Origin of the sequence: Bacillus sp. FSL E2-8900, from assembly GCF_037966225.1 — a bacterium.
Classification (GTDB): Bacteria; Bacillota; Bacilli; order Bacillales; family Bacillaceae_G; genus Bacillus_A; species Bacillus_A cereus.
The window spans coordinates 4,866,029-4,923,699 of record NZ_CP150193.1 but is presented as its reverse complement, the minus strand read 5'-3'; the positions used below and the strand labels follow the sequence as shown (position 1 = coordinate 4,923,699).

The following is a 57,671-nucleotide window of genomic DNA, read 5'->3' as shown; positions in this document are numbered from 1 at the left end:
TCGCAGGAAGAAGTGAAGCCACCGACCATTCTAGCTGCTGAAGCTGGATTAAATAAAAGGCGTAAGCAGCTCGTTCAGAATGGGAGGGGGATGGAGCTTCTGACGTAGAGGCGCTTTTTGCCTCGCAGGAAGAAGTGAAGCCATCGACCATTCTAGCTGCTGAAGCTAGATTAAATAAAAAGCGTAAGCAGCTCCTTCAGAAAGGTTAAAATGGTCGATCTTTCTAACTATCGGAGCTGGAACTAAATTAAATAAGAAGCGAAGACAAATTTTCTTGTCTTCGCTTCTTGTATTTGTGTTCCAACGTATTGATTAAAACTAGATAAAAGGGTTACAATAGTGAATATTACCCTACTTGAACTTATTGCCTTTCATTATTAATTATTTGCCTTCCGTATTTTTTCCCTTTACCCATGAAAAAAGAGAATAACGTTAAAGTGTGGTGTCTGAATGAATTTGTCAATTGCAGCATTAGAAAACATGAAATTAAAAGAGTTATACGAGCTTGCGAAAGAATTTAAGATTTCGTATTATAGCAAGTTAACGAAAAAAGAGCTGATTTTTTCTATTTTGAAAGCTCGAGCAGAAAAAGAAGGTTTCTTTTTCATGGAAGGCGTATTAGAAATTATTCAATCAGAAGGATTTGGATTCCTACGTCCTATCAACTATTCTCCAAGCTCAGAAGATATTTATATCTCAGCTTCGCAAATTCGTCGTTTCGATTTACGTAATGGAGATAAGGTTTCTGGTAAAGTACGACCTCCGAAAGAAAATGAACGCTATTTTGGGTTATTACAAGTTGAAGCTGTAAACGGAGATGATCCAGATTCAGCAAAAGAGCGTGTGCATTTCCCTGCATTAACACCATTATACCCAGATCGCCAAATGAAATTGGAAACGGAACCGAAAAAGTTACCGACACGCATCATGGATTTAATCGCACCAGTTGGATTTGGACAACGTGGTTTAATTGTTGCGCCTCCAAAGGCTGGTAAAACAAGTCTATTAAAAGAAATCGCGCACAGTGTTACAACAAATCATCCGGAAGCAGAACTAATTGTACTTTTAATTGATGAGCGTCCAGAGGAAGTAACAGACATTGAACGTTCTGTTAAAGGAGATGTTGTAAGTTCTACTTTTGATGAAGTACCAGAAAATCATATTAAAGTAGCTGAACTTGTGTTAGAACGTGCGATGCGTCTTGTAGAGCACAAGAAAGATGTTATCATTTTAATGGATAGTATTACCCGTTTAGCTCGAGCTTACAACCTCGTTATTCCACCAAGTGGTAGAACATTATCAGGTGGTATCGATCCAGCTGCCTTCCATAGACCGAAGCGTTTCTTTGGAGCTGCACGTAATATTGAAGAAGGCGGTAGCTTAACAATTTTAGCAACAGCCCTTGTTGATACAGGATCACGTATGGACGATGTTATTTACGAGGAATTTAAAGGAACTGGAAATATGGAACTTCACTTGGATCGTTCATTAGCTGAACGTCGTATCTTCCCAGCGATTGATATTCGTCGTTCTGGTACACGTAAAGAAGATCTATTAATTCCAAAAGAACATTTAGACAAGTTATGGGGCATTCGTAAGACAATGCGTGATACACCAGACTTTGTTGAAAGTTTCTTACGTAAGCTTCGTCAAACGAAGACAAATGAAGAGTTTTTACAAAACATTGTTGCAGACTCGAAAAGGTATGTAACAACTAAGTAAAGGGAAAAAAATCAGGACTCGCTTATTTTATAGTAAGCGAGTTTTTTATGCTGTTTAGGTGATATTAAAGAGAGAGATAAGTGAGAGAACCTTAGCCAGTCAGAGCTAAACGAGCCGTCTACACTTTTAATTTCAAAAGACAAAAACAGGTAGTTGCAAAATGAAGTTAGCCTTGTTATAATTTCATCATATGTGTTTCATCAATATAGTTGTGTATGCAGCTGAAGATGAAAAACTCTGTTTCGAAAATGATTCAGGGCGGAAGGAGATGAAAAGAATGAAAGCAGGAATTCACCCAGATTACAAGAAAGTTGTATTCATGGACACAAACACAGGCTTCAAATTCTTAAGCGGATCTACTAAAGGATCTAACGAAACTGTTGAGTGGGAAGATGGTAACACTTATCCATTACTAAAAGTTGAGATCAGTTCTGATTCTCACCCATTCTACACTGGACGTCAGAAGTTTGCTACTGCAGACGGACGCGTTGACCGCTTCAATAAGAAATACGGTCTTAAGTAATAAAAACATAAAACAGGCAAGTGTATGTATTCGCTTGTCTGTTTTTTTTGCGAAAATATTATACCTTTACCCTACTTTTAACTGAAAAGTAGATGAAAGGAGAGCTTCATGTACTTAATAAATCAAAATGGCTGGATTGAAGTGATTTGCGGTAGTATGTTTTCTGGCAAGTCAGAAGAGCTAATCCGCCGTGTGCGCCGTACGCAATTTGCAAAACAACATGCAATTGTATTTAAACCATGTATTGATAATCGATATAGTGAAGAAGATGTTGTATCACATAACGGATTAAAGGTAAAAGCAGTTCCTGTTTCAGCTTCAAAGGATATATTTGAACATATTACAGAAGAGCTGGATGTTATTGCAATCGATGAGGTGCAATTTTTTGATGGGGACATTGTGGAAGTGGTGCAAGTATTGGCAAATCGTGGCTATCGTGTCATTGTAGCTGGTTTAGACCAAGATTTCCGTGGTCTACCATTTGGACAAGTTCCTCAGCTGATGGCGATTGCTGAACATGTGACAAAACTACAAGCAGTATGTTCTGTATGTGGATCTCCAGCAAGTCGTACACAACGATTAATTGATGGAGAACCAGCGGCATTTGATGATCCAATTATTTTAGTTGGAGCTTCAGAATCGTATGAACCACGTTGTCGTCATTGTCATGCAGTACCTGCAAACAAAGATAAGTAAAACTCGCTGCGCAAGGCGGGTTTTTTTCAAAATAGAGAGAATGAGCGGTTTGAGCCGCTTGCGCTTTTAAATATATCTAGTTCCGGTGGCTAGCTCTTCGCATCTAAGAACCTTCCGCCCGAAAGGTAAAAAGCACCTTTAGGTCGAAAGAACCTTAGTTGGTCAGAGCTGAACAAGCCACCACCACTTTTAAATATATTATCTAGCTCCAGCGGCTAGAATCTCCGGCCATTTCGCTCTCTCGCTCGAAGCAAAAAGCGCTTCAAGGTCGAGAGCTCCAATGGCCTGCGATTCTGAGCGAGCCGCTTGCGCTTTTAAATATATCTAGTTCTGGTGGCTAGCTCTTCGCATCTAAGAACCTTCCGCCCGAAAGGTAAAAAGCACCTTTAGGTCGAAAGAACCTTAGCTGGTCAGAGCTGAACAAGCCACCACCACTTTTAAATATAATTTGCGTTTTTTTGAGTAAGTACCATATACTATTTGTATTAGATACTAGGATGTAGAGGTGAATGATGTGTTAGATCGTTTGCAAGCTGTAGAAAATCGTTATGAGAAGTTAAATGAATTGTTAAGTGATCCAGCGATTATTAGTGATTCAAATAAGCTTCGTGAATATTCAAAGGAACAGTCTGATATACAGGAAACGGTAGAGGTGTATCGTGAGTATAAGGATGTTCGTGAGCAATTAAAAGATGCGAAAGCAATGTTAGAAGATAAGTTAGACGCAGAAATGCGTGAAATGGTAAAAGAAGAAGTTTCTGAGTTAGAATCACAAGATAAAACATTATCAGAGCGTCTGAAAATTTTACTTGTTCCAAAAGACCCTAATGATGATAAGAACGTTATCGTTGAGGTTCGTGGAGCTGCTGGTGGAGACGAGGCAGCTTTATTTGCTGGTGACTTATACCGTATGTATAGCCGTTACGCTGAGGTACAGGGCTGGAAAACGGAGATTATTGAGGCTAGCTATACAGAGTTAGGTGGATATAAAGAGATTATCTTTATGATTAATGGTAAAGGTGCTTTCGCGAAGCTGAAATTCGAGAATGGTGCTCACCGTGTACAACGTGTTCCTGAAACGGAATCTGGTGGACGTATTCATACATCTACAGCAACTGTAGCTGTATTACCAGAGGCAGAAGAAGTAGAAATTGATATTCATGAGAAAGATGTTCGTGTTGATACATTCGCTTCTAGTGGACCTGGTGGACAGAGCGTTAATACAACGATGTCAGCGGTGCGTTTAACGCATTTACCGACTGGTGTAGTTGTATCTTGTCAGGATGAGAAATCACAGATCAAGAATAAAGAAAAAGCGATGAAAGTATTACGCGCACGTGTTTATGATAAGTTTAGACAAGAAGCGCAAGCTGAGTATGATCAAAACCGTAAACAAGCTGTTGGTACGGGAGATCGTTCAGAGCGTATTCGTACGTATAACTTCCCGCAAAACCGTGTTACAGACCATCGAATCGGTTTAACGATTCAAAAGCTAGATCAAATCTTACAAGGTAAGTTAGATGATTTCATCAATGCCTTAGTGATGGAAGATCAGGCTCAAAAGATGGAGGCAGCTGAGTAATGCGTGTCTATGAAGCCCTGAAATGGGCTTCTTCTTTTTTACAGGAAAATGGACGAGATGAAAATGCGGGAGAAATTGTCCTTTGTCATGTATTAAAGGTGAACAGAACAGGATTACTTATGAATATGCGTGAAGAAATAACTGAGGAACAAGAGAAAAGCTTTACGGAGTTTATCCATAAGCATGTAGAAGGTATTCCTATTCAATATATGATTGGTTATGAAATGTTTTATGGACGGTCTTTCTTTGTGAATGAAGAAGTATTAATACCAAGGCCGGAAACAGAAGAGCTTATAGTGGGAGTATTAGAAAGAATCGAGCGCCATTTTGGTGATGAGAAACTACATGTAGCAGATATAGGTACAGGTAGTGGAGCGATTTCTATTACGCTTGCTTTAGAAAATAAAAATCTTCATGTGTATACAGTAGATATTGCACAAGAGTCGATTGAAGTTGCAAAAGAAAATGCAAAAGCTTTAGGTGCAGAAGTAACGTTCTATCACGGTGATTTATTGTCACCATTTCATAAAACGGGTCAAAAGCTAGATGTTGTTGTTTCAAATCCTCCATATATACCGGAAGAGGATTGGCGTGGTCTTTCTCCTGTTGTGAAAGAGCATGAGCCGAAGAGAGCACTTGTTGGTGGTGAAGACGGATTAGATTTCTATCGCCGTTTTATGGAAGAATTGCCGAATGTGTTGCAGAAGAAAGCGATTGTGGCGTTTGAAATTGGAGTAGGACAAGGTGAGGATGTAAAAAGATTGTTACAACAAGCTTTTCCACATGCTCATGTTGAGGTTGTTTTCGATATTAACGGAAAAGATCGTATGGTATTTGCAGAGATGGAGTAAGGTTCACACCTTACTCTATTTTTTTGTGGGAAAATTCATATAGATTTTGAATTTAATAGTTTAGAAAGATGAAAGTCTGTCCACACTGTTTGTAGAAGGGACGGTGGAGGAAATGAAAAAACAAGTTATTGCTTATCTTCTTATACTATTAATTGGTGCACAGTTACTTGTGCAGTTTGGATATATGAAAGCTGATGCGAAAGGGCCTTCAGTTATTCCGAAAGAGGCCGTTCGATTAAGAATTTTAGCAAATAGTGATTCAGATAAAGACCAGGCATTGAAGCGTAAAGTGCGTGATGAAGTAAAAGCACAAATTGATGGATGGGTAGCGGATTTAACTTCATTTGAAGAGGCACGCAAAGTAATTCAAAGTCATATTCCAGAAATCGAGAAAACGGTGGAAAATACGTTAAAAAGAGAAGGAAGTGAAGATTCATTTCAAGTGAAATTTAGTAAGAATGTAAAGTTTCCTACAAAGGTATATGGGAATTTTATTTATCCGGCAGGGGAATATGAAGCAGTCTTAATTACAATTGGGGAAGGTGAAGGGGCAAACTGGTGGTGTGTATTATTTCCACCGATGTGTTTCTTAGATTTTTCGAGCGGGACAGCTGTAAGAAAAGAAGAGCACGTTGTGAAGGCGGAATCTCCTGAAGAGGAGCAGGTACAACTAGATGAGGAAGTAGTAGATACAGAAGAGAATAAAGTGGGTAAGGTAAAAGAAACGAAAGTTGTAAAGCGGGAAGCAGTAAAAAAAGTAACAGCTTCTGAAAAGAAAGTAGTGAAAAATGAAGCAAAAGTCGAAGAGCAGCCTGTAAGTAAAGAAGAAACAAAAAATGTGGAAAAAGTGGAGAAACCTGTGGAGAAAAAACAAGAAAAGCAAAATGAGTATGTAAAAGTAGAAGAGGAAGAAAAAAAGCCAGAAGTTAAATTGTTTATTGTAGAAGCTTTTACATCTTTATTCTCTAAATAGTACTATTAATAAATCCCTCCTCATATATAAAAATGAGGAGGGATTTATTATGAAGAAAGTGTATTTTGCTACGAAAGCAGATGTGGAAAGATTACATTCTTTTTTCGGACAAGCTAATAAAAAAGATGATAAAATAAATGAGTTGTACGCACAATTTATGATTTTGGAAGAGGCGGAAGAAATACGAGCTGTAATTGGTTATGAACAAAGTGGGGAAGATGTACTTATTCGTTCTTGTTTATTCACACCTCATGTGGATAAACAGACTTTCTTATATTTTTTTGAAATGTTTTTGCAGTATATGAAAGAAAAAAGTGTTCAACAATTGTACTTACTAACAAATCATCCACAATCTGTACCGATCTTTCAGTTCTTTGACTTTTTTACTATAGAAAAGGATGAGGTTCCAGAGGGAATTCAACAGCTAGAACATTTTTGTAAAAATATAAAAGAGCAGAATGCAATAATACTAAATTGTCAGCTATTCACAAAGTTATCCACGGATTAATTAGGTTTATCCACATTTTGTGGATAAACCTTGTTTGTCTTTTGGATAAATCTCATAGTAAACTAAAAATAGACAAGTATTTAAGGCTAGAAAAGGACGTGGAAAAAAATGCATACAAATATGTGGGTTGTGGATAATGTTGTGGAAAGAAAAAAATATTATCCACAGTTACAAGAAGCAGCAAAATTATTAAGAGAAAATGAGGCGGTTGCTTTCCCTACGGAAACAGTATATGGGTTAGGGGCAAACGCGATGGATGATGAAGCAATCGCGAAAATTTTCGAAGCGAAAGGAAGACCGAGTGATAATCCACTCATTGTCCACATAGGTACAAAATCTCAGTTAGATGGGATTGTGAAAGAAATTCCACCAGTTGCAGAGAAGTTAATGGCGCATTTTTGGCCAGGACCATTAACAATTATTTTGCCGAGAAAAGAAGGAATTTCAGAGAAGGTGACGGCAGGACTTAATACGGTTGGAGTAAGAATGCCTGATCATCCAATTGCACTTGCTCTTATTGAAGAGGCGAATGTACCTGTTGCGGCACCAAGTGCGAATCGTTCAGGGCGTCCAAGTCCAACATTAGCTTCTCACGTATATGAAGATTTGAATGGGAAGATTGCAGGTATTGTTGATGGTGGTGCAACTGGAGTAGGCGTTGAATCAACTGTAATTGATTGTACAAGCACGGTTCCAACAATATTACGTCCAGGTGGGATTACGAAAGAACAATTAGAAGCGGTGATAGGTACTGTTTCTTTAGATCCAGCTTTAAAGGATGAGAAGGAAAAACCGAAATCGCCTGGAATGAAATACACACATTATGCGCCGAAAGCACCACTTAGTATTGTTGAGGGCTCACGTGAGTTTATTCAGCATCTGGTGGATGAGAAGAAGAAAGAAGGATTTAAAGTAGGCGTATTAACGACAGAAGAGTACCAGTATGTATATAGTGCAGATGTTATATTATCTTGTGGTGTTAGAAGTGACTTAGCTAGCGTTGCGACTAAATTATATGATGTACTTAGAACATTTGATGCAAGTGAAGTGGATGTTATTTTTAGTGAGTCATTCCCTAATGAAGGAATAGGGAATGCAATTATGAATCGTTTAACAAAAGCGGCAGGACATCATATTATTATTGAATGATAAGGTAAGATTAGCAAACAGAATATTTCTCCTTGGATAAGCATATTGTGAAGTAGCACGTCCAAGGAGGGGCATGAATGACGTTTGAACAGCTAATACCTTTAATAATTATGGCATTCGCCTTAGGGATGGATGCGTTCTCGGTGAGTCTTGGTATGGGGATGATGCCCCTAAAGTTAAGACAAATCCTGTATATTGGTATGACGATAGGGATATTTCATATTATTATGCCGTTTATAGGAATGGTACTAGGTCGTTTTTTATCAGAGAAATATGGAGATATCGCACATTTTGCGGGTGCTATTTTATTAATCGGACTAGGGTTTTATATTGTATATTCGACCATTTTACAAAATGAAGAGACTAGAACTGCCCCTATTGGAATTAGTTTATTCGTATTTGCATTTGGCGTCAGTATAGATAGTTTCTCAGTAGGGCTTAGTCTTGGTATTTATGGGGCACAGACAATTATTACGATTTTACTGTTTGGATTTGTTAGCATGTTATTAGCGTGGATTGGTTTATTAATTGGGAGACATGCGAAAGATATGCTCGGTACATACGGTGAGATAGTAGGTGGTATCATTTTGGTTGGGTTTGGATTATATATCCTTTTTCCTATATAATTTTATGTAGGAGGGAATTATGAACAAGCTATTGGAATGGTATGTTAAATTTTTAACCTTCTTTCCTCGATGGCTAAGAAGACTTATAATTTGGGGTATTATTTTGCAAATTTCGATGTTAGGTTGGATTAAGTTAATTCGTGAATGGTGAGATAGTTCCTTTCTGTGAATATTTTGTTTGTACTATATTTATTACGCTAAAAATTACAGATATAGAAAGGATGAGATGAATGACGAGATTGAAGCAAGTTTTTGGTATTATTATTAGTTTTTTTGTTTTTTGGTTTAGTATGCTCGGTGTACAAATGTTTGCTGAGTTTTTAGATATTGAGTCATTGAAATTTGTTGCGGGAAAGACTGAGGCGGCGCGTGCCTTTTACTCTCCGTACCCGTTTTTAATTGTTTTTCTTATTACATTGCTTTCCCTATACTTCTTCGTAATTAAGCTAGGGAAGCCGAAAAAAGAGAAAATGCCTACTTTAGAGGAAAAGAAGGAAGAATTACAATGATAAAATCCCCTGCTAAAAAGCAGGGGATTTTATATTTGAGTGATGGGAGGAATCTAGCCCCATTGCTTTTAAATATATCCAGTTCCAGCGGCTAGCTCTTCGCATGAAGCAAAAAGCGCTTCAAGGTCGAGAGCTTGAAGTGCCCTGCGATTCTGAGCGAGCCGCTTCCGCTTTTAGATATATCTAGCTCCAGCGGCTAGAATGGTCGGTGGCTTCGCTTCTTCCTGCGAGGCAAAAAGCGCCTCGCAGGAAGAAGCTCCATCCCCCTCCCATTCTGAGCGAGCCGCTTTCGCTTTTAGATATTATCCAGTTCCAGTGGCCAGCTCTTCGCATCTAAGAACCTCCCGCACGAAAGGTAAAAAGCACCTTTTGTGCGAGAGAACCTTAGCTGGTCAGAGCTAAACGGGCCACTTCCACTTTTAGATATTATCCAGCTTCAGCGGCTAGAATCTCCGGTCATTTCGCTCTCTCGCATGAAGCAAAAAGCGCTTCAAGGTCGAGAGCTCCAATGCCCTGCGATTCTGAGCGAGCCACTTCCGCTTTTAGATTGGCCTAACTAATTCAAATTGTTCTCCTAATTTTGCATAGTTGTGTCCTGCTAGGCGGCTTATTGGTTTGAGTCCTTCGGCGTGAATGCGCCCTTTTTCATATAGATGTTCGGCAACGTGGAAACGAACGACGCGTCCAATTAGTAGATCACAAGCTGGTGAGTCTTCCGTTCCGCCAAGTGGAATTGCACGTTCTAATACGCATTCCATTCGAATATTTGCTTCTTTTACACCTGGAACAGAGATGACTTCACTTTCGATTGGTGTTAGTTTTGCTAGTTCAATTTCACTTTCATTTGGCGGGAGATTAGCTGCTGTTTCATTAATTGCTGCTACATATGATTCGTCAGAAATATGTACGACAAATTCTCCTTTTTCAATTGCGTTTCGGGAAGTGTCCTTTCTTTCTCCTGCTTTTCGTTGTACAGATACTGAGATAAGTGGTGGATTAGCAGCGACAATATTGAAATAACTATATGGTGCTCCGTTTAGTACACCTTCTTTTGTTACAGAAGTAACGAATGCGACAGGGCGAGGGATGATACTTCCAGTAAGTAATTTGTAATTATCTTTTTCAGTTTGTTCATTTGGATTAATGGATAACATGCTTGTAATCCCCTTTCTAAATATGAATACTTATTGTTTGTTTACAAGATAACGATGAGAAAATCCTGCTGGAAATAATATTTTGTTTCATAAAAAGAACTTACTTCAATTGTAATGAAGTAAGTTCTTTTTCAAGAATCTCAAATTTGAGATAAAAATTAAAGTAAAACGTATGCGCCAGGTCCGATTAAAGCTACACCAACAGCAACAGCGATTAACATTAAGTTATATTCATATCCGTTTTGTGTTACCCAGTAACCATTTTTTCCGTGAACAGTGAAGATAGCCATTAACATTGTTCCAACGATAAATAATGAACCAACTACAATGAAAATACCTGATGCGAATAAGAAACCACCTAGTAATTCAGTTGCGCCAGCCATAAATGCCATAAATACACCAGGACGTAAACCGATTGACTCCATCCAGCCACCTGTTCCTTTTAAACCGTAACCGCCGAACCAACCAAATAATTTTTGAGCGCCATGACCCATGAATGTAATTCCTATAATAAGACGAATAATAAGTAGACCGAAATCCATCATTTTTAAAAACCTCCTAAAAGTTATTAACTTACCTTACGTAAGTAATAATAAAATAGTTACTTACTATAGTCAAGTAGATTTTGAAAAAAGTTTGAATTAAATTTTACAAATTAACAACAAAAAATAAAATGTAGTAAAGACCTCTAGACAAGTCGGGCAAAAAAAGAGAAAATATAAATAGAAGTTAACTTCTAATTGTTATTCAGACAATCAGAATTGACTGGAATTTTGTGAAGCGCTACAATAAGAGTCTATTAGTAATGACATAATTTATTTCGAAAGCGTTTTTACAGTATAATATTCGAAGTATGAAGTCTTACATGTATCCCGAGTTTTACTAGGGATTGCCCTATAAACTTTTAGGTAAATTATAAGGAGGACTATCCTATGTTTAAAAAATTATTCGGTCTTGGTTCAAAAACAAATGAAGAAACAATCGTAGCTCCATTAACTGGAGCAGTGAAAAATATTGAAGAAGTACCAGATCCAGTATTTGCTGGTCGTATGATGGGTGACGGTGTTGCAATCGATCCTACTGAAGGTGTAGTTGTATCTCCAGTTGATGGTGAAATCGTACAATTATTCCACACAAAACATGCTATCGGAATTAAAGCGAAAAACGGTACAGAAATTTTAATCCACGTTGGATTAGAAACTGTAAAAATGGAAGGCGAAGGTTTCGAAGCTCACGTTTCTGAAGGCCAAGCTGTAAAAGCTGGAGATAAATTAATCTCATTCGACTTAGAATTAATCCGTGAAAAAGCGAAAAGCACAATTACTCCAATTGTTATTACAAACACAGATGCAGCTGAGTCTATTAAGACAACTGTAGGCGTAGCAGCTACAAAAGGTTCAACAGAAGTAATGAAAGTTACAATGAAATAATTGCAATATAAGAGGAATCCGTTTCGTATGAAATGGATTCCTTATTTTTGTTGCGTGTTCAGTATGTATGTTAAAATACTCTAGGCACTTGGAAATAGGGTTTCACATATATGTGGATAAGGCGCATTTTTCTTAGAAAAAATATAAGAGAAATGCGCCTTTTGTATATTCACATTTCTTTTGTTCTATTCTAATGTAAGTTATGATGAATGATAAGAAATCGAATATAGGGGTGGGTTTGAATGAAACGAGTGTTATTTGTTTGTACTGGCAATACATGTCGTAGTCCAATGGCTGAGGCGTTGCTTCGTCATCACGGAGGAGATAAGTTTGAAGTGCAATCTGCTGGTGTTTTCGCCTATCCTGGGAGCGATGCATCGGTACATGCGAAGGAAGCTTTAGCTGAAAAAGGAATTTCAATTGATCATGCGGCGCAGCAAGTAAATGAAACTTTGCTTGATTGGGCTGATATTGTCGTAACGATGACAGAAAACCATAAGCAAATTGTACTTGGGCATTATCCGAGCGTTGAAAAGAAATTAAATACGTTATATGGATTAACTGAAGGTATAGGCAAGGACATTTCAGATCCATTTGGAGGCTCGCTTTCTATTTATAAAGAAACGTTAGATGAGATGGAAAAACTTGTACAAACTTTACTGAAAAAACATTCAGTAGGTTGATGTTTCGTGTATAATACGATATTGGAGATCACTTCTTCCTATATGAGGTAGCGAGTGTGAAATGAAGATAATTGATTGAAACTTTGGAGGGGTAAAAATGAAAGTAGTAATAGCATCTGATCACGGCGGTATGAATATCCGCAAAGAACTTGTAAGTTTATTAGAAGAGTTAAATATTGAATATATTGATTTAGGTTGTGAATGTGAAGCTGGTTCTGTTGATTACCCTGACTTTGCGTTTCCAGCAGCTGAAATGGTAGCGAATGGTGAAGTAGATCGTGGTATTTTAGTTTGTGGGACAGGCATTGGTATGTCAATCGCAGCAAACAAAGTAAATGGTATCCGTTGTGCGTTAGTTCATGATACTTTCAGCGCGAAAGCGACGAGAGAGCATAATGACACTAACATGCTAGCAATGGGCGAGCGTGTAATTGGTGCTGGTTTAGCGCGTGATATCGCGAAAATCTGGTTAACAACTGATTATGAAGGTGGTCGTCACGAAAACCGCGTAGGAAAAATTAAAACATACGAAACAAAGTAATAGATTCTAACTATCAGTAGTGTGAAATATAATTTGGTGAACCAACCTGTGAAAGGAAGAGGCGTAATGACAGAAATCGTAAAGGTAAGAGAACAGCTACAAATGTCGCTTTCTGATTTCCAAGAACAAGCTTCATTACAAAGCGGTCAAGTTTTTGTAGTGGGTTGTAGCACGAGCGAAGTGCTAGGCGAAAGAATTGGAACATCAGGAACGATGGAAGTAGCAGAGGCGATTTTCTCTGAGTTAAAACAATTTCAAGAGCAAACAGGTATTGAATTAGCGTTTCAATGTTGTGAGCATTTAAACCGTGCTTTAGTAGTTGAGAGAGAAGTAGCGATAAAATATCAATTTGAAATTGTAACAGTTACGCCTGTTAGATCAGCAGGTGGTGCATTGGGGACATACGCGTATCACAATTTGAAAGATCCGGTAGTAGTTGAGTTTATTAAAGCTGATGCAGGAATGGATATTGGTGATACATTTATCGGTATGCATTTAAAGCATGTAGCTGTTCCGGTTCGTACAAGTGTGAAGGAAATTGGAAGTGCGCATGTAACGATGGCCAAAACACGTGGAAAACTAATTGGTGGAGCACGTGCTGTCTATGCGGCAGTGGAAGAGACTACCACTTGCCGTTAAATATGAGAAATTAGGAAGTCATATAGTACCTGTTTATCATAAGGTAAAAGGTATGTTGTCTGACTTTATAATAGAAGAAAGAAAAGACCGATTTTCGGTCTTTTTTTTCTTTTATGATATAGAAAGTCATGTTAGAATGTAGTTGAAAACATGAAGGTTCGAAAGAATTACAACCTGAATTTTCGTTTTTTCTGAATAAATAAGAAAAAACTGTTGGGAATCGATGTAATTCGTTCAGAAAAGGGGGATTTTGGTGGATCATTTAAAACGTCAAGATGAAAAGGTATTTGCTGCAATTGAGGCAGAACTAGGAAGACAGCGTTCAAAGATTGAGTTAATTGCTTCGGAAAACTTCGTAAGTGAAGCAGTAATGGAGGCACAAGGTTCTGTTTTAACGAATAAGTATGCTGAAGGATATCCTGGAAAACGTTACTATGGTGGCTGTGAACACGTAGACGTAGTAGAAGATATCGCACGTGATCGCGTGAAAGAAATTTTCGGCGCAGAGCACGTAAATGTTCAACCACACTCTGGTGCACAAGCGAACATGGCAGTATACTTCACGATTTTAGAGCAAGGCGATACAGTACTTGGTATGAACTTATCTCATGGTGGTCACTTAACACACGGAAGCCCTGTTAACTTCAGTGGAGTACAATATAATTTCGTAGAATATGGCGTGGATGCTGACTCTCACCGTATTAATTACGATGATGTATTAGCAAAAGCGAAAGAACATAAACCAAAATTAATCGTTGCAGGTGCAAGTGCATACCCTCGTGTTATCGATTTCAAGCGATTCCGTGAGATTGCAGATGAAGTGGGCGCTTATTTAATGGTTGATATGGCACATATCGCAGGTTTAGTAGCTGCTGGTTTACATCCAAATCCAGTACCACATGCACATTTCGTTACAACGACAACACATAAAACGTTACGTGGTCCGCGTGGTGGTATGATTTTATGTGAAGAGCAATTTGCAAAACAAATTGATAAATCAATCTTCCCTGGTATTCAAGGTGGTCCACTTATGCACGTAATCGCTGCAAAAGCTGTTGCATTTGGTGAAGCACTTCAAGATGATTTCAAAACATATGCACAAAATATCATTAACAATGCGAACCGCTTAGCTGAAGGTCTTCAAAAAGAAGGACTTACACTTGTTTCTGGCGGAACAGACAATCACTTAATCTTGATTGATGTTCGTAACTTAGAAATCACAGGTAAAGTAGCAGAGCACGTATTAGATGAAGTTGGTATTACAGTGAACAAAAATACAATTCCATTTGAAACAGCAAGCCCATTTGTAACAAGTGGTGTACGTATCGGTACAGCAGCTGTAACATCTCGTGGTTTTGGTTTAGAAGAAATGGATGAAATTGCGTCACTTATTGCTTATACATTAAAAAATCATGAAAATGAAGCTGCGTTAGAAGAAGTACGTAAGCGTGTAGAAGCGTTAACTAGCAAATTCCCAATGTATCCAAATCTATAATAGATTGAAGAAGACTGCCGAGACTTAATTGTTTTGGCGGTCTTTTTTTTGGACATATATTATTTTTAAAGTATGTATACAAATGATGAATAAATTTTGGCGATATAATGAAGGATACAGCTCCCATAATTGGTAAAGATACTAGATAGATTCATTGTAAAATCATGATTTTGCCAAATTTGCCCTTGAATATTAGTAGCGTTTTCTTTACAATCGTAAATAGTGTAAAAAAGCGTGCAAACGCATGAATATCATCTAAAGGAGAGATTCACATGGGAAAACTGTATGTATTTGATCACCCGTTAATTCAACATAAGATTACATATATTCGCGATAAGAATACAGGTACGAAAGATTTTCGTGAATTAGTGGACGAAGTAGCAAGCTTAATGGCTTTCGAAATTACTCGCGACCTTCCACTTAAGGACATTGAAATTGAAACACCTGTAAGCAAAGCGACAACAAAAGTGATCGCTGGTAAAAAACTTGGTTTAATTCCGATTTTACGTGCAGGTTTAGGAATGGTTGATGGAATTCTGAAATTAATTCCAGCAGCAAAAGTAGGACACGTTGGTTTATACCGTGACCCTAAAACATTGCAACCGGTAGAATACTATGTGAAACTTCCAACGGATGTAGAAGAGCGTGACTTTATCGTACTAGATCCGATGCTAGCAACAGGTGGTTCTGCGGCTGAAGCAATTAACTCTCTGAAAAAGCGCGGTGCGAAACAAATTAAATTAATGTGTATCGTTGCAGCTCCAGAAGGGGTAAAAGTAGTACAAGAAGAACATCCTGATGTTGATATTTATGTAGCAGCATTAGATGAGAAATTAAATGACCACGGATATGTAGTACCAGGTCTTGGTGATGCTGGTGACCGTTTATTCGGAACGAAGTAAGACAACTGACGAGCAGGGGAGATTCCCCAGCTCGTCTTTTTTGCTGTAAGCAAGTAGAGGAGGGGAGAGGATAAATATACATCGTATATACAACATAAGTTGCATACACCTCACATATAATATAGAAGTCTTACGTCTGAGGAACACTATATTATGGAAGAAAAGCGTTATATCTCGAAAATATAATAGTGACAAACTTGTGAACATTTCCTTCTATTATAAAGAGAAAACTGTTAGAAATTGCATATATGTAACCAGTATTTAGAAGGGGAACGTTTTCATTTTTGGGAGGAAATGCCTAATACTCAAATTTTTAGATTTTTTACGATTTCTCGTTGACACTGTTAATACCCTATTGTATGCTAACAACGGGGATAGATGGTAGGGCTTTCAGTGACAAAATTACATCTATTCCGTGACGAAAATGTAAAATTTTTGTTTTGTATAGGATTTATGCAAAAAAATGAGTTATTATTAACACATCGTGAATGAGGGTTACATATTGGAGGGATGAATCCTTGCAAAAAAACGATCGCAGCCATATAAAAGCTTATGCTTTAATGTCAGGTATTCTTGCTCAATTAGTCGGTTCTATTCTTGTTGGAATCTTTGGTGGGCAGTGGATTGATAATAAGGTTGGAACGTTTCCGTTGTTTCTTATTATAGGGTTATTACTCGGACTAGGAACAGGGGTATACGCAATGATTCGACTCATTCGACATTACTATTCGGGAGAGCAATGATGATAGACGTACATGGACTTGTCCAAAGACAAAAGAAATATATGTACTACTTGCTTGCGCTTCTAGTGCTAGGATGGGGATTTACCTCTTACAAGGATGTATTTCTTGGACTGATTATCGGGACGATTTTCAGTTTTCTTAGTTTGCGCATCATTGCACGTAGAACAGACAAGCTGCTAGATCGCGTAACAAATGGAGAAAACGTGAAGTTCAAGGCAACAGCGGTAAGTACATATTCAAGATTCGCCACGATTGGGTTATTAATTTTATTTGCAGCCAAATATCAAGAGTTAATCGCGATGTGGGGCCTAGGTGTAGGATTGCTGACAGGATACCTTGTCATGATCATAGATTTTCTTTATTTAGAGTATAAGAGCAGGGAAGAGAGGTGAATTACTAGTGGAACACGGTAAATTAGTTGAATTTCTAGGTTTAACGTTCGATTTGTCATCAGTTATGATGGTTACTGTAGCAGCAGTTATTGTTTTCTTAATCGCTGTTATCGGAACTCGCAGCTTAGCTCTTCGCCCAACCGGGATGCAAAACTTCATGGAATGGGTGTTTGACTTCGTGAAAGGGATTATCAATAGTACGATGGACTGGAAAACAGGTGGACGTTTCTTAACGCTTGGCGTTACGCTTATCATGTTTATCATCGTATCGAACTTCCTTGGTTTACCATTCATGTATTCAGCAACTGAAGCTGGCGAACATATTGCATGGTGGAGATCACCAACGTCTGATCCAGCAGTTACATTAACATTAGCCGTGATGGTAGTTACCCTCACCCATTATTATGGAATTAAGATGAAGGGTACGAAAGAGTACGTAAAAGGTTATTTCCAACCTATGAAATTCTTATTCCCATTAAAGGTTATTGAGGAGTTTGCTAACACATTAACGTTAGGTCTTCGTTTATTTGGTAACATTTATGCAGGTGAGATCTTATTAGGATTACTTGCTAAGTTGGGCGGAGCATCAGTCCTTGGGGCATTAGGTGCGCTTGTACCAATGTTAGCATGGATGGGATTCAGTGTATTCGTTGGATCAATCCAAGCATTTATTTTCGTTATGTTAACGATGGTTTATATGGCTCATAAAGTAAGCCATGACCATTAATATAATTTAAGTAAGAAAAAATTTATTTTTTTATAATACAAAGGAGGACAAATTAAATGAGTTTAGGTGTAATCGCAGCTGCAATTGCAATTGGTTTATCAGCATTAGGTGCAGGTATTGGTAACGGTCTTATCGTATCACGTACAATCGAAGGTGTTGCTCGTCAACCAGAATTAAAAGGCGCACTTCAAACAATTATGTTCATCGGGGTTGCTTTAGTTGAGGCACTTCCAATCATCGGTGTAGTTATTGCATTCATCGTAATGAACAAATAAGGGAGACTCCCCTTACATAGATGGCGAAGAGTGTTTTTCCGAACTTTCTTCGCCATTGCTTTATGAATGAAACGTATGTCTTTTTTTTTCATATGATCAATTTAGATATTTTGAAGGGAGTGAATCCTTGTGCCAACTTTATTATTAGGTGCTGCCATTCCATTTGGAACGATTGCTTATACATTGTTCATTTTCTTACTTCTATTAGTAATGCTACGCAAATTTGCGTGGGGTCCTTTAATGGGAATTATGAAAGAACGTGAAGAGCATGTTACTAATGAAATCGACGCTGCAGAAAGAAGTAATGCTGAGGCGAAGAAATTAGTAGAAGAACAACGTGAAATGTTAAAACAATCACGTGTTGAAGCACAAGAGTTAATCGAAAGAGCGAAAAAGCAAGCTGTAGATCAAAAAGATGTTATTGTTGCTGCTGCGAAAGAAGAAGCAGAATCAATTAAAGCATCTGCTGTACAAGAAATTCAACGCGAAAAAGAGCAAGCAATTGCTGCTTTACAAGAACAAGTTGCTTCTTTATCTGTTCAAATTGCTTCTAAAGTAATTGAAAAAGAGTTAAAAGAAGAAGATCAAGTGAAGTTAATTCGCGATTATATTAAAGAAGTAGGAGAAGCGCGATGAGCAATGGGATTGTAGCAAAACGTTATGCTGTCGCTCTTTTTAAAATTGCAAAAGAAAAACACGTATTAGAAATGTTTGAAGAGGAATTACGCCTTGTACAAAACGTTTATGTAAAGAACGGAGAACTACATAGCTTTTTAACGCAACCGAACATTTCAAAGGAACAAAAGAAAACGTTTCTTGCAAACGTATTCGGATCTGTTTCTGAATCTATTTTAAATACGTTATATATTTTAATTGATAACAAACGCATTGATATCTTACCTGAAATTGCAGATGAATATGTTGTTCTTGCTAATGAAGAACGTAACGTAGCGGATGCAACTGTATATTCTACTCGTCTTCTATCAGAAGAAGAGAAGCTTAACATTGCTGAAGCATTTGCAAAGAGAACGGGAAAAGATGCAATTCGCGTGAAAAATGTTGTAGATGAAGATTTACTAGGCGGAATTAAAGTACGTATTGGAAATCGCATTTATGACGGAAGTTTACAAGGAAAATTAGCACGTATTCAGCGTGAATTAATGAAGAATAGATAGGGGTGAAGCACATGAGCATCAGAGCTGAAGAAATTAGCGCACTGATAAAGCAACAAATCGAGAACTATCAGTCTGAAATCGAAGTTAGTGATGTTGGTACAGTTATCCAAGTTGGTGACGGTATCGCGCGTGCTCATGGTCTTGATAACGTTATGGCTGGTGAACTTGTAGAGTTCTCTAACGGCGTTATGGGACTAGCACAAAACTTAGAGGAAAACAACGTAGGTATTATCATTTTAGGACCTTACACAGAAATCCGTGAAGGTGACGAAGTTCGTCGTACTGGTCGCATCATGCAAGTACCAGTAGGAAAAGAACTAATTGGTCGTGTTGTAAACCCATTAGGTCAACCAGTTGATGGTTTAGGCCCAATCAATACAACAAACACTCGTCCAATCGAAAGTCCAGCACCAGGTGTAATGGATCGTAAATCTGTTCATGAGCCACTTCAAACAGGTATTAAAGCGATCGATGCTCTTGTACCAATTGGCCGTGGTCAACGTGAGTTAATCATTGGTGACCGTCAAACTGGTAAAACAGCAGTTGCACTTGATACAATCATTAACCAAAAAGATGAAGACATGATTTGTATCTACGTAGCAATTGGACAAAAAGAATCAACTGTACGTAACGTAGTAGAAACACTACGTAAGCACGGTGCATTAGAATACACAATCGTTGTAACTGCATCTGCTTCTCAACCAGCTCCATTATTATACCTAGCTCCTTATGCTGGTGTAACAATGGGTGAAGAGTTCATGTACAATGGTAAACACGTATTAGTAGTATATGATGACTTATCAAAACAAGCAGCGGCTTACCGTGAGCTGTCATTACTATTACGTCGTCCTCCAGGTCGTGAAGCTTACCCAGGGGATGTATTCTACTTACATTCTCGCTTATTAGAGCGTGCAGCAAAATTAAGTGATGCAAAAGGCGGCGGTTCTTTAACTGCACTACCTTTCATCGAAACACAAGCAGGGGACGTATCAGCATACATCCCAACAAACGTAATTTCTATTACGGATGGACAAATCTTCTTACAATCTGACCTATTCTTCTCTGGCGTACGTCCAGCGATCGATGCGGGTACTTCTGTATCTCGTGTAGGTGGATCTGCTCAGATTAAAGCAATGAGTAAAGTATCAGGTACACTTCGTCTTGACCTTGCATCTTACCGTGAGTTAGAAGCGTTCGCTCAGTTCGGTTCTGACCTTGATAAAGCAACTCAAGCGAAATTAAACCGTGGTGCTCGTACTGTTGAGGTATTAAAACAAGGATTACACAAACCGTTACGTGTAGAGAAACAAGTTATCATTCTTTACGCTTTAACACGTGGATTCCTAGATGATATCCCAGTAGTAGATATCACTCGTTTTGAAGAAGAATTCCATGCTTGGTTAGATTCTAATGCGACTGACTTATTAGAAGAAATCCGCACAACTAAGAAACTTGCGGATGACGACAAATTTGCAGCAGCAATCAATGGATTTAAAAAAGTATTCGTAGCTTCTGAATAATAATAAAAAGTGAAGCCGACTGTTCAGCCCCATCGGCTAAGGTTCTTTCTCACAGAAGGTGCTTTTTACCTTCTTGTGGGGAAGGTTCTTAGACGAAAGGGGCTAGGAGGCGGAACTAGATTAATAAAAGTGGAAGCGGCTCGTTCTGAATGTGAGGGGGATGGAGCTTCTGACGAAGAGGCGGTGTTTGCCTCGTAGGAAGAAGTGAAGCCACCGAACATTCAAGCCGCTGGAGCTAGATAGTATATATAAAAGGCATCTCGGGCTCTGAGATTGCTAAAGGTCATGTAAAGGAAAAGAGTAGGTGCACCTATTCTTTTCCTTCAATCATGAGCAAGAATATCTTGCAACGTAGATTAGGAAGAGGATTCTTACTAATCGTGCCAACTTCCGGAAAAAAGGTGGTGAAAACCTGTGGCATCTTTACGCGATATAAAAGCGAAGATTAACTCGACAAAGAAAACGAGTCAAATTACGAAAGCGATGGAGATGGTATCTGCATCTAAGTTAAACCGTGCAGAGCAAAATGCTAAATCTTTCGTTCCGTATATGGAAAAGATTCAAGAAGTAGTAGCGAGCATTGCGCAAGGAAGCAAAGGGATTAATCATCCAATGCTAAATGCGCGTCCTGTAAAGCGTACAGGATACATCGTTATTACGTCTGATCGCGGACTAGCAGGTGGTTATAACAGTAACGTATTACGTACAGTAAGTAACGTAATTCGTGAACGTCATAATATGGATTCAAACCAATATTCTATTATTGTGCTTGGACGACTAGGACGTGATTATTTAAAACGTCGCGGCTTTAACATTATTGATGAAGTAGTTGGATTATCTGACCACCCATCATTTACTGATATTAAAGACCTTGCTTCTCGAGCAATTGCGATGTTCGCAGATGGTGCTTATGATGAGCTGTACATTTACTACAACCATTACGTAAGTAAAATTTCACAAGAGGTAACGGAAAATAAAATTTTACCGCTTACTGATGTGGCGTCTGACAAACCGACGACAGCTTATGAATTCGAACCTTCTGAAGAAGAAATTTTAAAAGTACTATTGCCACAATACGCAGAAAGCTTAGTGTACGGTGCATTACTAGACGGTAAAGCAAGTGAGCACGCAGCGCGTATGACAGCAATGAAGAGTGCTACAGACAACGCAATGGAAGTTATCGATTCACTTACACTTTCATTCAACCGTGCGCGTCAGGCAGCGATTACGCAAGAAATTACGGAAATCGTTGGTGGAGCAGCAGCGTTAGAATAGTATTAAAAAGCGGAAGCGGTTCGTTCAGAATGAGAGGGGGATGGAGCTTTTGACGTAGAGGCGATTTGTGCCTCGTAGGAAAAAGCGAAGCCACCGAACATTCTAACCGCTGGAGATAGATTCAATAAAAGGCGGAAGCGGCTCTTTCAGGAGAGTCGCGTAAGCTAAACTAATAAAAAATTAAAAGCTAACTTCTCTGATAGAGGTAGCTAATTAAAAGAAAGCTAGGAGGGAACCCGATGAATAAAGGGCGCGTTACGCAAATCATGGGTCCGGTTGTAGACGTTAAGTTTGATGGCGGAAAGCTACCAGAAATCTACAATGCCCTTACGGTAAAACAAAGCAACGAAAACGGAAGCATGAACTTAACATTTGAAGTTGCACTTCATTTAGGTGATGATACAGTTCGTACAGTTGCGATGTCTTCCACAGATGGACTTGTTCGTGGCACAGAAGTAGAAGATACTGGTAAAGCAATCTCTGTACCAGTTGGTGATGCAACACTTGGACGTGTATTCAACGTATTAGGTGATGCAATTGACTTAGATGGTGAACTTCCTGCGGATGTACACCGTGATCCAATTCACCGTCAAGCACCTGCATTCGAAGAATTATCTACTAAAGTAGAAATTCTTGAAACTGGTATTAAAGTAGTAGACTTACTTGCTCCTTACATTAAGGGTGGTAAGATCGGCCTATTCGGTGGTGCCGGCGTAGGTAAAACAGTATTAATTCAGGAGTTAATCAATAACATCGCACAAGAGCACGGTGGTATCTCTGTATTCGCTGGTGTAGGTGAGCGTACTCGTGAGGGTAATGACTTATACCACGAAATGAGCGATTCTGGCGTAATCAAGAAAACTGCGATGGTATTCGGACAAATGAACGAGCCACCTGGAGCACGTCAACGTGTTGCATTAACAGGTTTAACAATGGCTGAGCATTTCCGTGATGAGCAAGGACAAGACGTACTTCTGTTCATCGATAACATCTTCCGTTTCACGCAAGCGGGTTCTGAAGTATCTGCCCTTCTTGGTCGTATGCCATCTGCGGTAGGTTACCAACCAACACTTGCAACAGAAATGGGTCAATTACAAGAGCGTATTACATCTACAAATAAAGGGTCTATCACGTCTATCCAAGCGGTATATGTACCAGCCGATGACTATACTGACCCAGCACCAGCTACAACGTTTGCTCACTTAGATGCAACAACAAACTTAGAGCGTCGTTTAACGCAAATGGGTATTTACCCAGCCGTAGATCCATTAGCATCTACATCTCGTGCACTTTCTCCAGAAATCGTAGGAGAAGAGCATTATGAAGTAGCTCGTCAAGTACAGCAAACTTTACAACGTTATAAAGAACTTCAAGATATCATCGCTATCTTAGGTATGGATGAGTTATCTGAAGAAGATAAGTTAGTTGTACATCGTGCTCGTCGTATTCAATTCTTCTTATCTCAAAACTTCCACGTAGCTGAGCAGTTTACAGGTCAAAAAGGTTCTTACGTACCTGTAAAAAATACAGTTAGTGGTTTCAAAGAAATTCTAGAAGGAAAATATGATGACCTTCCAGAAGATGCATTCCGCTTAGTAGGTGGCATTGAAGAAGTTATTGAAAACGCGAAGAAAATGATGGCGTAAGGCCTTAGGAGGGACGAAGTATGAAGACATTTCCAGTCAGTATTGTAACTCCTGATGGACCGGTTTACGAAAAAGAAGTAGAAATGGTAAGTGTAAAAGCAGAGAGTGGGGAAATGGGGATCTTACCAGGTCACATTCCAACTGTTGCACCATTAAAAATTAGTGCAGTTCGTCTGAAAAATGGTGGACACACTGATTATGTAGCAGTAAGCGGTGGCTTTATCGAAGTTCGTCCAGATAAAGTGACTGTATTATCATCATCTGCTGAAGAAGCAAACCATATCGATATCCATCGTGCAAATGAAGCGAAGCGTCGCGCTGAGCAACGTCTGCAAGATAAACAAGCACATGTTGACTTTAAACGTGCAGAAATGGCATTACAACGTGCTGTGAACCGTTTGAACGTTTCCGATATGAAGTAAAAAAATCCGTAAGGGCTTTGCCTTTACGGATTTTTTTTTTTTGTGTATTTTATGGATAATTTTACAAAACTGGTATAATTATATTGATGCTTGTATAAGTAGAAGTGTACAACAATTTATATTTCATAAAGGGGATGGATCAATGATTGGTGAAATGAAGCGAGAAGCATTGTACTCTTTAAAGGGAAAATGGGGACTAGGTGTTGGATCAACAATTTTATATTTTATTTTAAGTTATGTTGTTTCGCTGGCTGCAATGCTTATACTATTAATTCCAGGAATTATTATATTTCTCTCAGTTGTAAGCTTAACTGGATCATTTGAAGAGGAAACGATGTCAATTGGAGCAGGTATTACCTTTGGAATTTTTTATTGCATTATGATAATTTTGAGTAACGCATCGTATGGGATTACGTCATATGGTTATACAAATGTATTTTTACAGATTAGTAAACGAGAAGATGCTAAAGTAGATTACTTATTCGAAGGATTTCGTGGCTTTAAAAGAATGATGAAAACAATGTGGGCAATGCTTGCGATTTTGTTATATACAGGTACATGGATTCCGATGCTGTTAATAGGCTTATTTGCATTGTTAGGTGAAGAAGGGAATACGTCATTTGCAATAGCTTTCTTCGTACTATTAGCAATTTCAATTGTTGGTATGATTGTGATGTATTTTTCTTATGCACTGACGTACTATGTGATGATTGAAAATCTAGAATATAGTGTTTCGCAGGCGATGAAGGAAAGTAAGAATCTTATGAAGGGTCATAAGTTAGATTTGTTTCTTTTATGGCTGAGCTTCATAGGATGGGCTATTTTAGCGCTGCTTACTTTTGGAATAGGATTTCTTTGGCTTAGTCCGTATATGAGTACGACGACAGCACACTTTTATCGCTACATTTCAAAAGGTGAATTTCAATAGGAACATGCTATACTAATAGAATTATTGTGTATAGGAGGCGAGGCTACGCATGATTAGTGATTTAAAAGGAGAAGCACTAGATTCATTAGAAGGGAAATGGGGATTAGCTGTTGGAGCTACACTACTCATTTCAATTCTTATCACGGCTTTTAGTTTTAGTGTTGATTGGGGATTTTCTTTAATTTTCGGTTGGCAAAAAACAAATGGTTCACTTTCAACGAATATTCTTTCATTTTTTGTTACTGGACCGTTAACTTTAGGTGGATATTACCTTGGTTTAAATATCCTTCGTGAAAAGCAAGCTAGTATTGGTAATGTATTCATTTGGTTTTCAGAGGGAAAGAGATTTCTAAAATCATTTTTATTATATTTATTAGTAAATCTTTATCTTTTCTTATGGACGTTATTGTTCATTATTCCAGGTATTATTAAATCATTTTCTTATGCGATGACATACTTTATTATAAACGATCATCCTGAGTATTCGCTGAACCAAGCTATTACAGAAAGTCGTCGTATGATGGATGGACATAAGATGGAGTATTTCATTTTATGTTTAAGTTTTATTGGCTGGTTTATATTAAGTTGTATTACGTTAGGGATTGGATTCTTATGGTTAATTCCATATTTCTATACGACATCTGCAGCTTTTTACGAAGAGATTGCAGAAGAATATTATGAGAAAAAAATTTAGCACTATAAAACCCCCAGTATGAATTATTTGTTCATACTGGGGGTTTTTTGTAGAAATTTTATAAATTGATTACTAGTAAGTGGTTTACTGAAATAGTAACCTTGCATATATTTACAGTTATGTTTTTGCAGAAACTTAAGCTGTTTTTCGGTTTCAATTCCTTCGGCAACGACTGAAAGATTTAAAGTATTTGCGAGGGAAAGTATTGTAGAAACGATGGCTCGTTCTTCAGGACGATGATCAGCTAATTGTGTAAATTCTCTCGGTACTTTTAATGTGTCGATTGGAAAAATTGATAAATAAGCAAGAGAAGAATACCCAGTACCGAAGTCATCAATGGAAGTTTGGATACCGTACTCTTTTAATTGCTTCAGTCTCAATAACGTTTCTTTCTCGTCAATCATTGCAATTCTTTCTGTTAACTCAAGGGTTACATATTTTGGGTCGACTTGCACGTCGTTTAATATTTGTGAAATGTTTTCGATTAATTGATCTTGCCGGAATTCTTTTGCGGATAAATTAACACTTATTTTTAAATTTTGGTAGCCAAAGGTATGCCATATTTTTAATTGGAGACAAGCTTCTTGTAATACCCAATGTCCAAGTGGGACTACTTGTGGCGTCTCTTCTACAATTGGAATAAACTCACATGGTGAAATGTCACCTAATAGCGGGTGTTTCCATCGTATTAAAGCTTCAGCACCGATAATTTTATTTGTTGTCGTATCAATTTGTGGTTGATAAACGAGATAAAATTCTTTGTTTACTAAAGCGATTGGCAAATCTTTTTCAATTCGAGCTTTTCGTTCCATTTTTTTATATAGTTCTTTCGTGTAAAGAGAGCTACCGTTTTTTCCTTTATTCTTTGCTTCGTACATGGCCATATCAGCATGCTGCAAAATGGATAGCGCATCTTCACCTGCTTCAGGATATATTGCAATTCCGATGCTCGGTGAGATTTGTAAATGTTGATTTTCGATTTCAAATGGCTCATTCATGGCCGCTACAATCCTATCAGCTATTTTTTGGACATCTGGCTTTTTTTTGTAATTCTCGATAAGGATTGTGAACTCATCCCCAGCTAGCCGCGCGAGTTTCATATTTGATGTTGCTATTCTTTCGAGCCTTTTTGCTACTGCGATGAGCAATAGGTCTCCTACTCGATGACCGAGGGTATCATTAATAACTTTAAAACGGTCTAGGTCGAGAAACATAACAGCAAAAGGCTTTTTCGATATTTTTGCTCGCGCAATTGCCTGTTCTAAATGTTGATGAAATGCACGACGATTTGCAAGCTCTGTTAAAGTATCATGGTATGCTAGGAAGTTGATTTGTTCTTGTTGTTGTTTGCTTTCCGTAATATCTTTAATCATTAAATAAACCCCAGAAATTTTCTCCTTTAAAAAGATCGGTACGGCGGTAACGTGCAAGTAGTAAATATCTCTGTTTTTATGGTAAGCCCGTATTTCTAAAGAAATAGAATATCCCTTTTTCACGCGATGAAAGGCGTTAATCATTTCTTCTAAATCTTCTTCGTATATGAGTGAATAGTAAGGCTGGTTTAATAATTCATTCGTTTGATAACCGAGTAAAGTAGTACCAGCGTTATTTACTTTGAGAAAATTACCGTACAAATCTAATGTGAAAATTGGATCTGGATGATGCTCGTATAAAGATTTAAACATTTGTTGATTATGATAGAGTTCATTTTTCTGTTCTACTAAATCTTCTGTACGTAGTTTAATTTGTTTCTCGAGTTCTGAGTTGAATTGCATTTGAGCGATCAATAATATTTTATTTTGTTTTCGAACTAAACTATGACGTATGAGAACGAAAGAAAAAGTTATTATAAGTCCGATTACTATAATAGGCGCAAAAACGTATTCAACTAATATAAAAACAATAAGCATTACTACCGAAATATACGGTAATGATAATCGGATTGATTCGCCAATTTTAGGTGTTAGTAGTACTTGTTCTTGTTTTTCAGGCTTTTTTGTATGGAGAATACAGGCGATTGCTACTAGTACTAAGGTTACTTGATAGAAAGGCGTAACTGTAAACATAGAATACTCTGGTATGAAGTATTTTATATAAGCATAAATCGCATCTGTAGTAGCGTATAAAATTAAAGCACTGCCAAGAAGTGCACCGACCTTTTTAGGTAATAAGGATAGTGGTTTGAATAAAAGGTTGATTCCTATTAAGAGAAAGAGTAAATCAGCCATTGGATAGGTAAGTTGAACAAATATGTCGATATAGGATGTTGTAAAGATATGAATAGTTCGTTCAATAAGTAAGTAGTAACTTAAAGTAAATTGGGCTGTAACGATAATACAAATATCACATAGCATAAAAAGTTTTTCTAATAAATCTCGGTTATAAATGATTTCGTATAGAAAGGCAAACGTAAAGCTAACTAAAAAAAGTAAGTAAAAAAAGTCAGATGGATCAACGAACGTATAGAAGTCCTTTACAATTAAACGCTGATAGGCAACGACTATATCACCGATAAAATAAGAGAGAGCTCCAACAGATAATATGATCCAAAATAAACGAGATAGCCCTTCTTTCATGTTTGAAAAATAAAGTATATAACTACAAGCGATAATATCAATTAATAGGGTGCTCGTTCCGATTAATAGCTGAAAAGGAAATGAGTATTCATATACAAAAGGCATTGCTACATAGTGAAGCGTTATAGACAGCAATACAATGCTTATAAGAATACTTACATGTGTTTGTTTTTTCATTTATATCACCTACGGTTTCTTGAAAAGCATATATAAGTTTTATATTTATTTTGCACAATTATAGCAAGTTGTAAAGATAGATTTTAATAATTCTTGTTTCTGTCTCCCAACATATCGACATAGGAATTTGAAGTTTGCTATAATGATTAGAATAGTTGCATTATTTAGAAAAATTTAAAAATAATAATTACTGCAACTAGGACATATTGTTTACTATGTGAACTTGTTCTTAATTTAGGGGGGAGGGTTTCACAATGGCAAGTGTATATGAAAATAGTTATATGATCGTTTTGATTTTCTTGCTATTAGGTATATTGCTGCCGGTAGTGGCTCTTACATTAGGAAGGATGCTGCGCCCAAATAAACCAAGTGCAGCAAAGGCGACGACGTATGAGAGTGGAATTGAGCCTTTTCATGATGCAAATATTCGGTTTCATGCTCGTTATTATATTTTCGCTTTATTGTTTGTGATCTTTGATGTAGAAACTTTATTTTTATATCCTTGGGCTGTTGCGTATGACAAGCTAGGTTTATTTGCATTAATTGAAATGCTCATCTTTGTTGTAATGTTGCTAGTTGGATTAGCGTATGCTTGGAAAAAGAAGGTGTTACAATGGTTATAAATTTTGAGGAATTACATCCAAATGAGCGAGCAGAATTAGAACGAAATATCTTTTTTTCTACATTGGAACAGTTGAAAGGGTGGGCGAGGAGCAACTCTTTATGGCCGATGACATTCGGACTGGCATGCTGTGCAATTGAAATGATGGGGGTAGGCTCATCACATTACGATTTAGATCGATTTGGGTCATTTTTTCGAACTTCACCAAGGCAATCGGACGTCATGATTGTATCGGGAACAGTAACGAAGAAGATGGCTCCTATTGTTCGGCGTTTATATGATCAAATGCCCGAACCGAAATGGGTTATTGCGATGGGATCTTGTGCGACAGCAGGTGGTCCGTATGTAAATTCATATGCTGTTGTGAAAGGTGTAGACCAAATCGTACCAGTTGACGTGTATATTCCTGGTTGTCCCCCAAATCCAGCTGCTTTAATCTATGGAATTAATAAATTAAAAGAGAAAATTCGTTACGAGGCAAAGACCGGAAAGCAGGTGACGAATAAATGAGTAATCCAAATAAAGATTTAGAGGATCTGAAAAAAGAAGCAGCTAGGCGTGCAAAAGAAGAAGCGAGAAAACGCCTTGTAGCGAAACACGAGGCGGAAATAAGTGAACTTGAGGAGGAAGATCAAGAAAAAGAGAAAGCGCTACCAAAAAATGATGATATTACTATAGAAGAAGCAAAACGACGTGCAGCAGCAGCCGCAGCCGCAAAAGCAAAAGCGGCTGCATTAGCAAAACAGAAAAGAGAAGGAACCGAAGAAGTAACGGAAGAAGAAAAAGCGAAAGCCAAGGCCAAGGCGAAGGCAGCAGCAGCTGCAAAGGCAAAAGCGGCAGCATTAGTGAAACAGAAAAGAGAAGGAAACGAAGAAGTAACGGAAGAAGAAAAAGCGAAAGCCAAGGCGAAGGCAGCAGCAGCTGCAAAAGCAAAAGCGGCAGCATTAGCGAAGCAGAAAAGAGAAGGAACTGAAGAAGTAACGGAAGAAGAAAAAGCGAAAGCCAAGGCGAAGGCAGCAGCAGCTGCAAAGGCAAAAGTGGCAGCATTAGCGAAGCAGAAAAGAGAAGGGACAGAAGAAGTAACGGAAGAAGAAAAAGCGAAAGCCAAGGCGAAGGCGGTGGCGGCCGCCAAGGCAAAAGCGGCAGCATTGGCGAAGCAGAAAGCCTCGCAAGGTGATGGGGATTCGGGAGATGAAAAGGCAAAGGCAATTGCAGCGGCAAAAGCGAAAGCAGCAGCGGCTGCAAGAGCGAAGACAAAGGGAGCTGAAGGTAAGAAAGAGGATGAGCCGAAGCAGGAAGAACCGTCCGTAAATCAGCCGTATTTAAATCAGTATGTTGAGGCTATTAGGGAGAAGTTAGGAGAGGGTGCATTAGTAGATTCCTACATTAATAAACTGTCAAAGGATGTGCCAACTCTTGTGGTGGATCCCGAAAAGTATTATGAAGTGATGGAGTCACTGCGATGCCATGAGGGACTTGCTTTTGATTATATGTCAGAGCTACATGCGACGGATTTTGTGACACATATGGAAGTGTATGTTCATTTGTTTTCATATGGCAAGAAACAATCGGTAGCGGTGAAGGTAAAGCTAGACCGGGAAGCGCCGCAAGTCGAATCTGTGACAGCGCTTTGGAAAGGAGCTGACTGGCCGGAGCGAGAAGCATACGATTTGCTCGGCATTGTATTTAAAGGGCATCCGAATTTAACGCGTATTTTAATGCCAGATGATTGGGTAGGATATCCGCTTAGAAAAGACTATGAACCGTATGATGTGGAGGTGTAGCTATGATCCGCACGGAAGAGATGCTTTTGAATGTAGGACCTCAGCATCCGAGTACACATGGTGTGTTCAGGCTCGTAATTAAGATTGACGGGGAAATTATTAAAGAAGCTACACCTGTTATTGGATATTTGCATCGCGGGACGGAAAAGATCGCTGAGAGCTTACAGTATACGCAAATTATCCCTTATACAGATCGAATGGACTATTTATCAGCCATGACGAATAATTACGTCATTTGCCATGCTGTAGAGACGATGATGGGGCTTGAAATTCCAGAGCGTGCCGAATACTTGCGAGTACTTGCGATGGAGCTAGGAAGAATTGCGAGCCATCTCGTTTGGTGGGGGACGAATCTTCTTGATATAGGAGCGGTCAGCCCGTTTTTGTACGCGTTTCGTGAAAGAGAGATGATTATAAATTTATTAAATGAATTATGCGGGGCACGGCTTACTTTTAACTATATGAGAGTTGGCGGTGTGAAGTGGGATGCGCCAGATGGTTGGATTGAAAAGGTGGAAGAGTTTGTTCCGTATATGAGGGAGCAATTAGCAGGGTATCACGATCTTGTTAGCGGTAATGAGATTTTCTTAAATCGTGTGAAAGGCGTTGGTATATATAGCGCGGAAGAAGCAATCTCGTATTCTTTAAGCGGAGCAAATTTGCGGTGCACTGGAGTAAACTGGGATCTTCGCAAAGATGAGCCGTATTCGATTTATGATCGTTTTGATTTTGATATTCCTGTTGGAAGCGTGGGAGATGCTTGGGATCGCTACGTTTGCCGAATGCAAGAAATCGAGGAGTCTTTAAAGATTGTTGAGCAAGCGGTTCAGCAGTTCCCGAAAGATGGAGCTGTGCTGGCAAAAGTACCGAAAATTATTAAGGCACCTAAGGGAGAAGCATTTGTACGTATCGAATCGCCGCGCGGAGAGATTGGTTGTTATATCGCTAGTGACGGAAAGAAAGAGCCGTACCGTTTGAAGTTTCGTAGGCCATCTTTTTATAACTTGCAAATTTTACCGAAGTTATTGAAAGGTGAAAACATCGCTAATTTAATTACGATTTTAGGTGGAGTTGATATTGTACTTGGGGAGGTTGATGGCTAATGATTGAGACGCTCTTACAATCACCTTCAAGCTGGACGAATTTCTTCATTTTTTTCGGATTAGCGGTACTTCTACTATTTGCAGTCCTTGGCTTCGTTACATATGGAATTTTGGCAGAACGGAAAGTGATGGGATTTATGCAAGGGCGGATTGGACCAAACCAGGTTGGAGGCCGATTCGGTTTACTGCAAACGGTAGCTGATGTTTTAAAACTATTATTGAAAGAAGATAGTATTCCGAAAGCAGCAGATAAACCGCTGTTTATATTAGCGCCTGTCATTGCATTTGCACCAGCATTTATGGTGCTTGCGGTTATCCCGTTCACTGATAAATTTCAATTTGCAGATATTGGAGTCGGGCTACTTTATTATATTGCTGTTTCCGGTATTACGACGATAGGTGTTGTAACTGGGGGATGGGCATCGAATAATAAATATTCCCTTTTAGGAGGGATGCGTGCGGCGGCGCAAATGATTTCTTATGAGATTCCGCTCGTAATGAGTGTAATTGGTATCGTTTTGCTAGCTGGTAGCCTGAATTTAAATGAGATTGTAGCGGCGCAGGAGAAGGTCTGGTACATTTTCGTACAGCCAATTGGATTCGTCGTTTTCTTAATCGCAGCAGTTGCAGAGTTAAATAGGACGCCATTCGATTTGCCGGAAGCGGAGTCAGAACTTGTTTCTGGATATCATACGGAATACTCAGGTTTTCGCTGGGCGTTTTTCATGCTTTCAGAGTACGTATATTTCTTCGGGATGGCATCGTTAATTACAGTGCTCTTTTTAGGCGGATGGAATCCAGTCATGTTTCTTGGATTTATCCCAGGTGCCGTATGGTTTGCTTTGAAATTTAGCAGTGTAGTCTTTCTATTAATTTGGTTCCGCGTTACGTTCCCGCGTATAAGAGGTGACCAGTTAATGGAGTTTGGATGGAAAGTATTATTGCCGATTGCACTTGCAAATATTTTCTTAACGGCATTGATTAAGGAGTTATTCTTCTAATCTATGAGGGGGGTGCCAGTAAGAGATGAAAGGACTATTTAAAGGGTTAAAATATACATTAAGTAATTTGAGCAAGAAGAAGGTAACGTATGATTATCCAAATCAACCGTTGCCGTTGCCAGACCGTTTTCGGGGGATTCAAAAATTTTATCCGGAGAAATGTATTGTTTGTAATCAGTGCTCTAACATTTGTCCGACAGACTGTATTCAGTTAACAGGAAAGAAACATCCGGATCCTACGAAAAAAGGAAAAATTATCGACACGTATGATATTAATTTTGAAATTTGTATTCTTTGTGATTTATGTACAGAAGTTTGTCCGACAGAGGCAATTGTCATGACAAATAACTTTGAACTCGCGGAATATTCACGTGATGACTTATTTAAAAATTTGCAGTGGCTTGACGAAAACGACGAAAACATCAGGAAGGAGAATAAGGCATGAATGGCGAGTTTGTAGCATTCTTTATACTATCCTTGTCTGCAATTATCGGCGGTGTTCTTATGTTGAACTTAACGAAAGTTATGCACATGATGCTAGCTCTCGTTCTGACATTTCTCAGCATTGCAGGTTTGTATTTTCTTTTGTCAGCCGAATTTATAGGCGTTGCACAAATTTTACTTTACTCTGGTGCAATCACAATTATTATGATTTTCGGCATTATGTTAACGAAACATAACGCGGAAAATGAATCGCGTCTTACTCTTCGAAAATGGATTATCTTCTTTGCAGTTGTAGCATTTGGAGCGGTTATGTATTTCGCTGTTAATAATGTTGATTTTGCAAATGAAAGCACACAAGGAAGTTTACCTCTCCATGAAAACAACACACTTCAAATCGGTACGCTTCTCTATTCAAAATATATTATTCCATTTGAACTAACTTCAGTTATTTTACTTGTAGCGCTCGTTGGCGCAATTATACTTGCGAAAAAGGACGAGAAAGAGGAGGATTCCAATGAGTAGCGTTCCAGCTTCTGCATATTTAACACTTGCGATTATTTTGTTTTGCATCGGTCTATTTGGAGCTTTAACAAAGCGGAATACAGTAATCGTATTAGTTTGTATCGAATTAATGCTGAATGCTGCCAATTTAAACTTAGTGGCGTTTAGTAAATTAGGCTTATTTCCGAATTTAACAGGTCAAATTTTCTCACTGTTTACGATGGCTGTAGCGGCAGCGGAAGCGGCGGTAGGACTCGCTATTTTAATTGCTTTATATCGTAATCGTACGACAGTTCAGGTGGATGAAATGGATACGCTTAAAGGATAGCATTGTGACCGAAAAAGGGGGAAGGAAACAATGATCGATTATGCATGGCTCATACCGCTTTTCCCACTCGTTTCGTTTTTGTTACTTATTATATTCGGGAAGAAAATTAGAGAAGGAAGCAGCGTACTTAGTATTTTTTTCGTCTTTCTCTCCTTTATACTTGCGGTACTTGTGTTAATAGAAAGGTTTTCAGAAGCAAGCGTGAAGCATAAGTGGGTGTGGCTTAGAGCTGGAGATGTGGATATATCATTCGGCTTTGAAGTGACTGCATTAGGAGCTTTAATGTTATTTATCGTGACGCTTGTGAGTCTACTTGTACATGTGTATTCGAAAGGTTATATGAAAGGTGATGAACGATTACCAACCTTTTACGCATATTTAGGACTCTTTACATTTGCGATGTTAGGGCTTGTTATATCAACGAATTTATTACAGCTTTATATATTTTGGGAATTAGTTGGCCTTGGCTCATTTTTACTTATCGGTTTTTATTTCTTTAAAGAAGAAGCGAAGGCTGCTGCAAAAAAGGCTTTTATTATGACCCGTATTGGGGATGTTGGTTTATTTATCGGGATGATTTTAATTTTTTGGTACGCAGGTAGTTTTGAATATGACGCAATATTTAGGGCGATTTATACAGGGGATCTACCTCCTTATATGATTACAATAACAGCGATATTAATTTTTATCGGGGCGATGGGGAAATCAGGTCAGTTCCCGCTTCATACGTGGTTGCCAGATGCAATGGAGGGGCCAACGCCCGTTTCGGCACTTATTCACGCGGCGACGATGGTCGCAGCTGGCGTATATTTAGTAGCGACGATGTTCCCTCTATTTTCAGCAAGTACAGTGGCGATGCAGACAGTGGCAATCGTTGGAGCTTTCACTGCAATCTTTGCGGCCTCTATCGGTCTTGTGCAAACAGATATAAAGAGGGTGCTTGCTTATTCTACAGTTAGCCAGCTCGGGTACATGATGCTCGCGTTAGGTTCTGCCGGTTATGTAGCTGGTATATTTCATTTAACGACACATGCTTTTTTTAAAGCACTACTATTTTTGGCGGCAGGAAGTGTAATTCATGCTGTGCATACGCAAAACATTAATAACATGGGCGGTTTACAGAAGAAGATGAAAGTAACTGGTACGCTATTTTTAATAGGTACCCTTGCCATTAGCGGTGTTCCGCTGCTTTCCGGTTTTTTCAGCAAAGATGAAATTTTAGCGGCGACGTGGATGAATGGCAATTACGTTTTATTTACTTTAGCGGTAATTGCGGCGTTTTTAACAGCGTTTTATATGTTCCGCCTTTATTTTCTTGTCTTTACTGGAGAAACGAAGACGAAGGAAGAAGTGCATGAATCGCCTCGCGTTATGACGTATCCAATGATTGTTCTCGGCGTTCTCGCAGTAGTGGCAGGATATATAAATACACCATGGTTTGGGACGTTTCTCGGAGATTGGTTGACGAAAGATGTAGGGTTTAAGGTTGAAGAAACGCATGGACCAGTTTGGATTATGATTGTTGCGACACTCGTTTCATTTGCGGGAATCGCTCTTGCGTATTTCATATATAGCAAGAAATCAATTTCTAGGAATTGGGCTGGGGGTACGGAAACATCGCTTTATAATCTTTTGAAAGAAAAATATTATGTGGATGAACTATACAACATGACGGTGATCCCTATTACGAAAGGAATCGCTCATGTGCTTCGCTTATTTGAATTGTATGTAGTCGAAGGAATTTCAGTTTTAATTGCAAGTGTAGTGAAAGGCACAAGTAACCTTGGATCGAAACTTCAAAACGGGAATGTACAAGTGTACGGTACTGTAACGGCGGTTTCGCTCGCTGTACTCGTCATTATTTTGCTCTATACGGGAGGGGATTTACGATGAATGATTTGTTGTTAACGTTCTTCATTTTTTCCCCGCTTTTAGGAATTTTATTGCTTGTATTAACACCGAAAAAGGAATTGCGTACAGTGCGAGCGCTTGGCTTATTTGGGACGGCACTTCCATTTGGAATCGCTATCGTCCTCGCTTTTACATATGCTTCTGGAAAGAATTTGTCACTATTCGATGAAAAGATGAAATGGATTAAGTTCGGCGATTTTACAGCGGTAGATAAAAGGTGGTTTTCTATTTATTACGAGCTCGGTATTGATGGTTTGTCGCTTGTCATGATGGTACTGACGGCTCTTCTAGCAACGCTTGCAGCAATTGCAGCCTTTTCTATTAAAAGAAATTTAAAAGCATTTTATATGCTGTTACTCATGCTAGAAATAGGAATGCTCGGCGTCTTTGCTGCTCAAAACTTAATGTTATTTTTTATCTTCTTTGAAATTACGTTGCCACCAATGTTCTTATTAATTGGAAAGTGGGGAAAATTGTCGAGTGAAAAGGCTGCGTATAGTTATTTAATATATAACGGTATTGGCTCAGCTATTTTGCTCATTGTTTTCTCAATTTTGTTCGCGAAAACAGGTACAACAAATATTGTGGAGCTGAAAGAGATATTAAGAAGCGTAAACGCAGAGGGAGCACTCGTCATCCCAAGTAGTTTGCAGCTTAGTGTATTTATTGCCATAATGATTGCTTTTGCAATTAAACTACCTGTTTTTCCGTTGCACCGCTGGATGGTCAATGTACACATAGAAGCGCATCCAGCTGTAGTTATGCTTCATGCGGGTGTTTTGCTGAAGATTGGAGCGTACGGTATTATTCGCTTCGGGAAAGGGCTATTCCCGGAATATTTTCACGATGTTGCAACACTAATTGCGATATTAGGCGTAATTAATTTATTATACGGTGCCTTTTTAGCGCTCATCCAAACAGACTTTAGGAAAGTACTGGCTTACTCTAGTATTTCGCATATGGGAATTGTGTTAATGGGACTTGCGTCACTTAATGCACCTGGTACACAAGGAGCGTTATTCCAGGTTGTATCGCACGGTTTAATTGCAGCCTTGCTGTTTTTCTTACTCGGTGTTATAGAACAACGTTTCGGAACATCAGACATTACAGCGCTTGGTGGACTCGCAAAAAGTGTCCCAGTACTTAGCGGCTTCTTCTTAGCAGGAGGAATGGCATCGCTCGGATTACCAGGGATGTCTGGGTTTGTTAGTGAATTTCTTGCCTTTCTCGGTTTATTTCAAGGAGAGCCCGTCATTGCTGCAGTCGGTGTGATTGGCATCATTTTAACCGCTGTATATGTATTAAGGGCGACACTTCAAGTGACATTTGGAAAGAAAGAGTGGGAAGCAAAATCTGATATACACGGATGGGAGTATGTCCCTGTTTTACTACTTATCTTTTGTATTATTGCAATTGGAGTTATGCCAGAAATACTAGGGGATCCGCTTCAAAATACATTGAAAACATTGGGGGTGAAGTAGGATGGATATGAATACGTTACTTAGCTTATCGTGGCATCTAATGGTGCCAGAATTTATTATTCTCGGCGCCGCCATCCTCCTTTCCATATGTGATTTGTTTTTTAAGCTGAACCATAGATATGTAGCTCTTGGTGCGATTGCTGCCATCGTATTAGCAATCGTGTCATTAATTACTCTATATAGCGAACCAGCAGGAGATATTTTAAATGGATCGTTTGTGTTAGATGGATTTTCAAAAGGGTTTAAAACGTTGCTATTAGGTGCCTCAGCCCTCATTTTATGCACCGCAATGAGCGATGATAAGAAGAATCCAATCGAAGATAAAGGTGAATATTATTATTTATTTTTAATGGCACTTCTTGGTGCGATGTTCATGGCTTCTAGTGTTGATTTTATTACCCTTTTCGTTGGTTTGGAGTTACTTTCACTTTCTTCTTATATTTTAGTAGGAATACGAAAAAAGAGCCGTGCATCAAATGAAGCGGCAATGAAATACGTCATTAGCGGAGGAATTGGAACGGCGATTACGCTCTTCGGAATGAGTTATTTATACGGTATTACAGGTTCAACTAACATTGTAGATATGCAAAAGGTACTCACTGGGGAACTCGCTAGTGGTATTCAGTTATTGTTAGCTCTCGCATTTCTTTTATTGCTAGTTGGTCTCTCATTTAAAATTGCCACAGTGCCGTTTCATATGTGGGCACCTGATGTGTATGAAGGAGCGGCTACACCAGTTACTGCTTTTCTTGGAACGATTTCTAAAATTGCCGGGTTCCTACTCATTATTCGTTTGTTCCTTATGACCTTTGCAAGTGTATTAATACAAGGAGATATGCAATCTTTATATGGGCATATGAGTATATATATTGCGGTGCTAGCAAGTATTACGATGATTGTTGGGAATGTAGTCGCGTTAAAACAATACAATATAAAGCGTTTATTTGCTTATTCAGGCATTGCACATGCAGGATATTTACTCGTTCCACTTGTGGCATTATCACCATTTACGCTAGATAGCATGTGGTTTTATATGCTGGCATACATGCTTATGAATATAGGCGCATTTGCCATTATCCACGGCTTAATCTTACAAAATGATGAGGAAAATATAACAATTTTCACAGGTTTATATAAAAGGTCGCCATTTACAGCGATAATGATGACAATTTTTATTTTATCGCTGGCTGGGATACCAGGAACGGCTGGATTCATTGGAAAGATTAACATCTTTTTAGGCGCACTTCATGTAGAGCCAGCACATTACGTACTAGCTTCGATTATGATGGGTACCACAGTTGTTTCATTCGTATATTATTTCCGTATTTTACAACAAATGTTTTTCCGCACAGGAGAGACAGAAGAGAGAATACGGTTACCGTTAAATATAAAGGTTGTTATGAGTCTTTGTGCAATTTCGATTGTAATACTAGGGATTATGCCGATGATTGGGTACAATTTCTTTTATGAATATTTTCCATTAATGAAAGATTTCTTCTTCTTAGGGAACGTGGTACAATAGTGAAAATAAAAGGTGTGGAGTCAGTACTCTGCGCTTTTTATTTTGTGTTAACTTGTAATGTAGATATACGTTTTTGGAAAGAAAATCACGATGTAAAATGTAAGATGTCTATGTGCATTTGAAAAAGTGTAGCTCCTACTTATTATGGTATCGTTTTTATATTCTTTCATAAGTAGTAGCTGAGTAAAAAGGGGTCGATTTTTTGGCACAACTTTTAGGGCAACAAGCACTGATTGCCATTGTTTCGCATTTATTGTTTATTACCATTACGTGGTGGGCCTTACAAGGCATTCACATTGAGCGTTTAATGAAGTCCGGAAAAGTGCTGCAGACGCGAGTATTACTCATCTTAATTACAATTGCAATTGGGACATCTGTAAGTAACTTTTTCCTTGATTATTTAGGCTATTCGAAGAGTTTAACGTATTTAGTAAAGTAAGTGTATAGAACCTCAAATCTCCGTTAACAATGGGGATAGGAGGGGATGAAATTGAAGTTTAAAGCCATTCTTATTGTTGCACTTAGTGTTGTTTTATTTTTGGTTGGATATAGAGAGATGAAACCGATAAGCGATGAACAGAAAATGGAGAGCATGATCAAGGCTTTAGAGAAAAATGATGCTAAAGTAGAAAAATGGTCATGGTTAGCGAGAGAAACAAAAACAATTTCTAACATACATACGTTTCAAAAGTTGTTAAACGATGTGAAGGAAAAGGCAAATATTCAAAAGTGGGAAGTAGAGCAATCTCCAGATGGATATAAAGCTACATCCTATAAAAAGCTTTCTTCTTATGAAGAACGAGTAGTAGTAACTTGGAGTAAAGAAAATACTAAAGAAAACACTTTCATTATCTTTGAAGTAAGTGGGGCGAAATGGGACCCGAAGTATGTTCAAAACATGAATAAAATTTTTAGTGAAAAACCTATAATTTACACTTGTGTTCAAGGTGTACTGAATGATAAGATTGAAGGTGTTTTGCAAAATAAAACCAATCAGGTTTTGAAAGATCTTTCAGCAAGAGCGATCGAACAAGTAGAAGAAAGAGCATTTGTGTCAGTCTCCGCATACAATAAAAAGTGGGATGACGCTCTTTCAACAAATAGAGAGAAAATAAATGTGCAAATAGCAATACGTTCTACAGACAACAAAGATACAATTGTGGTTGGCACACCGATCATAACTTCTGAGTATTGAGTGAATAGATACTGAAAAAAGGACACGGAGGGGAATAATTTGGAAAAGATCATCGTCCGTGGCGGAAAGCGGTTAAACGGCACAGTGCGTGTTGAGGGCGCAAAAAATGCTGTATTACCTATAATCGCTGCAGCCCTATTAGCGAGTGATGGAAAGAATGTACTATCTGAAGTACCAGTTTTGTCTGATGTATACACAATTAATGAGGTATTACGTCATTTAAATGCTGAAGTCGTATTTGAAAATAATCAAGTAACAATCGATTCTTCTAAAGAACTAAACATTGAAGCACCATTTGAATATGTACGTAAAATGCGTGCATCTGTTCAAGTAATGGGACCATTATTAGCACGTAACGGTCGTGCTCGTATTGCACTTCCTGGTGGATGTGCAATTGGTTCACGTCCAATTGACCAACATTTAAAAGGCTTCGAAGCAATGGGAGCAAAAGTACAGGTTGGTAACGGTTTTGTTGAGGCATATGTTGAGGGAGAACTAAAAGGAGCTAAAATCTACTTAGACTTCCCAAGCGTAGGCGCGACAGAAAACATTATGTCTGCAGCTACATTAGCAAAAGGGACAACAATTCTTGAAAACGCAGCGAAAGAACCAGAAATCGTTGACTTAGCTAACTTCTTAAATGCGATGGGAGCGAAAGTACGCGGAGCTGGAACTGGAACGATTCGTATCGAAGGCGTTGATAAATTATATGGTGCAAACCACTCTATTATTCCTGACCGTATTGAAGCGGGAACATTCATGGTTGCAGCAGCAATTACTGGTGGAGACATCTTAATTGAAAATGCTGTACCTGAACATTTACGCTCAATTACAGCGAAAATGGAAGAAATGGGTGTTAAAATTATTGAGGAAAACGAAGGTGTACGTGTTATCGGCCCAGATAAGTTAAAAGCGGTTGATATTAAAACTATGCCTCACCCAGGTTTCCCAACAGACATGCAATCACAAATGATGGCATTATTACTACAAGCTGATGGAACAAGCATGATTACAGAAACGGTATTCGAAAACCGCTTTATGCACGTTGAAGAATTCCGTCGTATGAATGCTGATATTAAAATTGAAGGTCGTTCTGTTATTATGAACGGTCCAAACAGCTTACAAGGTGCTGAAGTAGCAGCAACTGACTTACGTGCTGCAGCTGCATTAATCTTAGCTGGTTTAGTATCAGAAGGTTATACTCGTGTAACTGAGTTAAAACATCTTGACCGTGGCTATGTAAACTTCCATAAGAAATTAGCTGCATTAGGTGCAACTATTGAACGTGTAAACGAAAAAGTAGAAGAAGTGAAAGAACAAGAAGTTTCTGATCTTCACGCTTAATTAAAATAGTCTCTATGTCTTTTGACATAGGGGCTATTTTTTTGGGTTATTACTGTTATAGTCAATAAATTCTATACTTATGCACGTACCAGTAAAAATATTTAGAAAATTTCTGTTTTATACTCTTCCCCTTAAGTATGTTCTAAAAGAAAGAGTTGTTCCATAAGAATGAATGGAGTAAAGCTTTTATATTGGGGGAAATAGGATGAAATTTTCAAAGCCACTTTTTATTACAGTAGCGCTCTTAATAGCGCTCGTTATCATTGTACCTGCAGCCCTTGTTATTCCATTTGCGAAAGCAAAAGTAGGGGAAGAAACGGCCTCTAAAACTCCTCCAGCGATAGAAAGCATACCAGCTCCAGGAAAAGTAGATACAGCTGTTCAAGTTGCTGTATATCGCGAAAAACAGAAGAAGGTAGAAACATTACCAGTGGAGGAGTATGTGACAGGTGTAGTAGCTTCTGAGATGAATGCCAGTTTTGAAATAGAGGCACTAAAGGCGCAGGCATTAGCAGCGAGAACATTTGTAGTACAACGTATGCTAAGCGGAGGAAAGAAAAATAATGCGGACGTGACAGATACGGTGAAAGATCAAGTGTACAAAAGCAAAGAAGAATTGAAGAAACAATGGGGCAATAACTACGAAAATAATTTGAAGAAAATCGAAGAAGCCGTTTCGAAAACAGCAGGACAAGTTTTAACGTATGATGGAAAACCAATTTCAGCATCCTTCTTTTCAACGAGTAATGGCCGAACAGAAAATGCAGCTGACTATTGGGGAAATGATTATCCGTACTTGAAAAGTGTAGATAGTCCGTGGGATCAAGCCTCTCCAAAGTTTACGAGCGAGCAAACATTTACAGTAGCTGATTTTCAAAAACGTCTCGGTGTGAAAGTGCTAGCAGACGGAAAGGTTGGCAATATTAAAGACCTTACGGAAGGAAAGCGCGTAAAGGATGTAGCTTTTCAAGGAAAAACATTAACAGGAAAAGAAGTTCGTGAAAAGTTAGATTTACGTTCTTCTGATTTCACATGGAAACAACAAGGGGATAAAATCATCGTTACGACGAAAGGCTTCGGTCACGGCGTTGGTATGAGTCAATACGGGGCGAACGGCATGGCAGCAGAAGGAAAGAAATATACAGATATCGTCGCTCATTACTATAAAGGCGTTGAAATAAAGACGATGAATGATTATGAAGGAAAATTGATGGTGAAGAAATAGGTGTCAGAACTCTGGCGCCTATTTTTTTGTTTGGAATAGAATAATTTTCCATTAATTGTTTGATATAATAGGATAAAAAATATTTGGAGGAGACGAAATGGCGCTACTGGAGTTGAAACAGTTAGAGAAGACGAACCAGTTACCAGAAATTGAGCTAAAGGTTGAAAAAGGACAATGTATTGTTTTGCAATGCAATAATCATACAGCTAAAGTGTTACACCGCATCATTATTGGTGAAGAAGAAGCTTCGACTGGCAATGTACTGTTTGAAGGAGAAGCAATTGGAAAGAAAAATTATTCCCGCATCGGTTTTTGTTTTTTGAAAGATGAGGCATATGATCGTTTGAAGGTGAAAGAATACTTTAAGTTTTTAATAGGGCTTTATGAATCAAAGATAAGTATAGAAGAAGTTGTGCAGTCTGTTGGTCTCCTAGATAAACTAAACGTTAAAATAGAAAAATTGTCATTTTCAGAGAAACGCCGTCTTCATATTGGACGAATGATGATTCATAATCCGGATTTAGTCATTTTGGAAGAGCCAGAGCAAAATGTAGATATAGAGAGTACGATTATTATTCGAAAAGCAATTATGAAAATGAAAGAGCAAGGAAAGGCGATTTTTATTACGTCATCTTTTCTATCGGATGCCCTTTCGTTAACGGAGGATGTATACATATTAAACAACGATGGTGTGAAAAAGATAGAAATTGAGCAAGAGGAAGTGGAAGAAGTCGGTGAAGAAAAAGTCATTCAAATGATTCCGCAAATGAAGTTAGAAAGAATACCTGCGAAAGTGAACGATAAAATCATTTTACTTGATCCGATGGAAATCCATTTCATTGAAACGCAAAACGGAGTAACGCATATTCACGTTCGTGAAGGCGATTTCGTATGTGCATTAACATTAAGTGAACTAGAAGCGAGATTAACAGGTTTTGGTTTCTTTAGATGTCATCGCTCGTACCTTGTAAATTTACAAAGAGTACGAGAAGTGATTACATGGACTCGTAACAGTTTCAGTTTAATTTTGGATGACGAAAGAAAAAGTTCAATTCCACTTTCAAAAGGACGCATGGATGAATTAAAAGGTGTGATTGGGCTATAAAAAGTGCTCCAATAAGCTCAACATGCGATTCATTCACCGGTAAAAATACTCCTTTTACCGGTATTTTACTGCGTAATCCCTTTGTTTTTCATATGATTGAGTCAAGAAAAGCGAAACAAACGAACGAAAAGCGCTAAAGCGACTTTCATCTATAAAGAAGAAAAACAAAGGAGATGAAGAAATGACATTGGCAATTGAAATGAAAGATGTAATGAAAAGCTTCGACGGAAAAACGGCACTTGGAAATGTAAATATTGAGGTGAAGCAAGGAGAGATTTTTGGATTCCTCGGACCGAGTGGATCTGGTAAGACGACAACAGTAAAAATTTTAACTTCTCAATTGCTTCATAGTGTTGGAACGGTAAGAGTATTAGGGAAAGATATTACAGGACCAAGTAGCATCGATTACAAACGAATTGGTATTTTAACAGATAACAGCGGCTTATATGAAAGACTTAGCATTTATGATAACTTATTATTATTTTGTGACTTATACGATTGCAAAAAAGAACGAATCGATGAAGTACTAGCGCAAGTGAATTTATTAGATGATAAAAAAACACCAGTAAAGAAACTATCAAAGGGAATGAAGCAACGCGTCACACTAGCAAGAGCAATCCTTCATAAACCAGATATCCTCTTCTTAGATGAACCAACATCTGCACTTGATCCAGTAAACGTACAAAACATTCATAAAATCTTAAAAGACTTAAATGAAGAAGGAACGACGATTTTCTTAACGACTCACAACATGGATGAAGCAGAAACGCTTTGTAACCGTATTGCCTTCCTTTGTGGCGGAGAAATTGTAGCACTTGATACGCCAGAGAACCTGCGCTTACAATACGCTAAGGATCAAATAGAGGTCGTATTAAAAGGTAAACGAAAAGAAGTAGTGCAAAAAGATGAATTAGGCGCAAATCGTATTTCAGAATGGATGAAAAAGGGCGAACTGTTATCTATTCATTCACACGAACCAACGCTAGGCGATATCTTTATTGAAGTTACTGGGAGGGGATTATAATGACATTTTCAATGAAACGGTTTTCGGCTATTGTAAGAAAAGAAATAAGTGATGCAGGTAAAAACTCACAAGTTATATTAATGGCGCTATTACCTATTCTACTTGCTGTATTTTATAGTAATATGGATTCTATAAAAGAGTTCTTTGCAGGTTTTATTATTGTAATGACGATTACCATGGTGGGAAGTTATGTGCAAGCAATTATTATTGCAGAGGAGAAGGAAAAACACACGTTACGAGTATTGATGTTGTCTCCAGCAAGTCCAATAGAAGTTATTTTAGGTAAAAGTGTATTAACTGTATTTTTTGTACTAGCATCTAGTTTTATTAGTTTAGTGATTTTAGATACTTTTAAAGGAAATATTAGTATGCTAGTTATTATTATTTTAATAGGAACATTGTTATGTGTCGTTTTAGGTACTATAGTTGGCTTACTATCCCAAAATATAGCACAAACATCTATATTGGGGCTTCCGATTTTTATAATATTCATAATGGGGCCGATGCTACAAGAAATGGTTAAGAATGAGTTTATTATAAAAGTAGTTAAGCTTCTTCCGACAAATCATGTTATGGAAGCATTGCAAAAAGTTATAAAGGGAGAAGGATTTATTGCGATTCAAGAACATATTTTAAACAATACAATTTGGACTATATGCCTTATCATTCTTTGTATTATTGTGTACAAAAAGAAACAATTAGACTAAAAACTGAGCTAAAAGTGCTCAGTTTTTTCTTTTTTCTATCATTTCCTCGGAAATTTTACAGTTCTTATACATATTTTTACAGATTTTGTCGAAAAGTAATTAGTTATACGTTGTATAGGATAGGTGAATATTGTTCAAAATGATTGCTGAGGTGATGATGGAATGCGAGGAAGAAATAATAAAAAGTCGCAAAAGGTAGTACATTTATTTCAAAAAAGATGGGTGTTTCCGGCACTATACATTGCTTGTGCAGCGGTAATCTTAATGGTTGCGCTATGGTTCCAAGGAGCTAATCCGAAGAAGACTCCAAACCACGATCAAGCAACACCGTATACACAATCGGAAGATCCAGCAGTACCAGTAACGAAATCTTCAGAAGTAGTGAAAATGCCAGCTGCCGCGAATGCGGAAGTAGTCGTACAAAAGAAATTCTATGAAGATGCAGCAACTGAGGCGGAACAAGAAAAAGCACTTGTCTTTTATAACAACACATATTCCCCGAACAAAGGAATTGACATTGCTGCGAAAAATGGAAAAGAATTCAATGTTGCTGCTGCTTTAAGTGGTACAGTAACGAAAGCTGAAAAAGATTCACTTCTTGGTTATGTTGTAACAGTTGATAGTGGAAATGGTGTAGCGGTATCTTATCAAAGCTTAGGCAGTGTGAAAGTAGAAAAAGGTGTAAGAGTTGCACAAGGTGAAGTATTAGGAACATCCGGTCTAAGTGCAATGAATAAAGAGGCAGGCTCTCACGTTCACTTTGAAGTACGTAAAGACAATGTGGCTGTGAACCCTGAACGTTACTTAAATAAATCAGTAACAGAAATTAAAGCTGATGCAGGTGCTGCAAAGGCTACGAATGCTTCTGGTAAAAAAGCTGATGACAAATCTCAAAAAGAAGAGAAGTCAACGAGCACGAAACCAGAAAGTAAAACAGAAGACAAGTCTCAAAAAGAAGAGAAATCAACAAGCGGTTCAACTAGTGACAAAAAAGAAGAACCGAAGAAAGAAGAAAAATCAACAAATGGTTCTACAGAATCATCTAACGATTCTTCTTCACAAGAATAAGAAAGTGAAAAAATCAGTTCCCACTAAGGGAGCTGATTTTTTTATTTTTATATAAAAATACTCAATTTCGAGAAAAAAGTTGCAAAAACAAGGAAAAATGACGAGATTCTCGAATATATATTACAAAAGGGAGGGGATACTGTGTCATTTTTATTTGTTCTGTCGACTGCTATTATTTTATTGTTTGTTTTATTCACTTTATATTATTACATTGCCGGTAAGAAAGAGGTTCCCCACCATCAATTGTTAGAAGAAGAATTGGAACGAGAAGAATGACACCTTATATATAAGGTGTCATTTTTTTTCGCTATAATAGTCAGTTTTAACGTATTTCTCACAAAAAACGTAATTTTTCTTAACTTAGTCCGCAAAAATAGTGAACATGTAGCATATATCAGTAGTGCGGGCAATACAATGGTATAAACCAAAGCAAAGAGAGTGTTTGAGGTGAGAAATCGTGAATCATTTCATTATAAATCCAAGAATGTTTAACGCTTACAAACAGCACTCACACTTACTTCTTAGTCGTATGCAGCGAGGCTCATTTCACCCTTCTCACATCCAAATTAGGGAGGCGAGTGGTGTGCACGATTACATCAAAGAGAGAACTATCAAGATTGGTAAGTATATCGTGGAGACAAGAAAGACAGTGCGTGTCATTGCAAAGGAATTTGGGGTATCAAAGAGTACAGTCCATAAAGATTTAACAGAACGTCTACCAGAAATTAATCCAGAGCTCGCAAATGAAGTAAAAGAAATTCTTGATTATCATAAGTCTATTCGTCATTTAAGAGGTGGAGAAGCAACAAAACAAAAGTATAGAAAAGAAGATGTAGAGAAGCCTGTACGTCAATAATGTTACAGTAGCAAACATTCCGTTCACATTCGGTAATATTTTTCAGAAGAATTCTTTTTGCGAATATTACGTTTCTGTTAAATTTATGATAAAATCAGAAATTAGGTGAAAAGAATTCGGGTGTAACCTGATTTTGAATATCGAGGAGGAAAAAACGGGAATGTTTGCGCGAGATATCGGAATTGACCTAGGTACGGCTAACGTATTAATTCATGTTAAAGGTAAGGGTATTGTATTAAATGAGCCATCTGTTGTGGCAATTGATCGTAATAGTGGTAAAGTATTAGCAGTAGGTGAAGAAGCGAGAAGTATGGTGGGACGTACGCCTGGTAATATTGTAGCAATTCGTCCACTTAAAGATGGTGTAATCGCAGACTTCGAAATTACAGAAGCAATGTTAAAGTATTTCATTAACAAATTGGACGTAAAGAGCTTCTTTTCAAAACCTCGTATTTTAATTTGTTGTCCAACAAATATTACATCAGTAGAACAAAAAGCAATTCGTGAAGCTGCTGAGCGTTCAGGTGGTAAAACAGTATTTTTAGAAGAAGAACCAAAAGTAGCCGCAGTTGGTGCTGGTATGGAAATCTTCCAACCAAGCGGTAACATGGTTGTTGATATTGGTGGAGGTACAACAGATATCGCTGTACTATCTATGGGTGATATTGTTACCTCTTCCTCTATCAAAATGGCTGGCGATAAGTTTGATATGGAGATCTTAAACTATATTAAACGTAAGTATAAGCTATTAATCGGAGAACGTACTTCAGAAGATATTAAAATTAAAGTTGGTACAGTATTCCCAGGTGCACGTAGCGAAGAGCTTGAAATTCGCGGACGTGACATGGTAACAGGCTTACCACGTACAATTACAGTATGCTCTGAAGAAATTACAGAAGCATTAAAAGAAAATGCAGCTGTTATTGTACAAGCTGCAAAAGGCGTATTAGAGCGCACACCACCAGAACTATCTGCAGATATCATCGACCGCGGTGTTATTCTAACAGGCGGTGGAGCTTTATTACACGGTATCGACATGCTTCTAGCAGAAGAACTAAAAGTACCAGTATTAATTGCTGAAAACCCAATGCACTGCGTTGCGGTTGGTACAGGTATTATGTTAGAGAATATCGACAGATTACCAAAGCGTGCTTTGAGATGATTTGAAAGAACTAAGGCTAATGCCTTAGTTCTTTTTTTGTTTTTATATTTTTTTATTTTGTTTTTTTGCGAAAATGGAAGGAAAATAGAGAAATATGAAGGAAACAGGTAAAATATTCATATATATGGTTAAATTTAATATTTCCTTAATTGAAAACGTTTATAATATAATGAGTCGAATACGACATTAAGGCAAATAATGTTTCAATACATATTGCCTTTCCCTAATTTGGGCATACACTCTTTTCCACCTCCGTGTCAGTTGCAAAAATGTGCAACTATTTTAATGGAATAGAGTGTGTGCATTTTTTTTTAGGAAGTTGTGCTAAATATAAAATGTTACTTTGTAATGACAAACAATAAACAAAATGGGATAATAGCAATATGTCCAAGTGGTAAGACCAATATTACAAAAGGGGCGATTGTTACATGCTAAATATAGAACAAATTAAAGAAATCATTCCTCACCGCTATCCATTTTTACTTGTTGATAAAATATTAGAAGTAGATGAAGGAAAAAGAGCGGTTGGGATTAAAAATGTATCCGCAAACGAAGAATTCTTTAACGGACACTTCCCTGACTATGCAGTTATGCCTGGTGTACTTATTGTAGAAGCATTAGCACAAGTCGGAGCAGTTGCAGTATTAAAGAAAGAAGAAAACCGCGGAAGACTTGCTTTCTTTGCAGGTATCGACAATTGCCGTTTCAAAAAACAAGTACGCCCAGGTGATCAGCTTCGTCTAGAAGTAGAAATGACACGCGTACGCGGCCCAATTGGAAAAGGAAAAGCAATCGCAACAGTAGATGGTGAAGTTGCATGTGAGGCAGAAATTACATTTGCAATTGGTGATAAAAAAGAATAGATAGTACTAAAAAAATCTCCTTGTAAAAAGACAAGGAGATTTTTTTAATTTCTGCTATATAACGATGAAACAATAATATACAAACTAATCAGAAAATATCTTGTGAATAGATGGTAATTACCATATACTTACTTTATTGTTTATCTAGAAAACAGGATAAGTGATAAAGGTAATAAAGAAATAAGGGCATTGTCATATTGTTAAGGTACTTAAATAAGACAAAGTAGAATGTTATTGATTATGATGAAATGTGGGGAACTCAGCAAGAATATTAATTAGACGTATGAAATCGAGCATAAGAGAGAGAAAAGGGAAATGTCGCATTTCACAAAAGGAGATTATGAATATGTTCGGGAGAAAGAAAAGAAAACCATTACGACAATTAATTACACATAAAGAGCCTAAATCGCGTATTACAGAACAATACCGTAACATTCGTACAAACATTGAGTTTACATCTGTAGATAATCATGTTCGTTCTATTATTGTTACTTCGGCGGATCCAGGTGATGGGAAAACAACAACAATCGCAAACTTAGCAGTTGTTTTCGGACAGCAAGGAAAGAAAGTTTTATTAATTGGAGCTGACTTGCGTAAGCCGACGATACAAAACTTATTTGCCGTTCATAGTTCAAATGGGTTAACGAACTTATTATCAGGACAAGCAAAACTTATGCAATGCATTCAAAAAACAGATATAGAGAACGTATACTTAATGGCAGCAGGTCCAATCCCGCCAAACCCAGCAGAACTATTAGGGAGCCGGGCAATGGACGAGGCGTTGCTAGAAGCATATAGCATGTTTGATATTATATTAATAGACACACCACCTGTCCTTGCGGTTACAGATGCACAAATACTTGCGAATAAATGTGATGGAATCGTACTCGTTGTACGAAGTGAAAAGACAGAAAAAGATAAAATCGTAAAAGCGAAACAAATATTAGATAAAGCATCAGGAAAACTACTAGGTGTTATTTTGAACGATAAAAGAGAAGAAAAAGAGCAGTATGGTTATTACTAAAATATGAAAAAGCCAACAATAATTTGTTGGCTTTTTTGTTTTCTGAAAATTATTTATCAAGTTATACAGTGTAAAAAGCATGATATGATAAAATTTTTGGGAAATCATTGGAATGTGTTGTCATATTTAAGATTATTTTGTAAGATTAAACTTGTTTCTTGTGAACAAATATAGAACTGAATTATTAAAAATAAAAAATGTAAGATTTATATGTTATAATTTTTCCTATGTGTAAATTTTAGAAAGTTGGAGGAACCTATGGAAGAAACAATTAGTCTAAAAGAGTTATTTCATATCTTAAAAAAACGTTTAGCAATAATCCTCGTAATCGCATTTGGTACAGCTATTGCAAGTGCTATCATTAGCTTTTTCTTTATGACACCAATCTATCAATCTTCGACGCAAATTCTTGTTAACCAGAAGAAGCAAGAGGGTGCAGCAATTCAGTTGGGGGAAATTCAATCAAATATTCAATTAACGAATACATATAAGGTTATTATTAAAAGTCCAGTAATCTTAGAACAAGTGAATGAAAAATTAAATTTAAATATGACAGCGCAAGAGTTAACGAAAAAAGTTAATGTTGCGAATGAAAAGGATTCGCAAGTAATCTCTGTAACAGCTGAGGATAAAGACCCTAAAATAGCTCGTGATATTGCGAATGCGACTGCAGATGTGTTCAAAGGTGAAGTTGCGAAAATTATGAGCGTTGATAACGTAACAGTATTATCTAAAGCAGAAGTTGCAGAAAATCAATCTCCGATTAAACCAGCTCCTATGCTTAATGTAGCAATTGCTTTCGTTGTTGGTTTAATGGCTTCAGTTGGTCTTGCATTCTTACTAGAATACTTAGATAACACGGTGAAAAAAGAAGAAGATGTAGAAAACTTACTTGGCTTACCGGTATTAGGAATTGTAGCTCGTATGGATGAAGAAACAATGAACGTGAAATCACACGCTCCATCATCAAGAAAAGTGAGGGGACAAACAATTGGCTCTTAATTTATTTAAAAAGAAAAAGAATCATCGTCAACGCCGTCAATTAATTGCTCATCAACAACCGAAATCACCAATTTCAGAACAATATCGTAATATTCGAACGAATATTGAATTTGCAGCTATTGATACGAATTTACATTCATTAATGGTCACGTCTGCAAACCCAAGTGAAGGAAAAACGACAACGACAGCGAATATGGTAGTTGTGTTTGCTCAACAAGGAAAAAAAGTATTATTAATTGATGCGGATATGCGTAAACCAGCAATGCATCAAATGTTCCAAGTAGATAATATTTTCGGATTAACGAACGTATTAACACATAGTGAACGTTTAGAGAAGTGTGTACAAACGACATCTGTAGACAATCTGCACTTTTTAGCTTGTGGCCCAATCCCACCAAATCCGGCCGAATTGTTAGGTTCGAAATCAATGAAAGAGCTTCTTGGACAAGCATACAGCATGTATGATCTAGTTATTTTTGATATGCCACCAATTTTAGCTGTTACCGACGCACAAATTATGGCAAATGTATGTGATGCTTCTATTCTTGTTGTTCGTAGTGAATCAACAGAGAAAGAAACAGCGGTAAAAGCAAAAGGATTATTGGAGTCTGCAAAAGGTAAATTGTTAGGCGTCGTTCTAAACGACCGTGAACGTGAACAAGGCCTATACTACTACTACGGTGCAAACTAATTTTAAAGTGAGATATGGTAAAAACATATCTCCTTTTTTCCTTTGAATATGAGATATATCTCATATTCAAAGGAAAAAAGATCTTTATAGGAGAGAGGGAGGATGAAACAAATGATAGATTTACATTGTCACATTTTACCTGGTATTGATGACGGTGCACAGACAGTAACAGATAGTTTAGCGATGGCACAAAAAGCTGTTTCAGAAGGAATACATACAATTGTCGCAACGCCGCACCATCAAAATGGAAAATATGTAAATGAACGTACCTCAATTATTCATCACGTAAAACAATTAAATGATGAACTACAACAACATAATATTCCACTTACTATTTTACCTGGGCAAGAGGTCAGGTTATATGGCGATTTATTAGAAGACTATGAAGCTGGTAAAATCGTTACTTTAAATGAAACAAATAAATATATATTCATTGAATTTCCATCGAATCATGTACCTCGTTATGCCGAACAATTATTATACGAATTACGTGTAAAGGGAATGATTCCAATTATTGTTCATCCAGAACGTAATGCCGAGTTAATCGAGCGGCCAGATAAGCTATATAACCTTGTAAATAAAGGTGTATTAACACAAGTGACAGCAGGTAGTTTGCTTGGGAAATTTGGCAAGAAAATTAAAAAATTCTCACTACAGCTTGTAGAACATAATTTAACACATATGGTCGCTTCAGATGCACATAACACAACGTCAAGAGGATTTCATTTAGCGGAAAGCTATGAACTAATTGAGAAAGAATTCGGAATGAATGTTATGAGTGATTTGAAAGAAAATCCGTACTTATTAATTAGCGGGAAGGCAATTTACAAAGAAGATCCAGAACACATTCGTCGTAAAAAATTGTTCGGTATTTTTTAAATAAAAATTGGTGATGTCTCCTAACCGTTATCAATGGGGGCACTCGGTCGTGCTGTGGGTAGAAATTTTTATTTCGAACCTACCTTAGACGCTTGTCGTCGGGAGTATGACGTGAGGGTGGGTTAGATGCCCATAATTTATTTGTAATAGAAACTCTACCTATGGAGTTATAACTATGACTTTATAGGTAGGGTTTTTGTTATTGTTACATATAGATATAATAATTTATTTTTGGGGGTACTAGATTTGAAAAAAGTAAGGAAAGCAATTATTCCAGCTGCTGGACTGGGGACAAGGTTTTTACCAGCAACGAAAGCAATGCCGAAAGAAATGTTACCTATCGTTGATAAACCGACAATTCAATACATAGTAGAAGAAGCGATAGAATCAGGAATTGAAGATATTATTATTGTTACTGGAAAAGGTAAACGTGCTATTGAAGATCATTTTGATCATTCCTTTGAATTAGAGCAAAGCTTACTAGAAAAAGGGAAGTATGAGATGCTAGAAAAAGTACAAGCTTCTTCAAAAATTAATATTCATTACATAAGACAAAAGGAACCAAAAGGACTGGGACACGCAGTATGGTGTGCACGTAAGTTTATTGGAAATGAACCATTTGCAGTATTACTTGGTGATGATATTGTTCAAGCAGAAACGCCATGTTTGCGTCAATTAATGGATCAATATGAAGGTATACAGTCGTCGGTTATTGGTGTACAAACAGTGCCAGAAAAAGAAACACATCGTTATGGTATTATCGATCCGATTGAACAAAGCGATCGCCGTTATCAAGTACGTCAATTTGTAGAGAAGCCAACTCAAGGAACTGCACCGTCAAATTTAGCGATTATGGGACGTTACGTATTAACGCCAGAAATCTTTATGTTTCTTGAAAATCAACAGACAGGTGCTGGTGGGGAAATTCAGTTAACAGATGCAATTCAACGATTAAATGAAGTTCAACGTGTATTTGCTTATGACTTTGAGGGTACGCGTTACGATGTTGGGGAGAAGTTTGGATTTATTAAGACGACGATTGAAATGGCACTACAAAATGAAGAATTAAAAATAGAATTAATTAAATATATGCATGAAATTATAAAGAAAGAGAATGTACATATATAAGGGCGAGGTGAAGAGACTTGGATTCGGCAAAAATATATAATGGAAATCTGGTGGAAGAAAAATTTCAAGAAATCAATCCAGATCAAGTAAATTCTAAAAGAGGATATTTAATAATTAAAAGATTTATGGATATTATTGGTTCACTTATAGGATTGATAATATTAGCTCCAATTTTTTGTATTGTAGCAATAATCATGAAGATTGAGGATCCTAAAGGCCCTATAATATTTAAACAGGTTAGAGTAGGTAAAGACGGGCAAGAATTCCAGATGTATAAATTTAGATCTATGGTAGTTAATGCAGAAGAAAAATTAAAAGACTTATTAAGTCAAAATGAAGTCTCTGGTGCAATGTTTAAAATGAAAGAAGATCCAAGAATTACAAAAATAGGTGGATTTATAAGAAAAACCAGTATAGATGAGCTTCCGCAACTTATTAATGTATTAAAGGGAGAGATGAGCCTTGTTGGCCCAAGACCACCTTTATTACGAGAGGTTAAAGAATACACTGTTTATGATAAACAACGACTTATGGTAACACCTGGATGTACAGGTTTATGGCAGGTAAGTGGAAGAAGTAATTTAAGTTTTAAACAAATGGTTGAACTAGACTTATATTATAAACAGAAATTTTATTTTTGATGTTAAGATTTTGTTAAGAACTGTAAAGGTTTTATTAGGTTCAAAAGATGCATTTTAAAAGATTGCTATTTTAGTAAGAACAAGTTTTTAAAATTATGGAATAAAGGAGTTTTGTTTAAAAGATGAAAAGAAAAGTGATTACCTATGGTACCTTTGATTTATTGCACTATGGGCATATAAATATACTTAGAAGAGCAAAAGCGCTAGGGGATTACCTAATTGTAGCGATATCTACAGATCAGTTTAATGAGTTAAAAGGTAAGAAATCTTATTTCTCATATGATAAAAGAAGATTAATGCTGGAATCAATTAAATATGTAGATGAAGTAATACCAGAAGAGAATTGGGAGCAGAAAAAAATAGATGTAATGAATCATAATATAGATACATTTGTTATGGGTGATGATTGGAAGGGCGAATTTGATTTTTTAAAAGAATACTGTGAAGTTGTGTATTTACCAAGGACTGAAGGGGTATCGACTACAAAAATCAAAGTAGAATTACAATCTATAAATTAATAATGCGAGAGTATGGTAAAATATGAAAAATAAATTAACTAAGAATTTTATTTTCTTATTCTTAATGCAAATGGCTAATTTACTTTTGCCATTAATTAGTCTTCCTTACTTAAGTAGAGTACTACAACCAGAGGGTTTTGGCCTAATTGTATTTGCTCAGTCTCTTATACAATATTTTGTTATTCTTACGGATTTTGGTTTTAATTTATCCGCAACAAGACAGGTATCTATAAACAGAGAAAATCCAGAGAAGTTAAAGCAAATATTTAATTCGGTTTTAATTATAAAGCTAATATTGGTTATAATTTCTTTTGTTATATTGGTCAGCATAGTAATGTTAAACCATAGTTTTAGTGAATACTGGTATGTTTATCTATATAACTTTGGTATTGTAATTGGTAATGCACTATTTCCGCTATGGTTATTCCAAGGTTTAGAGGTAATGCAGTACTCTACTTTATTAAATGTTATTTCAAAATTAATTTTTACTTTGTGTACTTTTATCCTTGTTAAGGATTCAGAGGATTTATATATTGTTCCAATTCTAAATTCAATAGGCTTTATAATTTCGGGGGTATTAGGTATATCTGTGGCACTAAGGAAGTTTAATATGCGTCTTCAATTACCCCAAAAAGATGAATTGATATTGGCATTGAAAGATAGTGCTCAATTCTTTGTATCAAGGGCATCAGTAAGTCTTTATACGACAACAAATACATTTTTGATAGGGATCTTTTTAGGGAAAACAGCTGCTGGTTATTATGCAATTGCAGAAAAATTAATTAATGTTATTTCTATTATCATATCGACAGTAGTGGATGCTATTTATCCTTTTATGGCAAAAACTAGGGATTTAAAATTATTTAATAAAATATTTAAAATTGTAATGATTCTAGGTATTGTAGGATGCTTAGTGGCCTTCATAATTAGTGAGCAAGCTATTGGTGTTATTTTCGGAGCAAATTATCAGGTTAGTGTAACATTATTTAATATTATGTTAGTAAGTTGTTTTATTTCTATTCCTAGCATGCTGATTGGTTATCCATTATTGGCGGCATTTGGGAATTCTACATACCCCAATTATAGTGTATTAGCCGGATCAATAGTTCATATTGTATTACTATTATTATTAATACAGTTAGGAAATATTTATGTAGTTGCAAGCATTTTAATAGTAACACAGCTAGTTATATTATCAATTAGGTATTATGGAGTTAGAAAAATAATACTTAAAAATCACAAAAGTAAAAGAATTGGGGTATAACATGCAAACTAAACTACTGACGTTAGTATATATATTACTATCTCCTATATATTTATTATCAATGATTTTTCCAAAAAAGAAGGATTTAGTTGTAATAGGCGGATCCCTAGGGAAGCATTTTGCAGATAATCCTAAATATCTATTCTTGTACCTTGACCAAAATAAACCTAAATTTCAATATTATTGGTTGACTAAAAACAAGGAATTATGCAAGGAAAAGAATGCTAATAATTTTTTGTATCTGTATACGTTTAAGGGGCTATATATTTTATTACGAGCTAAATATTTAATTTTATCACATCAAATTAATGATATGTTCCCACCATTACATGGTGGAAAAGAAATAATTCAGTTATGGCATGGAACACCATTGAAAAAATTAGGGTTTGATAGAGATGCAGAATTGAATTCGCCTCTGAAAAATGGATTAAAATCAATATTTTATTTCATTTTTCCATATTTATTTTATATGCGAACGGATTATATAGTCGTATCTGCGGAATGTTTAATTAATAATTTTAGTACGGCATTTAAGTTAGAAAAGAGTAAGGTTATACCTTTAGGACAACCTAGAAATGATATATTATTACATCCAGAGTTACTTAACGAGAAGTATACAAATAATAAAGTTTTTTTACATGAATTATCCAATTATGAAAAAGTGATTAGTTGGTTGCCTACACATAGACATGGAACTAACAAAAATATAGTCAATTTATTGGATGATTATGGGTTTGATGCATTT

General features: G+C 37.3%; 64 protein-coding genes and 1 pseudogene (1 of these 65 cut by a window edge). 62 read left to right on the top strand and 3 right to left on the bottom strand.

The window, feature by feature from the left end:
* Window positions 1-450: 450 nt before the first annotated feature.
* The 11 genes from rho to NST90_RS25260 all read left to right on the top strand — a co-directional run bounded on the left by rho (window position 451) and on the right by NST90_RS25260 (window position 9,139).
* Complete coding sequence (rho, locus tag NST90_RS25310) at window positions 451-1,722, top strand: transcription termination factor Rho (protein WP_001053903.1); 1,272 nt, start codon at window positions 451-453, stop codon at window positions 1,720-1,722.
* Between the two features lie 277 nt (window positions 1,723-1,999).
* Complete coding sequence (locus NST90_RS25305) at window positions 2,000-2,245, top strand: type B 50S ribosomal protein L31 (RefSeq protein WP_000643433.1); 246 nt, start codon at window positions 2,000-2,002, stop codon at window positions 2,243-2,245.
* Between the two features lie 108 nt (window positions 2,246-2,353).
* The gene (locus tag NST90_RS25300) at window positions 2,354-2,941 is read left to right on the top strand and encodes a thymidine kinase (protein ID WP_000280859.1); all 588 of its coding nucleotides are present in this window, start codon (window positions 2,354-2,356) and stop codon (window positions 2,939-2,941) included.
* Between the two features lie 514 nt (window positions 2,942-3,455).
* Window positions 3,456-4,523, top strand: coding sequence for a peptide chain release factor 1 (gene prfA / locus NST90_RS25295; protein ID WP_000887064.1), 1,068 nt, complete (start codon window positions 3,456-3,458; stop codon window positions 4,521-4,523).
* Complete coding sequence (prmC, locus tag NST90_RS25290; protein WP_001267065.1) at window positions 4,523-5,374, top strand: peptide chain release factor N(5)-glutamine methyltransferase; 852 nt, start codon at window positions 4,523-4,525, stop codon at window positions 5,372-5,374. The genes prfA and prmC overlap by 1 nt, the downstream gene beginning before the upstream one ends.
* A gap of 112 nt (window positions 5,375-5,486) precedes the next feature.
* Complete coding sequence (gene spoIIR, locus NST90_RS25285; protein ID WP_025709670.1) at window positions 5,487-6,347, top strand: stage II sporulation protein R; 861 nt, start codon at window positions 5,487-5,489, stop codon at window positions 6,345-6,347.
* A gap of 49 nt (window positions 6,348-6,396) precedes the next feature.
* Window positions 6,397-6,855 (top strand): mechanosensitive ion channel protein, encoded by a 459-nt coding sequence (locus NST90_RS25280; protein WP_000758437.1) that lies wholly within the window; start codon window positions 6,397-6,399, stop codon window positions 6,853-6,855.
* 108 nt (window positions 6,856-6,963) lie between these two features.
* A complete protein-coding gene (locus tag NST90_RS25275) occupies window positions 6,964-8,004 on the top strand; it encodes an L-threonylcarbamoyladenylate synthase (protein ID WP_000557354.1) in 1,041 nt (346 codons plus the stop codon).
* Between the two features lie 77 nt (window positions 8,005-8,081).
* On the top strand, window positions 8,082-8,630 hold the full coding sequence (locus NST90_RS25270) for a manganese efflux pump MntP family protein (protein WP_000142475.1): 549 nt from the start codon (window positions 8,082-8,084) through the stop codon (window positions 8,628-8,630).
* Window positions 8,631-8,649: 19 nt separating this feature from the next.
* Window positions 8,650-8,781 carry a hypothetical protein gene (locus tag NST90_RS25265; protein ID WP_001037634.1) on the top strand — a complete coding sequence of 44 codons (132 nt, stop codon included), beginning with the start codon at window positions 8,650-8,652 and terminating at the stop codon, window positions 8,779-8,781.
* A 79-nt stretch (window positions 8,782-8,860) separates the two neighbouring features.
* Window positions 8,861-9,139: a DUF3935 domain-containing protein gene (locus NST90_RS25260; protein ID WP_000197472.1), complete on the top strand. Its 279-nt coding sequence runs from the start codon at window positions 8,861-8,863 to the stop codon at window positions 9,137-9,139.
* Between the two features lie 542 nt (window positions 9,140-9,681).
* On the opposite strand, the gene NST90_RS25255 is transcribed toward NST90_RS25260, so the two are convergent.
* Together NST90_RS25255 and NST90_RS25250 are read right to left on the bottom strand one after the other, a co-directional pair.
* On the bottom strand, window positions 9,682-10,293 hold the full coding sequence (locus NST90_RS25255) for a flavin reductase family protein (protein ID WP_000949054.1): 612 nt from the start codon (window positions 10,291-10,293) through the stop codon (window positions 9,682-9,684).
* A 158-nt stretch (window positions 10,294-10,451) separates the two neighbouring features.
* The gene (locus NST90_RS25250) at window positions 10,452-10,838 is read right to left on the bottom strand and encodes a DoxX family protein (protein WP_000968616.1); all 387 of its coding nucleotides are present in this window, start codon (window positions 10,836-10,838) and stop codon (window positions 10,452-10,454) included.
* 387 nt (window positions 10,839-11,225) lie between these two features.
* Between NST90_RS25250 and NST90_RS25245 the strand changes: the two genes are divergently transcribed.
* The 19 genes from NST90_RS25245 (at window position 11,226) to NST90_RS25155 (ending at window position 25,780) form a co-directional block, all read left to right on the top strand.
* The gene (locus NST90_RS25245; RefSeq protein WP_000473665.1) at window positions 11,226-11,723 is read left to right on the top strand and encodes a PTS glucose transporter subunit IIA; all 498 of its coding nucleotides are present in this window, start codon (window positions 11,226-11,228) and stop codon (window positions 11,721-11,723) included.
* Window positions 11,724-11,965: 242 nt separating this feature from the next.
* Window positions 11,966-12,406: a low molecular weight protein arginine phosphatase gene (locus tag NST90_RS25240; protein ID WP_000832373.1), complete on the top strand. Its 441-nt coding sequence runs from the start codon at window positions 11,966-11,968 to the stop codon at window positions 12,404-12,406.
* A gap of 97 nt (window positions 12,407-12,503) precedes the next feature.
* Complete coding sequence (rpiB, locus tag NST90_RS25235; RefSeq protein WP_000869542.1) at window positions 12,504-12,947, top strand: ribose 5-phosphate isomerase B; 444 nt, start codon at window positions 12,504-12,506, stop codon at window positions 12,945-12,947.
* A 66-nt stretch (window positions 12,948-13,013) separates the two neighbouring features.
* Window positions 13,014-13,586 (top strand): TIGR01440 family protein, encoded by a 573-nt coding sequence (locus NST90_RS25230; RefSeq protein WP_000136386.1) that lies wholly within the window; start codon window positions 13,014-13,016, stop codon window positions 13,584-13,586.
* Between the two features lie 253 nt (window positions 13,587-13,839).
* Window positions 13,840-15,081, top strand: a complete 1,242-nt coding sequence (glyA, locus tag NST90_RS25225; RefSeq protein ID WP_000349806.1) for a serine hydroxymethyltransferase — start codon at window positions 13,840-13,842, stop codon at window positions 15,079-15,081.
* Window positions 15,082-15,353: 272 nt separating this feature from the next.
* Window positions 15,354-15,983, top strand: a complete 630-nt coding sequence (gene upp, locus NST90_RS25220; RefSeq protein ID WP_000517539.1) for a uracil phosphoribosyltransferase — start codon at window positions 15,354-15,356, stop codon at window positions 15,981-15,983.
* 378 nt (window positions 15,984-16,361) lie between these two features.
* Window positions 16,362-16,475 carry a DUF4024 domain-containing protein gene (locus NST90_RS25215; RefSeq protein ID WP_283748284.1) on the top strand — a complete coding sequence of 38 codons (114 nt, stop codon included), beginning with the start codon at window positions 16,362-16,364 and terminating at the stop codon, window positions 16,473-16,475.
* 26 nt (window positions 16,476-16,501) lie between these two features.
* Complete coding sequence (locus NST90_RS25210; RefSeq protein ID WP_001171223.1) at window positions 16,502-16,726, top strand: AtpZ/AtpI family protein; 225 nt, start codon at window positions 16,502-16,504, stop codon at window positions 16,724-16,726.
* Window positions 16,726-17,118: an ATP synthase subunit I gene (locus NST90_RS25205; RefSeq protein WP_000567600.1), complete on the top strand. Its 393-nt coding sequence runs from the start codon at window positions 16,726-16,728 to the stop codon at window positions 17,116-17,118. The genes NST90_RS25210 and NST90_RS25205 overlap by 1 nt, the downstream gene beginning before the upstream one ends.
* 7 nt (window positions 17,119-17,125) lie before the next feature.
* On the top strand, window positions 17,126-17,845 hold the full coding sequence (atpB, locus tag NST90_RS25200; protein WP_000399871.1) for a F0F1 ATP synthase subunit A: 720 nt from the start codon (window positions 17,126-17,128) through the stop codon (window positions 17,843-17,845).
* 56 nt (window positions 17,846-17,901) lie between these two features.
* Entirely contained in the window at window positions 17,902-18,120 is a 219-nt protein-coding gene (gene atpE, locus NST90_RS25195) for a F0F1 ATP synthase subunit C (protein WP_000052064.1), read from the top strand.
* 129 nt (window positions 18,121-18,249) lie between these two features.
* Window positions 18,250-18,756: a F0F1 ATP synthase subunit B gene (atpF, locus tag NST90_RS25190; RefSeq protein WP_001142618.1), complete on the top strand. Its 507-nt coding sequence runs from the start codon at window positions 18,250-18,252 to the stop codon at window positions 18,754-18,756.
* The gene (gene atpH, locus NST90_RS25185) at window positions 18,753-19,295 is read left to right on the top strand and encodes a F0F1 ATP synthase subunit delta (RefSeq protein WP_000064683.1); all 543 of its coding nucleotides are present in this window, start codon (window positions 18,753-18,755) and stop codon (window positions 19,293-19,295) included. Before atpF ends, atpH begins: the two co-directional genes overlap by 4 nt.
* Window positions 19,296-19,306: 11 nt before the next feature.
* Complete coding sequence (atpA, locus tag NST90_RS25180; RefSeq protein ID WP_000027518.1) at window positions 19,307-20,815, top strand: F0F1 ATP synthase subunit alpha; 1,509 nt, start codon at window positions 19,307-19,309, stop codon at window positions 20,813-20,815.
* A gap of 414 nt (window positions 20,816-21,229) precedes the next feature.
* Window positions 21,230-22,090 (top strand): F0F1 ATP synthase subunit gamma, encoded by an 861-nt coding sequence (atpG, locus tag NST90_RS25175; protein ID WP_000157696.1) that lies wholly within the window; start codon window positions 21,230-21,232, stop codon window positions 22,088-22,090.
* A gap of 239 nt (window positions 22,091-22,329) precedes the next feature.
* A complete protein-coding gene (atpD, locus tag NST90_RS25170; RefSeq protein WP_001032595.1) occupies window positions 22,330-23,736 on the top strand; it encodes a F0F1 ATP synthase subunit beta in 1,407 nt (468 codons plus the stop codon).
* Between the two features lie 20 nt (window positions 23,737-23,756).
* Window positions 23,757-24,158 carry a F0F1 ATP synthase subunit epsilon gene (gene atpC / locus NST90_RS25165; protein WP_000847211.1) on the top strand — a complete coding sequence of 134 codons (402 nt, stop codon included), beginning with the start codon at window positions 23,757-23,759 and terminating at the stop codon, window positions 24,156-24,158.
* Window positions 24,159-24,300: 142 nt separating this feature from the next.
* Window positions 24,301-25,086, top strand: coding sequence for a DUF975 family protein (locus NST90_RS25160; RefSeq protein WP_098905885.1), 786 nt, complete (start codon window positions 24,301-24,303; stop codon window positions 25,084-25,086).
* Between the two features lie 49 nt (window positions 25,087-25,135).
* Window positions 25,136-25,780 carry a DUF975 family protein gene (locus NST90_RS25155; RefSeq protein ID WP_000622462.1) on the top strand — a complete coding sequence of 215 codons (645 nt, stop codon included), beginning with the start codon at window positions 25,136-25,138 and terminating at the stop codon, window positions 25,778-25,780.
* Window positions 25,781-25,803: 23 nt separating this feature from the next.
* Here NST90_RS25155 and NST90_RS25150 read toward each other — a convergent pair whose 3' ends face one another.
* Window positions 25,804-28,533 (bottom strand): EAL domain-containing protein, encoded by a 2,730-nt coding sequence (locus NST90_RS25150; RefSeq protein ID WP_000745011.1) that lies wholly within the window; start codon window positions 28,531-28,533, stop codon window positions 25,804-25,806.
* 254 nt (window positions 28,534-28,787) lie between these two features.
* Here NST90_RS25150 and nuoA point away from each other — a divergent pair, with 254 nt between their 5' ends.
* The 32 genes and pseudogenes from nuoA to NST90_RS24990 form a co-directional block, all read left to right on the top strand.
* On the top strand, window positions 28,788-29,156 hold the full coding sequence (nuoA, locus tag NST90_RS25145; RefSeq protein ID WP_000179273.1) for an NADH-quinone oxidoreductase subunit NuoA: 369 nt from the start codon (window positions 28,788-28,790) through the stop codon (window positions 29,154-29,156).
* The gene (gene nuoB / locus NST90_RS25140; protein ID WP_000236331.1) at window positions 29,147-29,665 is read left to right on the top strand and encodes an NADH-quinone oxidoreductase subunit NuoB; all 519 of its coding nucleotides are present in this window, start codon (window positions 29,147-29,149) and stop codon (window positions 29,663-29,665) included. Before nuoA ends, nuoB begins: the two co-directional genes overlap by 10 nt.
* Complete coding sequence (locus NST90_RS25135; RefSeq protein WP_283748283.1) at window positions 29,662-30,939, top strand: NADH-quinone oxidoreductase subunit C; 1,278 nt, start codon at window positions 29,662-29,664, stop codon at window positions 30,937-30,939. The genes nuoB and NST90_RS25135 overlap by 4 nt, the downstream gene beginning before the upstream one ends.
* 2 nt (window positions 30,940-30,941) lie before the next feature.
* The gene (nuoD, locus tag NST90_RS25130) at window positions 30,942-32,042 is read left to right on the top strand and encodes an NADH-quinone oxidoreductase subunit NuoD (protein ID WP_000621434.1); all 1,101 of its coding nucleotides are present in this window, start codon (window positions 30,942-30,944) and stop codon (window positions 32,040-32,042) included.
* Window positions 32,042-33,043, top strand: coding sequence for an NADH-quinone oxidoreductase subunit NuoH (nuoH, locus tag NST90_RS25125; protein ID WP_000573426.1), 1,002 nt, complete (start codon window positions 32,042-32,044; stop codon window positions 33,041-33,043). The genes nuoD and nuoH overlap by 1 nt, the downstream gene beginning before the upstream one ends.
* A gap of 25 nt (window positions 33,044-33,068) precedes the next feature.
* The gene (gene nuoI, locus NST90_RS25120) at window positions 33,069-33,488 is read left to right on the top strand and encodes an NADH-quinone oxidoreductase subunit NuoI (RefSeq protein ID WP_002016193.1); all 420 of its coding nucleotides are present in this window, start codon (window positions 33,069-33,071) and stop codon (window positions 33,486-33,488) included.
* On the top strand, window positions 33,485-34,009 hold the full coding sequence (locus NST90_RS25115; protein ID WP_001012812.1) for an NADH-quinone oxidoreductase subunit J: 525 nt from the start codon (window positions 33,485-33,487) through the stop codon (window positions 34,007-34,009). The genes nuoI and NST90_RS25115 overlap by 4 nt, the downstream gene beginning before the upstream one ends.
* Complete coding sequence (gene nuoK / locus NST90_RS25110) at window positions 34,002-34,316, top strand: NADH-quinone oxidoreductase subunit NuoK (protein ID WP_000100079.1); 315 nt, start codon at window positions 34,002-34,004, stop codon at window positions 34,314-34,316. The genes NST90_RS25115 and nuoK overlap by 8 nt, the downstream gene beginning before the upstream one ends.
* Before the next feature lie 30 nt (window positions 34,317-34,346).
* Window positions 34,347-36,209 carry an NADH-quinone oxidoreductase subunit L gene (gene nuoL, locus NST90_RS25105; RefSeq protein ID WP_098905883.1) on the top strand — a complete coding sequence of 621 codons (1,863 nt, stop codon included), beginning with the start codon at window positions 34,347-34,349 and terminating at the stop codon, window positions 36,207-36,209.
* The gene (locus NST90_RS25100) at window positions 36,206-37,708 is read left to right on the top strand and encodes an NADH-quinone oxidoreductase subunit M (protein ID WP_283748282.1); all 1,503 of its coding nucleotides are present in this window, start codon (window positions 36,206-36,208) and stop codon (window positions 37,706-37,708) included. Before nuoL ends, NST90_RS25100 begins: the two co-directional genes overlap by 4 nt.
* Before the next feature lie 7 nt (window positions 37,709-37,715).
* A complete protein-coding gene (gene nuoN / locus NST90_RS25095; RefSeq protein ID WP_325863828.1) occupies window positions 37,716-39,230 on the top strand; it encodes an NADH-quinone oxidoreductase subunit NuoN in 1,515 nt (504 codons plus the stop codon).
* A 202-nt stretch (window positions 39,231-39,432) separates the two neighbouring features.
* Window positions 39,433-39,669 (top strand): DUF1146 family protein, encoded by a 237-nt coding sequence (locus NST90_RS25090; RefSeq protein ID WP_000057889.1) that lies wholly within the window; start codon window positions 39,433-39,435, stop codon window positions 39,667-39,669.
* A 51-nt stretch (window positions 39,670-39,720) separates the two neighbouring features.
* Window positions 39,721-40,425, top strand: a complete 705-nt coding sequence (locus NST90_RS25085; RefSeq protein ID WP_000669016.1) for a YwmB family TATA-box binding protein — start codon at window positions 39,721-39,723, stop codon at window positions 40,423-40,425.
* Window positions 40,426-40,464: 39 nt separating this feature from the next.
* Window positions 40,465-41,769 carry a UDP-N-acetylglucosamine 1-carboxyvinyltransferase gene (gene murA / locus NST90_RS25080; protein WP_000411274.1) on the top strand — a complete coding sequence of 435 codons (1,305 nt, stop codon included), beginning with the start codon at window positions 40,465-40,467 and terminating at the stop codon, window positions 41,767-41,769.
* Between the two features lie 205 nt (window positions 41,770-41,974).
* Window positions 41,975-42,994: a stage II sporulation protein D gene (gene spoIID, locus NST90_RS25075; RefSeq protein ID WP_033696074.1), complete on the top strand. Its 1,020-nt coding sequence runs from the start codon at window positions 41,975-41,977 to the stop codon at window positions 42,992-42,994.
* A 97-nt stretch (window positions 42,995-43,091) separates the two neighbouring features.
* Window positions 43,092-44,099: a LytTR family transcriptional regulator DNA-binding domain-containing protein gene (locus tag NST90_RS25070; protein WP_044306738.1), complete on the top strand. Its 1,008-nt coding sequence runs from the start codon at window positions 43,092-43,094 to the stop codon at window positions 44,097-44,099.
* A 181-nt stretch (window positions 44,100-44,280) separates the two neighbouring features.
* The gene (locus NST90_RS25065) at window positions 44,281-45,123 is read left to right on the top strand and encodes an ABC transporter ATP-binding protein (RefSeq protein WP_044306737.1); all 843 of its coding nucleotides are present in this window, start codon (window positions 44,281-44,283) and stop codon (window positions 45,121-45,123) included.
* Complete coding sequence (locus NST90_RS25060; RefSeq protein WP_006926555.1) at window positions 45,123-45,830, top strand: ABC transporter permease; 708 nt, start codon at window positions 45,123-45,125, stop codon at window positions 45,828-45,830. Before NST90_RS25065 ends, NST90_RS25060 begins: the two co-directional genes overlap by 1 nt.
* Before the next feature lie 162 nt (window positions 45,831-45,992).
* Entirely contained in the window at window positions 45,993-46,898 is a 906-nt protein-coding gene (locus tag NST90_RS25055; RefSeq protein WP_048558297.1) for a M23 family metallopeptidase, read from the top strand.
* Window positions 46,899-47,039: 141 nt separating this feature from the next.
* Entirely contained in the window at window positions 47,040-47,174 is a 135-nt protein-coding gene (locus tag NST90_RS25050) for a hypothetical protein (protein WP_000008903.1), read from the top strand.
* A 307-nt stretch (window positions 47,175-47,481) separates the two neighbouring features.
* Window positions 47,482-47,754, top strand: coding sequence for a sporulation transcriptional regulator SpoIIID (gene spoIIID / locus NST90_RS25045; protein ID WP_000544012.1), 273 nt, complete (start codon window positions 47,482-47,484; stop codon window positions 47,752-47,754).
* A gap of 160 nt (window positions 47,755-47,914) precedes the next feature.
* Window positions 47,915-48,916 (top strand): rod shape-determining protein, encoded by a 1,002-nt coding sequence (locus NST90_RS25040; protein WP_000457978.1) that lies wholly within the window; start codon window positions 47,915-47,917, stop codon window positions 48,914-48,916.
* A gap of 428 nt (window positions 48,917-49,344) precedes the next feature.
* On the top strand, window positions 49,345-49,779 hold the full coding sequence (gene fabZ, locus NST90_RS25035; RefSeq protein ID WP_000931959.1) for a 3-hydroxyacyl-ACP dehydratase FabZ: 435 nt from the start codon (window positions 49,345-49,347) through the stop codon (window positions 49,777-49,779).
* A 346-nt stretch (window positions 49,780-50,125) separates the two neighbouring features.
* Window positions 50,126-50,803 carry a CpsD/CapB family tyrosine-protein kinase gene (locus NST90_RS25030; protein WP_116291516.1) on the top strand — a complete coding sequence of 226 codons (678 nt, stop codon included), beginning with the start codon at window positions 50,126-50,128 and terminating at the stop codon, window positions 50,801-50,803.
* A 258-nt stretch (window positions 50,804-51,061) separates the two neighbouring features.
* Complete coding sequence (locus NST90_RS25025) at window positions 51,062-51,805, top strand: Wzz/FepE/Etk N-terminal domain-containing protein (RefSeq protein ID WP_000393117.1); 744 nt, start codon at window positions 51,062-51,064, stop codon at window positions 51,803-51,805.
* Window positions 51,795-52,496: a CpsD/CapB family tyrosine-protein kinase gene (locus NST90_RS25020; RefSeq protein WP_339200852.1), complete on the top strand. Its 702-nt coding sequence runs from the start codon at window positions 51,795-51,797 to the stop codon at window positions 52,494-52,496. Before NST90_RS25025 ends, NST90_RS25020 begins: the two co-directional genes overlap by 11 nt.
* Before the next feature lie 111 nt (window positions 52,497-52,607).
* Window positions 52,608-53,375, top strand: coding sequence for a CpsB/CapC family capsule biosynthesis tyrosine phosphatase (locus tag NST90_RS25015; RefSeq protein WP_002184075.1), 768 nt, complete (start codon window positions 52,608-52,610; stop codon window positions 53,373-53,375).
* A 246-nt stretch (window positions 53,376-53,621) separates the two neighbouring features.
* Window positions 53,622-54,503 (top strand): UTP--glucose-1-phosphate uridylyltransferase GalU, encoded by an 882-nt coding sequence (gene galU, locus NST90_RS25010; protein WP_061113128.1) that lies wholly within the window; start codon window positions 53,622-53,624, stop codon window positions 54,501-54,503.
* Between the two features lie 47 nt (window positions 54,504-54,550).
* Window positions 54,551-55,202: pseudogene (locus NST90_RS25005) on the top strand (sugar transferase).
* 64 nt (window positions 55,203-55,266) lie between these two features.
* Window positions 55,267-55,662, top strand: a complete 396-nt coding sequence (tagD, locus tag NST90_RS25000) for a glycerol-3-phosphate cytidylyltransferase (RefSeq protein ID WP_000824290.1) — start codon at window positions 55,267-55,269, stop codon at window positions 55,660-55,662.
* A gap of 22 nt (window positions 55,663-55,684) precedes the next feature.
* Window positions 55,685-56,926 carry a flippase gene (locus NST90_RS24995; protein WP_000791788.1) on the top strand — a complete coding sequence of 414 codons (1,242 nt, stop codon included), beginning with the start codon at window positions 55,685-55,687 and terminating at the stop codon, window positions 56,924-56,926.
* A gap of 1 nt (window position 56,927) precedes the next feature.
* A protein-coding gene (locus NST90_RS24990) for a CDP-glycerol glycerophosphotransferase family protein (RefSeq protein WP_001193615.1) crosses the window boundary here: on the top strand, window positions 56,928-57,671 show its 5' portion. The gene runs 453 nt beyond the window's last position; the window shows 744 of its 1,197 coding nt (coding positions 1-744); the start codon lies at window positions 56,928-56,930; its stop codon lies beyond the right edge, outside the window.

What these genes read in the sequence shown, in the direction of transcription:
- NST90_RS25255 (WP_000949054.1), bottom strand. Translation starts at nt 10,293, where the DNA reads ATGTTATCCATTAATCCAAATGAACAAACTGAAAAAGATAATTACAAA.
- nuoN (WP_325863828.1), top strand. Translation starts at nt 37,716, where the DNA reads ATGAATACGTTACTTAGCTTATCGTGGCATCTAATGGTGCCAGAATTT.
- NST90_RS25215 (WP_283748284.1), top strand. Translation starts at nt 16,362, where the DNA reads ATGGTAGGGCTTTCAGTGACAAAATTACATCTATTCCGTGACGAAAAT.
- NST90_RS25265 (WP_001037634.1), top strand. Translation starts at nt 8,650, where the DNA reads ATGAACAAGCTATTGGAATGGTATGTTAAATTTTTAACCTTCTTTCCT.
- NST90_RS25060 (WP_006926555.1), top strand. Translation starts at nt 45,123, where the DNA reads ATGACATTTTCAATGAAACGGTTTTCGGCTATTGTAAGAAAAGAAATA.
- NST90_RS25100 (WP_283748282.1), top strand. Translation starts at nt 36,206, where the DNA reads ATGAATGATTTGTTGTTAACGTTCTTCATTTTTTCCCCGCTTTTAGGA.
- NST90_RS25155 (WP_000622462.1), top strand. Translation starts at nt 25,136, where the DNA reads ATGATTAGTGATTTAAAAGGAGAAGCACTAGATTCATTAGAAGGGAAA.
- NST90_RS25065 (WP_044306737.1), top strand. Translation starts at nt 44,281, where the DNA reads ATGACATTGGCAATTGAAATGAAAGATGTAATGAAAAGCTTCGACGGA.
- NST90_RS25205 (WP_000567600.1), top strand. Translation starts at nt 16,726, where the DNA reads ATGATAGACGTACATGGACTTGTCCAAAGACAAAAGAAATATATGTAC.
- nuoA (WP_000179273.1), top strand. Translation starts at nt 28,788, where the DNA reads ATGGCAAGTGTATATGAAAATAGTTATATGATCGTTTTGATTTTCTTG.
- nuoB (WP_000236331.1), top strand. Translation starts at nt 29,147, where the DNA reads ATGGTTATAAATTTTGAGGAATTACATCCAAATGAGCGAGCAGAATTA.
- spoIIR (WP_025709670.1), top strand. Translation starts at nt 5,487, where the DNA reads ATGAAAAAACAAGTTATTGCTTATCTTCTTATACTATTAATTGGTGCA.
- nuoH (WP_000573426.1), top strand. Translation starts at nt 32,042, where the DNA reads ATGATTGAGACGCTCTTACAATCACCTTCAAGCTGGACGAATTTCTTC.
- NST90_RS24995 (WP_000791788.1), top strand. Translation starts at nt 55,685, where the DNA reads ATGAAAAATAAATTAACTAAGAATTTTATTTTCTTATTCTTAATGCAA.
- NST90_RS25275 (WP_000557354.1), top strand. Translation starts at nt 6,964, where the DNA reads ATGCATACAAATATGTGGGTTGTGGATAATGTTGTGGAAAGAAAAAAA.
- nuoD (WP_000621434.1), top strand. Translation starts at nt 30,942, where the DNA reads ATGATCCGCACGGAAGAGATGCTTTTGAATGTAGGACCTCAGCATCCG.
- tagD (WP_000824290.1), top strand. Translation starts at nt 55,267, where the DNA reads ATGAAAAGAAAAGTGATTACCTATGGTACCTTTGATTTATTGCACTAT.
- NST90_RS25240 (WP_000832373.1), top strand. Translation starts at nt 11,966, where the DNA reads ATGAAACGAGTGTTATTTGTTTGTACTGGCAATACATGTCGTAGTCCA.
- rpiB (WP_000869542.1), top strand. Translation starts at nt 12,504, where the DNA reads ATGAAAGTAGTAATAGCATCTGATCACGGCGGTATGAATATCCGCAAA.
- NST90_RS25280 (WP_000758437.1), top strand. Translation starts at nt 6,397, where the DNA reads ATGAAGAAAGTGTATTTTGCTACGAAAGCAGATGTGGAAAGATTACAT.
- nuoK (WP_000100079.1), top strand. Translation starts at nt 34,002, where the DNA reads ATGAGTAGCGTTCCAGCTTCTGCATATTTAACACTTGCGATTATTTTG.
- upp (WP_000517539.1), top strand. Translation starts at nt 15,354, where the DNA reads ATGGGAAAACTGTATGTATTTGATCACCCGTTAATTCAACATAAGATT.
- nuoL (WP_098905883.1), top strand. Translation starts at nt 34,347, where the DNA reads ATGATCGATTATGCATGGCTCATACCGCTTTTCCCACTCGTTTCGTTT.
- NST90_RS25150 (WP_000745011.1), bottom strand. Translation starts at nt 28,533, where the DNA reads ATGAAAAAACAAACACATGTAAGTATTCTTATAAGCATTGTATTGCTG.
- prmC (WP_001267065.1), top strand. Translation starts at nt 4,523, where the DNA reads ATGCGTGTCTATGAAGCCCTGAAATGGGCTTCTTCTTTTTTACAGGAA.
- NST90_RS25270 (WP_000142475.1), top strand. Translation starts at nt 8,082, where the DNA reads ATGACGTTTGAACAGCTAATACCTTTAATAATTATGGCATTCGCCTTA.
- atpE (WP_000052064.1), top strand. Translation starts at nt 17,902, where the DNA reads ATGAGTTTAGGTGTAATCGCAGCTGCAATTGCAATTGGTTTATCAGCA.
- NST90_RS25070 (WP_044306738.1), top strand. Translation starts at nt 43,092, where the DNA reads ATGGCGCTACTGGAGTTGAAACAGTTAGAGAAGACGAACCAGTTACCA.
- NST90_RS25015 (WP_002184075.1), top strand. Translation starts at nt 52,608, where the DNA reads ATGATAGATTTACATTGTCACATTTTACCTGGTATTGATGACGGTGCA.
- NST90_RS25305 (WP_000643433.1), top strand. Translation starts at nt 2,000, where the DNA reads ATGAAAGCAGGAATTCACCCAGATTACAAGAAAGTTGTATTCATGGAC.
- NST90_RS25115 (WP_001012812.1), top strand. Translation starts at nt 33,485, where the DNA reads ATGAATGGCGAGTTTGTAGCATTCTTTATACTATCCTTGTCTGCAATT.
- NST90_RS25250 (WP_000968616.1), bottom strand. Translation starts at nt 10,838, where the DNA reads ATGATGGATTTCGGTCTACTTATTATTCGTCTTATTATAGGAATTACA.
- rho (WP_001053903.1), top strand. Translation starts at nt 451, where the DNA reads ATGAATTTGTCAATTGCAGCATTAGAAAACATGAAATTAAAAGAGTTA.
- NST90_RS25030 (WP_116291516.1), top strand. Translation starts at nt 50,126, where the DNA reads ATGTTCGGGAGAAAGAAAAGAAAACCATTACGACAATTAATTACACAT.
- NST90_RS25230 (WP_000136386.1), top strand. Translation starts at nt 13,014, where the DNA reads ATGACAGAAATCGTAAAGGTAAGAGAACAGCTACAAATGTCGCTTTCT.
- NST90_RS25245 (WP_000473665.1), top strand. Translation starts at nt 11,226, where the DNA reads ATGTTTAAAAAATTATTCGGTCTTGGTTCAAAAACAAATGAAGAAACA.
- atpH (WP_000064683.1), top strand. Translation starts at nt 18,753, where the DNA reads ATGAGCAATGGGATTGTAGCAAAACGTTATGCTGTCGCTCTTTTTAAA.
- spoIID (WP_033696074.1), top strand. Translation starts at nt 41,975, where the DNA reads ATGAAATTTTCAAAGCCACTTTTTATTACAGTAGCGCTCTTAATAGCG.
- nuoI (WP_002016193.1), top strand. Translation starts at nt 33,069, where the DNA reads ATGAAAGGACTATTTAAAGGGTTAAAATATACATTAAGTAATTTGAGC.
- NST90_RS25135 (WP_283748283.1), top strand. Translation starts at nt 29,662, where the DNA reads ATGAGTAATCCAAATAAAGATTTAGAGGATCTGAAAAAAGAAGCAGCT.
- NST90_RS25260 (WP_000197472.1), top strand. Translation starts at nt 8,861, where the DNA reads ATGACGAGATTGAAGCAAGTTTTTGGTATTATTATTAGTTTTTTTGTT.
- NST90_RS25300 (WP_000280859.1), top strand. Translation starts at nt 2,354, where the DNA reads ATGTACTTAATAAATCAAAATGGCTGGATTGAAGTGATTTGCGGTAGT.
- atpA (WP_000027518.1), top strand. Translation starts at nt 19,307, where the DNA reads ATGAGCATCAGAGCTGAAGAAATTAGCGCACTGATAAAGCAACAAATC.
- fabZ (WP_000931959.1), top strand. Translation starts at nt 49,345, where the DNA reads ATGCTAAATATAGAACAAATTAAAGAAATCATTCCTCACCGCTATCCA.
- NST90_RS25040 (WP_000457978.1), top strand. Translation starts at nt 47,915, where the DNA reads ATGTTTGCGCGAGATATCGGAATTGACCTAGGTACGGCTAACGTATTA.
- atpC (WP_000847211.1), top strand. Translation starts at nt 23,757, where the DNA reads ATGAAGACATTTCCAGTCAGTATTGTAACTCCTGATGGACCGGTTTAC.
- NST90_RS25055 (WP_048558297.1), top strand. Translation starts at nt 45,993, where the DNA reads ATGCGAGGAAGAAATAATAAAAAGTCGCAAAAGGTAGTACATTTATTT.
- NST90_RS25160 (WP_098905885.1), top strand. Translation starts at nt 24,301, where the DNA reads ATGATTGGTGAAATGAAGCGAGAAGCATTGTACTCTTTAAAGGGAAAA.
- atpD (WP_001032595.1), top strand. Translation starts at nt 22,330, where the DNA reads ATGAATAAAGGGCGCGTTACGCAAATCATGGGTCCGGTTGTAGACGTT.
- NST90_RS25025 (WP_000393117.1), top strand. Translation starts at nt 51,062, where the DNA reads ATGGAAGAAACAATTAGTCTAAAAGAGTTATTTCATATCTTAAAAAAA.